This window comes from Streptomyces sp. A012304, from assembly GCF_026008495.1.
Lineage (GTDB): Bacteria > Actinomycetota > Actinomycetes > Streptomycetales > Streptomycetaceae > Streptomyces.
On sequence record NZ_BQUN01000116.1, the window covers coordinates 88829 to 132609 of the forward strand.

The 43781-nt window shown below is 71.6% G+C and carries 43 protein-coding genes and 1 pseudogene (1 of these 44 cut by a window edge); 34 read left to right on the top strand and 10 right to left on the bottom strand.

Annotated elements, in window-relative coordinates; all coding sequences use genetic code 11:
* From hemL to ALMP_RS31335, 10 genes are all read left to right on the top strand, one after another.
* Positions 1 to 319: the end of a glutamate-1-semialdehyde 2,1-aminomutase gene (hemL, locus tag ALMP_RS31290; RefSeq protein ID WP_264934526.1), read on the top strand. Its footprint begins 998 nt before the window's first position; 319 of the gene's 1317 nt are visible here — the last part of the coding sequence; its start codon lies beyond the left edge, outside the window; it ends in the stop codon at positions 317 to 319.
* 32 nt (positions 320 to 351) lie between these two features.
* Positions 352 to 1011: a histidine phosphatase family protein gene (locus ALMP_RS31295; RefSeq protein WP_264934615.1), complete on the top strand. Its 660-nt coding sequence runs from the start codon at positions 352 to 354 to the stop codon at positions 1009 to 1011.
* Between the two features lie 164 nt (positions 1012 to 1175).
* The gene (locus tag ALMP_RS31300) at positions 1176 to 2480 is read left to right on the top strand and encodes a hypothetical protein (protein ID WP_264934528.1); all 1305 of its coding nucleotides are present in this window, start codon (positions 1176 to 1178) and stop codon (positions 2478 to 2480) included.
* 66 nt (positions 2481 to 2546) lie between these two features.
* Positions 2547 to 3176 carry a TlpA disulfide reductase family protein gene (locus ALMP_RS31305; RefSeq protein WP_264934530.1) on the top strand — a complete coding sequence of 210 codons (630 nt, stop codon included), beginning with the start codon at positions 2547 to 2549 and terminating at the stop codon, positions 3174 to 3176.
* Between the two features lies 1 nt (position 3177).
* Positions 3178 to 3948 carry a cytochrome c biogenesis CcdA family protein gene (locus ALMP_RS31310; protein ID WP_264934533.1) on the top strand — a complete coding sequence of 257 codons (771 nt, stop codon included), beginning with the start codon at positions 3178 to 3180 and terminating at the stop codon, positions 3946 to 3948.
* A 3-nt stretch (positions 3949 to 3951) separates the two neighbouring features.
* On the top strand, positions 3952 to 5679 hold the full coding sequence (locus ALMP_RS31315; protein ID WP_264934535.1) for a cytochrome c biogenesis protein ResB: 1728 nt from the start codon (positions 3952 to 3954) through the stop codon (positions 5677 to 5679).
* Positions 5676 to 6773: a c-type cytochrome biogenesis protein CcsB gene (gene ccsB / locus ALMP_RS31320; RefSeq protein WP_264934537.1), complete on the top strand. Its 1098-nt coding sequence runs from the start codon at positions 5676 to 5678 to the stop codon at positions 6771 to 6773. Before ALMP_RS31315 ends, ccsB begins: the two co-directional genes overlap by 4 nt.
* Positions 6774 to 6860: 87 nt before the next feature.
* Positions 6861 to 7466 carry an RNA polymerase sigma factor gene (locus tag ALMP_RS31325; protein ID WP_264934538.1) on the top strand — a complete coding sequence of 202 codons (606 nt, stop codon included), beginning with the start codon at positions 6861 to 6863 and terminating at the stop codon, positions 7464 to 7466.
* Entirely contained in the window at positions 7463 to 8392 is a 930-nt protein-coding gene (locus ALMP_RS31330; protein WP_264934540.1) for a CU044_5270 family protein, read from the top strand. The genes ALMP_RS31325 and ALMP_RS31330 overlap by 4 nt, the downstream gene beginning before the upstream one ends.
* A 61-nt stretch (positions 8393 to 8453) precedes the next feature.
* A complete protein-coding gene (locus ALMP_RS31335) occupies positions 8454 to 8873 on the top strand; it encodes an SRPBCC domain-containing protein (protein ID WP_264934542.1) in 420 nt (139 codons plus the stop codon).
* Between the two features lie 13 nt (positions 8874 to 8886).
* Here ALMP_RS31335 and ALMP_RS31340 read toward each other — a convergent pair whose 3' ends face one another.
* Positions 8887 to 9186: a carboxylesterase family protein gene (locus ALMP_RS31340; protein WP_264934544.1), complete on the bottom strand. Its 300-nt coding sequence runs from the start codon at positions 9184 to 9186 to the stop codon at positions 8887 to 8889.
* Positions 9187 to 9367: 181 nt separating this feature from the next.
* On the opposite strand from ALMP_RS31340, the gene ALMP_RS31345 reads away from it, so the two are divergent.
* Positions 9368 to 9685: a hypothetical protein gene (locus ALMP_RS31345; protein WP_264934546.1), complete on the top strand. Its 318-nt coding sequence runs from the start codon at positions 9368 to 9370 to the stop codon at positions 9683 to 9685.
* Here the strand turns inward: ALMP_RS31345 and ALMP_RS31350 are convergent.
* From ALMP_RS31350 to ALMP_RS31360, 3 genes are all read right to left on the bottom strand, one after another.
* On the bottom strand, positions 9682 to 11232 hold the full coding sequence (locus ALMP_RS31350; RefSeq protein ID WP_264934547.1) for a hypothetical protein: 1551 nt from the start codon (positions 11230 to 11232) through the stop codon (positions 9682 to 9684). The genes ALMP_RS31345 and ALMP_RS31350 overlap by 4 nt on opposite strands.
* Positions 11232 to 13364 carry a hypothetical protein gene (locus ALMP_RS31355; protein WP_264934549.1) on the bottom strand — a complete coding sequence of 711 codons (2133 nt, stop codon included), beginning with the start codon at positions 13362 to 13364 and terminating at the stop codon, positions 11232 to 11234. The genes ALMP_RS31350 and ALMP_RS31355 overlap by 1 nt, the downstream gene beginning before the upstream one ends.
* Before the next feature lie 146 nt (positions 13365 to 13510).
* Complete coding sequence (locus ALMP_RS31360) at positions 13511 to 14296, bottom strand: CDP-alcohol phosphatidyltransferase family protein (RefSeq protein WP_264934551.1); 786 nt, start codon at positions 14294 to 14296, stop codon at positions 13511 to 13513.
* A gap of 135 nt (positions 14297 to 14431) precedes the next feature.
* Between ALMP_RS31360 and ALMP_RS31365 the strand changes: the two genes are divergently transcribed.
* The 4 genes from ALMP_RS31365 (at position 14432) to ALMP_RS31380 (ending at position 18725) form a co-directional block, all read left to right on the top strand.
* Positions 14432 to 14917 carry a nucleoside deaminase gene (locus ALMP_RS31365; RefSeq protein WP_264934552.1) on the top strand — a complete coding sequence of 162 codons (486 nt, stop codon included), beginning with the start codon at positions 14432 to 14434 and terminating at the stop codon, positions 14915 to 14917.
* The gene (locus ALMP_RS31370; protein ID WP_264934553.1) at positions 14910 to 15875 is read left to right on the top strand and encodes an isopenicillin N synthase family oxygenase; all 966 of its coding nucleotides are present in this window, start codon (positions 14910 to 14912) and stop codon (positions 15873 to 15875) included. Before ALMP_RS31365 ends, ALMP_RS31370 begins: the two co-directional genes overlap by 8 nt.
* A gap of 127 nt (positions 15876 to 16002) precedes the next feature.
* Positions 16003 to 17397, top strand: coding sequence for an ATP-binding protein (locus tag ALMP_RS44225; RefSeq protein WP_309299560.1), 1395 nt, complete (start codon positions 16003 to 16005; stop codon positions 17395 to 17397).
* 377 nt (positions 17398 to 17774) lie between these two features.
* Positions 17775 to 18725 (top strand): DMT family transporter, encoded by a 951-nt coding sequence (locus ALMP_RS31380; protein WP_264934554.1) that lies wholly within the window; start codon positions 17775 to 17777, stop codon positions 18723 to 18725.
* On the opposite strand, the gene ALMP_RS31385 is transcribed toward ALMP_RS31380, so the two are convergent.
* Both ALMP_RS31385 and ALMP_RS31390 read right to left on the bottom strand, forming a co-directional pair.
* Positions 18622 to 19503 (bottom strand): LysR family transcriptional regulator, encoded by an 882-nt coding sequence (locus tag ALMP_RS31385; RefSeq protein WP_264934555.1) that lies wholly within the window; start codon positions 19501 to 19503, stop codon positions 18622 to 18624. The two genes, ALMP_RS31380 and ALMP_RS31385, sit on opposite strands and share 104 nt — an antisense overlap.
* A gap of 1 nt (position 19504) precedes the next feature.
* The gene (locus ALMP_RS31390; protein ID WP_264934557.1) at positions 19505 to 19831 is read right to left on the bottom strand and encodes a PLD nuclease N-terminal domain-containing protein; all 327 of its coding nucleotides are present in this window, start codon (positions 19829 to 19831) and stop codon (positions 19505 to 19507) included.
* A gap of 88 nt (positions 19832 to 19919) precedes the next feature.
* On the opposite strand from ALMP_RS31390, the gene ALMP_RS31395 reads away from it, so the two are divergent.
* The 14 genes from ALMP_RS31395 to ALMP_RS31460 all read left to right on the top strand — a co-directional run bounded on the left by ALMP_RS31395 (position 19920) and on the right by ALMP_RS31460 (position 34016).
* The gene (locus ALMP_RS31395) at positions 19920 to 21371 is read left to right on the top strand and encodes a menaquinone biosynthesis decarboxylase (RefSeq protein WP_264934559.1); all 1452 of its coding nucleotides are present in this window, start codon (positions 19920 to 19922) and stop codon (positions 21369 to 21371) included.
* Positions 21368 to 22270 carry a menaquinone biosynthesis prenyltransferase MqnP gene (gene mqnP / locus ALMP_RS31400; protein WP_264934561.1) on the top strand — a complete coding sequence of 301 codons (903 nt, stop codon included), beginning with the start codon at positions 21368 to 21370 and terminating at the stop codon, positions 22268 to 22270. Before ALMP_RS31395 ends, mqnP begins: the two co-directional genes overlap by 4 nt.
* A 46-nt stretch (positions 22271 to 22316) precedes the next feature.
* Entirely contained in the window at positions 22317 to 22889 is a 573-nt protein-coding gene (locus ALMP_RS31405; protein ID WP_264934563.1) for a Uma2 family endonuclease, read from the top strand.
* Between the two features lie 55 nt (positions 22890 to 22944).
* Positions 22945 to 23598 (top strand): UbiX family flavin prenyltransferase, encoded by a 654-nt coding sequence (locus ALMP_RS31410; protein WP_264934564.1) that lies wholly within the window; start codon positions 22945 to 22947, stop codon positions 23596 to 23598.
* Between the two features lie 67 nt (positions 23599 to 23665).
* Positions 23666 to 24121 (top strand): Lrp/AsnC family transcriptional regulator, encoded by a 456-nt coding sequence (locus tag ALMP_RS31415; protein WP_264934566.1) that lies wholly within the window; start codon positions 23666 to 23668, stop codon positions 24119 to 24121.
* A gap of 47 nt (positions 24122 to 24168) precedes the next feature.
* Positions 24169 to 25332: an aminofutalosine synthase MqnE gene (mqnE, locus tag ALMP_RS31420; protein ID WP_264934568.1), complete on the top strand. Its 1164-nt coding sequence runs from the start codon at positions 24169 to 24171 to the stop codon at positions 25330 to 25332.
* 35 nt (positions 25333 to 25367) lie between these two features.
* Positions 25368 to 26018, top strand: coding sequence for a UdgX family uracil-DNA binding protein (locus tag ALMP_RS31425; RefSeq protein ID WP_264934570.1), 651 nt, complete (start codon positions 25368 to 25370; stop codon positions 26016 to 26018).
* A 72-nt stretch (positions 26019 to 26090) separates the two neighbouring features.
* Positions 26091 to 26615, top strand: coding sequence for a GNAT family N-acetyltransferase (locus tag ALMP_RS31430; protein WP_264934571.1), 525 nt, complete (start codon positions 26091 to 26093; stop codon positions 26613 to 26615).
* Positions 26616 to 26699: 84 nt separating this feature from the next.
* The gene (locus ALMP_RS31435; protein WP_264934573.1) at positions 26700 to 26999 is read left to right on the top strand and encodes a DUF4229 domain-containing protein; all 300 of its coding nucleotides are present in this window, start codon (positions 26700 to 26702) and stop codon (positions 26997 to 26999) included.
* Positions 27000 to 27069: 70 nt separating this feature from the next.
* A complete protein-coding gene (locus ALMP_RS31440) occupies positions 27070 to 27714 on the top strand; it encodes a TetR/AcrR family transcriptional regulator (protein ID WP_264934575.1) in 645 nt (214 codons plus the stop codon).
* An 80-nt stretch (positions 27715 to 27794) separates the two neighbouring features.
* Complete coding sequence (locus tag ALMP_RS31445) at positions 27795 to 29072, top strand: toll/interleukin-1 receptor domain-containing protein (protein ID WP_264934617.1); 1278 nt, start codon at positions 27795 to 27797, stop codon at positions 29070 to 29072.
* A gap of 41 nt (positions 29073 to 29113) precedes the next feature.
* Positions 29114 to 30085: a MoxR family ATPase gene (locus ALMP_RS31450; RefSeq protein ID WP_264934577.1), complete on the top strand. Its 972-nt coding sequence runs from the start codon at positions 29114 to 29116 to the stop codon at positions 30083 to 30085.
* A complete protein-coding gene (locus ALMP_RS31455) occupies positions 30082 to 31074 on the top strand; it encodes a hypothetical protein (RefSeq protein ID WP_264934579.1) in 993 nt (330 codons plus the stop codon). The genes ALMP_RS31450 and ALMP_RS31455 overlap by 4 nt, the downstream gene beginning before the upstream one ends.
* Positions 31071 to 34016, top strand: coding sequence for a GntR family transcriptional regulator (locus ALMP_RS31460; protein WP_264934581.1), 2946 nt, complete (start codon positions 31071 to 31073; stop codon positions 34014 to 34016). The genes ALMP_RS31455 and ALMP_RS31460 overlap by 4 nt, the downstream gene beginning before the upstream one ends.
* Here the strand turns inward: ALMP_RS31460 and ALMP_RS31465 are convergent.
* A complete protein-coding gene (locus ALMP_RS31465) occupies positions 34002 to 34871 on the bottom strand; it encodes a MaoC/PaaZ C-terminal domain-containing protein (protein WP_264934583.1) in 870 nt (289 codons plus the stop codon). The genes ALMP_RS31460 and ALMP_RS31465 overlap by 15 nt on opposite strands.
* 332 nt (positions 34872 to 35203) lie before the next feature.
* Here ALMP_RS31465 and ALMP_RS31470 point away from each other — a divergent pair, with 332 nt between their 5' ends.
* The gene (locus ALMP_RS31470) at positions 35204 to 37114 is read left to right on the top strand and encodes a long-chain fatty acid--CoA ligase (RefSeq protein ID WP_264934585.1); all 1911 of its coding nucleotides are present in this window, start codon (positions 35204 to 35206) and stop codon (positions 37112 to 37114) included.
* An 11-nt stretch (positions 37115 to 37125) separates the two neighbouring features.
* Positions 37126 to 37398 (top strand): annotated as a pseudogene (locus ALMP_RS31475) (ATP-binding protein); the annotation flags it as partial.
* Here ALMP_RS31475 and ALMP_RS31480 read toward each other — a convergent pair.
* Together ALMP_RS31480 and ALMP_RS31485 are read right to left on the bottom strand one after the other, a co-directional pair.
* On the bottom strand, positions 37391 to 38038 hold the full coding sequence (locus ALMP_RS31480; protein ID WP_264934587.1) for a class I SAM-dependent methyltransferase: 648 nt from the start codon (positions 38036 to 38038) through the stop codon (positions 37391 to 37393). The pseudogene ALMP_RS31475 and the gene ALMP_RS31480 sit on opposite strands and share 8 nt — an antisense overlap.
* Before the next feature lie 11 nt (positions 38039 to 38049).
* Positions 38050 to 38766 (bottom strand): TetR/AcrR family transcriptional regulator, encoded by a 717-nt coding sequence (locus ALMP_RS31485; protein ID WP_264934589.1) that lies wholly within the window; start codon positions 38764 to 38766, stop codon positions 38050 to 38052.
* Between the two features lie 122 nt (positions 38767 to 38888).
* Here ALMP_RS31485 and ALMP_RS31490 point away from each other — a divergent pair, with 122 nt between their 5' ends.
* On the top strand, positions 38889 to 41120 hold the full coding sequence (locus tag ALMP_RS31490; RefSeq protein WP_264934591.1) for a hypothetical protein: 2232 nt from the start codon (positions 38889 to 38891) through the stop codon (positions 41118 to 41120).
* Between the two features lie 312 nt (positions 41121 to 41432).
* On the opposite strand, the gene ALMP_RS31495 is transcribed toward ALMP_RS31490, so the two are convergent.
* Positions 41433 to 41636 carry a cold-shock protein gene (locus tag ALMP_RS31495; RefSeq protein WP_004984723.1) on the bottom strand — a complete coding sequence of 68 codons (204 nt, stop codon included), beginning with the start codon at positions 41634 to 41636 and terminating at the stop codon, positions 41433 to 41435.
* Between the two features lie 287 nt (positions 41637 to 41923).
* Here ALMP_RS31495 and ALMP_RS31500 point away from each other — a divergent pair, with 287 nt between their 5' ends.
* Complete coding sequence (locus tag ALMP_RS31500) at positions 41924 to 42772, top strand: menaquinone biosynthetic enzyme MqnA/MqnD family protein (RefSeq protein WP_264934605.1); 849 nt, start codon at positions 41924 to 41926, stop codon at positions 42770 to 42772.
* A gap of 59 nt (positions 42773 to 42831) precedes the next feature.
* A partial coding sequence (locus tag ALMP_RS31505; RefSeq protein ID WP_264934607.1) for a serine/threonine-protein kinase occupies positions 42832 to 43781 on the top strand: 950 nt, incomplete at its 3' end.

Below are 43781 nucleotides of genomic sequence, written 5' to 3' on the forward strand. Positions count from 1 at the left end.
CGCGGCGTCCGAGCGGATCCAGGCGCTCGTCTCGGACGCGCTGTCCAAGGAAGGTGTCGCGCACACCCTGCAGAGCGCGTCCAACATGTTCTCCGTCTTCTTCACGGACCGGCCCGTCCGTGACTACGAGGACGCCAAGGCGCAGGAGTCGTTCCGCTTCACCGCCTTCTTCCACTCGCTGCTGGCGAACGGCGTCTACCTGCCGCCGTCGTCCTTCGAGTCCTGGTTCGTGTCCACGGCCCACGACGAGCGGGCCATCCAGCGGATCGCCGACGCCCTCCCGGCGGCGGCCCGAGCGGCTGCGGAGGCCACCGCGTGAGCAACAGCAGTGACATCACCGTCGTCCATCTGATGCGGCACGGCGAGGTCGCCAACCCGGACGGCATCCTCTACGGCCGTCTCGCCGGCTACCACCTCTCCGAGCTGGGCCGGCGGATGGCCGACCGGGTCGCCGAGCACCTCGCCACCCGTGACGTCACCCATGTCTGCGCCTCGCCGCTGGAGCGGGCGCAGGAGACGGCCACGCCGATCGCCAAGACGCACGGGCTCGACATCGCCACCGACGAGCGGCTCATCGAGGCCGGCAACGTCTTCCAGGGCAAGACCTTCGGCATCGGGGACGGGGCGCTGCGCCGGCCGGAGAACTGGCGGCACATCTACAACCCGTTCCGGCCATCGTGGGGCGAGCCGTACGTCGACCAGGTCGTCCGGATGATGGGGGCGCTGGACGCGGCGAAGGACAAGGCCCGGGGGCACGAGGCCGTGCTGGTCAGCCACCAGCTGCCGATCTGGATCGTGCGGTCGTACGTCGAGCGGCGGCGGCTGTGGCACGACCCGCGCAAGCGGCAGTGCACGCTCGCCTCGCTGACGACGTTCACGTACCAGGGTGACCGGATCGTGTCCGTCGGGTACACCGAGCCCGCCCGTGACCTCGTTCCCCCGCATCTCCTCGCCGGCGCCAAGCGGGTGAAGGGGAAGGGACAGGGGCAGGGCAAGGCCTTCGGGGCGTAGGACCACCTCCAGCCCACCCCCAGCCACCCCCAGCCCACCCCCACCGCCGTAATGGCCGACTTCTTGCGGTTGTTACGGAATGCGGAAGATTCGGCGGAACCTCCCCGTCCGTCCCGTCCTCTGACTGGGTGACCCAGCAGAGAACGTGACGAACGGGGACTGCCATGCGCATTCTCACCCGAAGGGGAGCACTCGGGCTCGGCGCCGGAGCCGTGGCCGCCGCCGGACTCGCGGGGTGCGCCGACTCCGCCCCCTCAGACGGCTCGACCCGGACGACGGGTTCCGCCGGTTCCGGGAAGGGCCCCGGGGAGAATCGTTCCGCCAACCCGTCGGCCCCGGCTCCGGCCCCGGCCCGGCCCCTCGGTGACGGCTCCACCTCCTTCACCGGCAAGCAGCCCCACCAGCCGGCCGCGCCCGAGCCGCTGGAGCCCGGGCAGGAGCCGCCGCAGTTCGTCGTCTTCTCCTGGGACGGGGCGGGCGAGGTCGGCAACGGGCTCTTCCCGCGCTTCCTCGACCTCGCCAAGGAGCACGGCGCGTCCATGACCTTCTTCCTCTCGGGCCTGTATCTGCTGCCCGAGTCGAAGAAGCGGCTCTACGACCCGCCGAACAACCCGCGCGGCGCCTCCGACATCGGCTACCTCACCGACGGGCACATCAAGGACACGCTGAAGAACCTCCGTCGCGCCTGGCTGGAGGGCCATGAGATCGGCACCCACTTCAACGGGCACTTCTGCGGTGACGGCCGCGGCTCGGTCGGTCACTGGACCCCGCGGCAGTGGCGCAGCGAGATCGACCAGGCGAAGGCCTTCGTGAAGGAGTGGCGCACCAACACCGGCTGGACCGACCTGCCCGCGCTGCCCTTCGACTACGACAAGGAACTCGTCGGCGGCCGCACACCCTGCCTGCTCGGCCAGGACAACCTGCTGCCCACCGCCCGCGCCCTCGGCTGGCGGTACGACGCCTCCTCGCCCGGCGGCCGTCAGGTCTGGCCGGAGAAGCGGCAGGGGATATGGGACCTGCCGTTGCAGCAGATACCTTTCCCCGGGCGCCGTTTCGAGGTCCTCTCGATGGACTACAACATGCTCGCCAACCAGTCCGTCAACTCCACCAAGGCGCCCGCCCACAACTACCCGCGCTGGCGCGAGCAGTCCGCCCAGGCGTACATCCAGGGATTCAAGCGGGCATACGAGACAAACCGGGCACCCTTCTTCGTCGGCAACCACTTCGAGCAGTGGAACGGCGGCATCTACATGGACGCCGTCGAGCAGGCGTTCCGGCACATCGCGCGCGAGAAGGAGAAGGGCGCGGACGTACGGCTGGTCTCCTTCCGGCAGTTCGTGGACTGGATCGACGTACAGAAGCCGGAGGTGCTCGCCAAGCTGCGTGGCCTGGAGGTGGGGGAGCGGCCGGCCGGTGGCTGGAAGAGCTACCTCGCAGCGGCCTCGCCGAGCCCTTCGAGCACCGCCTGAAATGCGGATTTCCACCCGCAAGGGGGGTGCGCAAGATCCCCGGAACGGGCATGCGAAACTTTTCACATGAGTGCCGCCAGCCGCGCCCCCCTGCGCCCGACCACCCGGATCCGCTCGCGCCGCACCGCCCTGTCGGCAGCCGGTGCCGTCGCCGCGGCGCTGCTTGTGTCCGCGTGCACCTCCGGAGGCAAGTCCGGCGGCAGCGGAGACACCAACTTCGTCATGGGCGAGGACGGCATCTCCACCGTCGCCAAGGACAAGCGCACCCCCGCCCCTGACCTGTCCGGCAGGACGGTCGACGGCAAGCAGCTCGACGTGGCCTCCTACAAGGGCAAGGTCGTCGTGCTGAACGTGTGGGGCTCCTGGTGTGCCCCCTGCCGGGCCGAGGCGCCGAACTTCCAGAAGGTCTACACCGACCTCAAAGACCGTGGCGTGCAGTTCGTCGGCATCAACACCCGCGACACCAAGGCCGCCAACGCCCTGGCGTTCGAGAAGCAGCAGGGTGTCACCTACCCCAGCCTGTACGACCCGACCGGCAAGCTGATGCTCCGGTTCGAGAAGGGCACGCTCAACCTCCAGGCCATCCCCTCCACGCTCGTCCTCGACCGGGACGGGAAGATCGCCGCCCGCTCGCTGGCCGCGCTCAGCGAGGACAAGCTGCGCTCCATGATCGACCCGGTCCTCGCGGAGAAGTGACGTGAGCGCGGTCATGACGCTCGCCGCGGACGGCTACAACGGCACGGTGCTCAACGGGGCACTCCTCGTCGCGCTGCCCGTCGCGCTGCTCGGCGGTCTCGTCTCCTTCTTCTCCCCGTGCGTCCTGCCGCTGGTCCCCGGCTACCTCTCCTATGTCACCGGCGTCACCGGCACCGACCTCGGTGAGGCCCGGCGCGGCCGGATGGTCGCGGGTGCCTCGCTGTTCGTGGCCGGCTTCACCGCCGTGTTCGTCTCCGGCGGCGCCCTGTTCGGCTACTTCGGGCAGACGCTCCAGGAACAGCAGGGCGTCTTCTCCAAGGTGCTGGGCGTGCTGATGATCCTCCTGGGGGTCTTCTTCATGGGCCTGATGCCCTGGATGACCCAGCGGGAGTTCCGCTTCCACCGCAGGCCGGTGACCGGGCTGGTCGGCGCCCCGCTGCTCGGCGCGTTGTTCGGCATCGGCTGGACGCCGTGCATCGGCCCCACCCTCGCCTCCGTCCTCGCCCTGTCCTCGCAGCAGTCGAGCGCGGGCCGCGGGGCGGTCCTGACCGTCGCCTACTGCCTGGGCCTCGGCGTCCCCTTCGTGCTCGCCGCGGTCGCCTTCCGCAAGGCCCTCGGCGCCTTCGGCTGGGTCAAGCGCCACTATGTCTGGGTGATGCGGGCCGGCGGCACGATGATGATCGTGACCGGCCTGCTGCTGCTGACCGGCGCGTGGGACGCCCTCGTGCAGGACATGCAGTCCTGGTCCGCCGGCTTCACTGTGGGGATCTGATCCATGAGCAAGAGCACCATCAGCACCGCGTCCGGTGACACGCCGGCCGCCACCCCCGACGAGCAGGACCTCGGCGCCGCCGGCTCCCAGCTGTCCACCGCCCCGGCGGAGACCCTCATGGGCGGGCCGGCCCTGGGCGTGATCGGCTGGGCCCGCTGGCTGTGGCGGCAGCTGACCTCCATGCGGGTCGCCCTGCTGCTCCTGCTGCTGCTCGCGCTCGGCGCGATCCCCGGCTCGCTGATCCCGCAGTCCGGCACCGACGCCACCAAGGTCGCCGACTTCGAGAAGAACCACCCCACCCTCGCGCCGATCTACGACAAGCTCGGCCTCTTCCACGTCTACAGCTCGGTGTGGTTCTCCGCGGTCTACATCCTGCTGTTCGTCTCCCTCATCGGCTGCATCGTGCCCCGCACCTGGCAGTTCGTCGGCCAGTTGCGCGGCCGCCCGCCGGCCGCCCCCAAGCGGCTGACCCGGCTGCCCGCGTACACCACCTGGCGCACCCGGGCCGAGCCGGAGGAGGTGCGCGAGGCCGCGCTGGCCCTGCTGAAGAAGCGCCGCTTCCGCGCCCACGCCGTCGGTGACGCCGTCGCCGCCGAGAAGGGCTATCTGCGCGAGGTCGGCAACCTCGCCTTCCACATCGCGCTCATCGTGATGCTGGTCGCCTTCGCCTGGGGCCAGTTGTTCAAGATGGAGGGCAACAAGCTGATCGTCGAGGGCGACGGCTTCTCCAACACCCTCACCCAGTACGACGACTTCAAGTCCGGCACGCTCTTCAGCACCGACGACCTGGAGCCGTTCAGCTTCACCCTGAAGGACTTCACCGGCACCTACGAGGCGTCCGGCCCCAACCGGGGAACCCCGCGGATCTACCGGGCGGCCGTCACCTACAGCGAGGGCGCCTACGGCAAGGACAGGCAGACCCTCATCGAGCCCAACCACCCGTTGGACATCGGCGACTCCAAGGTCTACCTCACCGCCCACGGCTACGCCCCCGTCGTCACCGTCCGGGACGGCAAGGGCAACGTCGTCTACCAGGACGCCGTACCGCTGCTGCCGCTCGACTCCAACGTCACCTCCTCCGGCGTGATCAAGGTGTACGACGGCTACCGCAACGCCAAGGGCGTCAGCGAGCAGCTCGGCATCCAGGCCTTCCTCCTGCCGACCTACGTCCCGGGCAACGAGGTGTCCTCCGCGTTCCCGGCGCTGCTGAACCCGGTGCTGAACCTCCAGCCCTACCACGGCGACCTCGGCGTCAACTCCGGCATCCCGCAGAGCGTGTACCAGCTCGACAAGTCGCACATGAAGGGCTTCAAGGACGCCAAGGGCCTCCAGACGCGGGAGAACCTCAAGCCCGGCGAGACCATGGCCCTCCCGAACGGCGCCGGGTCGATCACCTACGAGGGCACCAAGGAGTGGGCGAACTTCCAGATCACCCGGCAGCCCGCCAGCGGCTGGGCGCTCGCCGGAGCCCTCACCGCGATCTTCGGCCTCGCCGCCTCCCTGTTCATCCAGCGCCGCCGCGTGTGGGTGCGGGCGGTGCGGGGCGCCGACGGGGTGACGGTCGTGGAGATGGCCGGCCTCGGCCGCAGCGAGTCCGCCAAGGTGCCCGAGGAGCTCGGCGACCTCGCCGGGATCCTGTACGACCAGGCCCCCGGGGCGCCCGATCCCGAGGACGACCCCGCCGCATCCCCCGACCCCCAAGCCGTACCTGCCGAAGGGGCTGAGAAGTGACTCTCGCCGCCGCAACCGAGTTGGCCGCCGCCACCAACGAGAACCTCGCGAACATCAGCAACACGCTGATCTACTCCGCGATGGCCGTCTACACCCTGGCCTTCTTCGCGTACATCGCCGAATGGCTGTTCGGCAGCCGCAGCAAGGTCGGCCGCACCGCCGCCGCGCTCACCGCGCGGACCGCGGCGAAGACGGCCCCGGCCGTCACCGTGCAGAAGGCCGGGGGCACCGCCGTACTGGAGCGGCCCGAGGTCGTCGTACGCGCCGTGTCCGGCGCGCGGGACGTGCCGGACGGGCCGGGTGCGCACGGCGGGGACGAGCAGGGCGACCTCTACGGGCGGATCGCGATCTCCCTCACCGTGCTCGCGTTCCTGATCGAGTTCGGCGGGGTGCTGGCCCGCGCGTTCTCGGTGCAGCGGGCGCCGTGGGGCAACATGTACGAGTTCAACATCACCTTCTCCACGGTGGCCGTCGGCGTGTACCTGTCGCTGCTGGCGCTGAAGAAGAACGTGCGCTGGCTCGGCCTGTTCCTGACCACCACGGTCCTCCTCGACCTCGGTCTGGCCGTCACCGTCCTGTACACCGCGAGCGACCAGCTGGTCCCCGCGCTGCACTCGTACTGGCTGTACATCCACGTCTCCACCGCGATCTTCTGCGGCGCGGTGTTCTACGTCGGCGCGGTCGGCACGATCCTGTACCTGTTCAAGGACTCCTACGAGAGCAAGCTCGCGAGCGGTGGAAAGCCGGGGAAATTCGCGAACTCCGTCCTGGACCGCCTGCCCTCCGCGGCCTCCCTCGACAAGCTCTCCTACCGTGTCAACGCGGCCGTCTTCCCGCTGTGGACGTTCACGATCATCGCGGGTGCGATCTGGGCGGGCGACGCCTGGGGCCGCTACTGGGGCTGGGACCCCAAGGAGACCTGGTCCTTCATCACCTGGGTCGCCTACGCCGGCTACCTGCACGCCCGCGCCACCGCCGGCTGGAAGGGCCGCAAGGCCGCCTACCTGGCGCTGATCGCCTTCGCCTGCTGGCTGTTCAACTACTACGGCGTCAACCTCTTCGTCAGCGGCAAGCACTCCTACGCCGGCGTGTAGCCCCCGGGCGGCAGCCCGCCCCGAAGGCCGGTTCGCGTGACTCGGGTCACGGGAACCGGCCTTCGTCGTCCGGACAGATGGAGGGGCGTGGACACACATCTGCGGAAGCGCATCCGTGCGGGGGACCACGCCGCCTTCGGTGAGCTCTTCGACGCCTACGCGCGCTCCGTCTACAACCATGCCTACCGGCTCACGGGGGAGTGGGCGGTCGCCGAGGACGTCGTCTCGCTGACCTTCCTGGACGCCTGGCGGCTGCGCGGCAGGGTCGACGAGGAGGGCGGCTCGCTGCGCCCGTGGCTGCTGGGCATCGCCACCAACGTCACCCGCAACACCCGGCGCGCGGCCCGGCGGCACGCGGCGGCGATGGCCCGGCTGCCGCGCGAGGACGCCGTACGGGACTTCGCCGACGAGGTCGCGGGGCGGGTCGACGACGCCGCCCGCCTCGACCTCGTCCGCACCGCGCTGGCGGCGTTACGGCGGCCCGAGCGGGAGGTGCTGGCGCTGTGCGTGTGGGCCGGGCTGGACTACGCGGCCGCGGCCGAGGCGCTGGGGGTGCCCGTCGGCACCGTACGGTCACGGCTCTCCCGCGCGCGGACAAAGCTCGCGAAACAGATGGAACCGCCCGGGTTCCACGGACAGATGAGAGGTGACCGCACCACCGCGGTCAGGCCCCTGAGGGAGGGAAACCGATGAGCCGACTGCCTGAACAGGACCTTCCGCCGGGCCGTCACCGACTCCTCAAGGAGCATCTGATGACCGAGATCCGGCAGGAACCCATCGAGGCCCCCGTGCGCCGGCGCTTCCTGCGCACCGCCCTGGTCGCGGGCGCCGTCGCCGCCGCCGTCGCCGCCACGCTCACCGTGGTGCCGTCCGACGAGGACTTCGTCCCGCCCGCCGTCGACCCCTCCCCGGGGGTCACCCGGTTGCTGGAGGACGCGGCGCTCGCCGCCGAGCACGAGAAGGCGCCGAAGGTCCGCGACGACCAGTACACCTACGTCAAGTCCCGGGCCGCGTGGGGCATCTCGGCGCGCACCTGCGAGGTCGCGACAGCCGGACCGTTGCAGACCCGGGAGGTCTGGCGGTCCGTCGACGGCGAGCGGGAGGGGCTGGTGCGCGACACCGGGGTCGGCACCCTGCCGATCGAGCCCGACCGGGACTCCAAGCGGACCTACCGCAGCCTGGAGAGCCTGCCCACCGACCCCGAGGAGATGCTCGCCTGGCTGTACCGGAACAAGGAGGGCGAGGGGCACAGCGCCGCGTACCGCGCCTTCGACCTGGCCGTCGAGACGGCGGGCGAGACCGTGCTGCCGCCGAAGGTCAGCGCGGCGCTCTACCGGGCGGTCGCCAGGATCCCCGGCGTGGTGCTGGTGAAGGACTCCGTGGACGCCGTCGGCCGGCACGGCACCGCCGTCGGCTTCGTCGAGGGCGACACCTCGCGCCGGGAGCTGATCTTCGACCGCAGGACCCTCATCCTGCTCGGCACCCGGGACGTGGTCCTCAAGGACTCCCCGACCAACCCCGGCCAGGTCTGCGACGGCATGATCAAGGCCGGCTCGGTCCAGGGCACCAGCGCGGTCCTGGAGCGCGCCTTCGTGGACAAGGCCGGCGAGCGTCCCTGACGGGCACGGGTCGCGTCCCCAAGGGGTGCGCGACCCCCGGCCCCGGGTACAGGCTGGTGTCATGACCGGTTCCGTCGAGCAGGGCATCAGCCAGAGCCGCGGAAGCACGCGCATCCTGCACTTCCTGGTGCGGCTTCCCCGGTCCATGGAGGCGGTCTGGCCGGCGTTCGCCACCCCGGAGGGGCTCGGTGCCTGGTGGACGGCCGTCGACGTCCTCGAACCCCGGCTCGGCGGCACGGTCGCCCTGCGCGGTGTGGGCGCCGGGCAGGTCACCGCCTGGGACGTGGACCGGGTCGCCGAGTACACGGTGCAGGGCGGCGGCCGGATCCGTTTCCATCTGGAGCGGGGCGCCGAGGACGGCTCGGCACTGCGCTTCACCCACGAACACCAGGGGGAGGTCCCGGGCGAAGGGGGGACCGAGCCCGCCTGGCGGGCTCGGTTCGAACAGTTGATCGATCTCGTCGAGCGGGGTGGCCCCTGACCGCGCCGACGGGTCAGGGCAGTCGGCTCCAGAAGTCCAGCCGGTGCTCGCGGCGGTAGTCGACCGGCCCGATCCGATCCGGCGCCAGCGACTGCGTGTACGGCCGGCCGGCCGGACCCGGGCGGTGCGCCGGCCAGGCGGGCAGGCCCGCCCCGCCCGGCGCGCCGCGGTGGGCGAACGCCGCCCGGTAACCGGCCATCGTCGCCGACAGCCGACGCTGCGCCGGGGTGGACAGCGGCTCGGCCACCTCGTCCTCGAACAGGTACGGGATGTCGCCCGCGTGGTAGGCGCCGAAGTCGAACTCGCCCGGCAACGCAGGAACATGGGGGCGTCGCGGTCGGCGAACTCGTAGGCGTACACCGGCACGTGCGGCGCCAGCGCCTCGTGCTGGGCGTGTGTGCCGCGCGCCCACATGCGGTCGGTGATCACGGTGGCCCACCCCAACCCGGGCGAGCCGAACGCACGCCCACGCCCTCGTCCGCCGCTTCGGAATCATGTACATGATTTGGAACCGGCGCATCTGGATGGCCAACCGCCCGGGCGCCGGCTGGCAGCCCTACCGGGGCGCCAACCCCCACACCGACCACGTCCACTTCAGCTTCTCGTGGGCCGGCGCCCGCAAGGAGACGAGCTGGCGGAAGGGCCCGGTGGTGCCGGACCGGCGGCAGCGGCTGGCGGTGGGGATGTCGACGGACGGCCGGTTGGAGGTGTTCCACGGGGCGGTCGACCAGATCTACCACACGTACCAGCATCAGCCGGGGGCGCGTGGTCGGGTCGGCGGGCCTTCGGGGGAGCGGCGGGCACGTTCCTAGGACGGCGGCAGGCACTCCCGCCCCGGCGGCTTCCCCTCCGGCCAGGCGACGCGCACGAAGCGGGAGCCGCCCTCGGGCATCAGCTCCACGATCGGCACGGCCTTGTCGTACGGGTTGCCGTGCACGTCCAGGCAGATCCAGCCGCTCGCCCCGTTCACCCGCAGCGAGCCCTTGACCTGCGGCCATTGCAGGCCCACGTCGGTCAGCGGGGGCACGGTCGAGCCCGGCGGGGTGGCCTCGCGGATGCCGTGCACGGCCAGCCGTACCGCGTCGTACGCGATGATCAGCTGCCCGTCCTCCAGGGCCGTGTCGCCGATCGGGCCGACGGGCTCGCGTGTGGCGCGGGCCAGCAGGTCGGTCAGCGTCCGCGCGTCGCCTGCCGAGCCGCCCGGCCCGGCGGGGGTCTTCGGCCAGGTGTCCGGGTGGGCGAGGGCGGTGTAGCGCACGGAGAGGTTGTGGGTGAGGGCCGCGCGGTCCAGCTTCTTGTCGCCGGACAGGTACGAGCCCTCGTCGCCGGTCAGCAGCGTGAACTCGCGGTCCTGGCAGCCTCGGGTGCCGAGCGCGTTGATGAACTGCCGCAGCTGTGTGTGCCGGCCGGCGAACAGGATCGTGTCCGTCTCCGGCGAGGTGTCGCACACCAGGTGCGTGATCTGCCGGAAGGTGTTCGCGGTGGTGCCCTCCCGGGTGCGGTCGGCGGGCGGCGTGAACGGCTGCGGCTCGTACGGCGAGCCCTTGATCAGCTGCGCGAACGACCGTTGCAGCGTCCGCGTGTACGGGTCGCCCGGCTTGTCGTACACCAGCAGCGCCCGCCCCGCGCCGACCTTGGCGAAGGAGGCCAGGGCGCGGGCCTCGTCGGTGTTGGTGGGGGAGACCCGGGCGAGGCCGGGAAAGGGGTCCTTGCCCTGTCCGTTGGCGAGGTCGTCGGCGGTGATGGAGGCGCCGACCACCGGGATGCCCAGCCGGGTCAGCTCCGCCACGGCCCGCTTGTTGTTGTCGGTGCTCGTGCCGATCCCGGCGACCGCCCGCAGCCGGTGCTCGCCCTTGGCCATCTTCGCCAACTGCTCGACCAGCAGCGGCCAGTGCTCACTGGTGGCACCCGGGTTGGCGAGCACCAGCCGGATCGCCGGCGCCTGCCCGTTGGAGGTGTGGTTGGCCTGCCACTGCGCCAGATAGGCGCCCTGCACCTCGTGCAGGATGTCGCTGAGCGTGGAGGGGTTGGTCGCGGTGTACGGCAGCATCAGCGCGACCGTCACATAACTCCCCTCCTTCAGCCGGTCGTTCTCCCGGTCGATCGCCCGCACCGCCTCCCGCAGCTGGGGCCGCCCGAAGTGGTACGCGGTCGAGGTCACGCCCACGCACTCGTCGCTGCTGTCGGGACGGGCCACACCGGGCGCGCAGGAACGGTCCTCCTCCAGCAGCTTCGGTACGGCGACGCCGGCGCCGGCCGCGAGCACGACCGTGACCAGCACGGCGACGTACCGGTAGAGGCGTATCTCCCAGATCTCCCGCAGCCGGCGTCTGAGCGGGCTGCCGTCTCGCCGTGCCATCACGCCTCCCCGTCCCCGTCGTCGGATCCGTCGTCGGCCGGTGTGCGCAGGGGGCGGCCGACGCGGGCGTCCCGGGGCCAGGCCTGGGACGTCGCGAACAGCAGCGCGCCCCCGGCGGGCCGCAGATCGGACAGTTGCAGCAGTTCGAACTCCAGGCGGCCGCACACCCGCGGATCGGGCAGCACCAGCGGGTCGGTGACCTGCCACACCGCGTGCAGCAGCCGCCGTACGCGCAGGTGCAGCAGTGCGTCGACGCCGTCCGGCGGCCGGTGGTCGGCGTCCGTGCGGCCGAGCGCGATCGCCGCGCGGTGGTCGTCGTGGCCGGCCGTGTCGCGGCCCTCGTCGTCGTGCGCGTGGAAGTACGGCGCCGAGGCGAGGAAGCAGAGGGTGTCCAGCCAGGTGCGGGTGTCGAGGGCGGGGAAGGTGTCGCGCAGGTGGGCGATGGCACCGGCGGTGTTCCCGAGGGCCAGCTCGTGGTGGAGGCGGTAGCGGGCGCGGGCGGGATCGTCGCCGCCGCCCTGGTCGTAGTGCCGGATCAGCGTCTCGTGGACCTCCCGCCAGCCGCTGTGGTCGGCGTCGCGGTGGTGCAGGCGCAGCAGCAGGAGGGTGCGCACGAACCGGTCGCCGACGAAGTGGCCCGGCGCGGCCGGCAGCCCCTCCTCGGCGAGGCGCACCCGCAGGGACCGTACGCCCGAGGCGCCGAAGTCGTCCGGCAGGTGGGCGGCGGCGAGGGCGACGGCGGAGTCGTGGTCGTGGGCGGCGGCGAGCACGGTCAGTTCGTCGAGACGGTCGGCCGGGACGAGGCGGCGCAGCAGCTCGCCGTAGGCGGCACGGCCCTCGGCCTGGCCCTCCTCCAGCCGGACGCGCGAGGTGAGCAGCCGGGCCGGGGAGCCGGCCAGGCCGGGGTGCTGCCGGGCGGCCGTGGCGAGCAGGACGATGCCGAGCGGGTTGCCGCCGGTCAACCGGTGGGTGGCGTGCGGGAGGTGGGGCGGCACCTCGATGTCGTCGCAGGCCGCGCCCACCATGTGCAGGGTGTCGTCGGGGGACAGCGGCGGCAGCGGCACCAGCAGCGCCCGCGAGGACGGGGAGCTGCCCGGCTCCCACTCGGTGGCGCGGGCCACCTCCGGCAGCTCCCGGTGCACGGCGTCGGCCAGCGCCGGCAGGTCGGTGCCGCGGACGGTGGCCACGCACACCACCTGGTCCGCGATCCCCTCGGCCCGGTCCCGCAGCACCGCCTTCAGCAGACCGGGGCCGGGCCCGCCGGGCGCGTTGTCCAGCAGCACCAGCGGCCGGCCCAGGCGCCGCAGGTGCGAGCCGAGCCCCGAGTAGGCCTCGGCCAGGTCGGCGAGCAGCGCCCGCACCAGCCAGCGTTCGGCGTGCTCGCGCGAGGTGTTGCCGGCCCGGAAGTTCCCGGCGAGCAGCAGCAGGCCGCGCTTGGCGTTGCCGCCGGCGTTCGGGTAGGCGCGGTACCAGGTGGACGGTTTCTGCTCCTTGTGGGAGCCGAAGCCCTCCGACAGCCCCTCCAGGGTGGCTTCGATGGCCGCCGCCACGAACGGCCCCTGTCCGCTCGCCGCGCCGACGACCTGCGCCGCGACCCGGGTGGCCCACCGCCCGGCCAGGCTGAAGCGCGAGCCGCGCTCGTTCAGCAGCAGGATCCGCACCAGCTCGCGGCGGATGCGGTCGGAGTCGGCCCGCCCGCTCCAGTCGCTGGCCCGCACCGCCACCAGCCCCGCCGTCAGCCGGGGGAAGCTGAGCTGCCCGGCCGCCTTCACCGGCTCGGTCAGCTGCTCGGCCAGCACCAGCAGCGCCTGCCACACCGGCGACCAGGACTCCGGGTTCTCCTCGTGCGGCGGCCGGGCGAACTGCTCGTCCTCGCAGTCGATCAGCGCGACCGGGGTGCGCTTGCGGGTCTCGCCCCTGCGGGTGCGCTCGGTGTAGGCGTCCCGCAGCTCGGCGAGCACCGCGCTCTTGCCGAGCCCCCGGCCGCCCGCCAGCACCAACAGCGGTAACTCTTCAGCGTGTTCGGGCTTGGTGGCGAAATGCTCGTACGGCCGCAGCCCGACGAGCCGTGGTATCAGACCGGTCGGCTCGACATCGAACAGCGCCCCCCGCCCGTACAACCGTCCGTGCACCGCACCTCCCCCAAAGCCGGTCCCGACGCAAGCGTAAGGAGAGGGAGTTGGTGTCGGCCAGATCGCGTGGTGTCCGTCTGGTTACGAAATTTCCGCCGGGCCGCCGGGATGGTCCGGGTAGGAGCGATTTGTACCCGTCGGTCCTCTCAGCGCAGGCGCGAGGACGACAGGATCGACAGCAGGTGGGCCGGGACCATCAGCCAGGTGATGGCGGCGATCGCGGCCAGCGCCCAGCGGGTCGGCTCCAGGCCGCCGGTCACCGTGTCCGCGACGGCGACGACGAGCAGGACGAGGGAGGCCTCGATGCCGTTGGTGACCCGGTGGATCTTGAACGCGGCGGCGAGCCGGCGCACCGAGGCGACGCCCGCCGAGCGGGGCCGGGTCGCCTCGTCGTCGGCGACGGCGAGCCCCCGGCGGGCACGGGCCACGTCCACCAGGTCGGTGGAGGCCTTCAGCAGCACCACACCGAGCGCGGTGGCGAGCCCCAGGGAGACCCAGCCGTCGAAGCCCTCCCAGCCGCCGAGGCCGGTCTCGGCGGCCCGGAAGCCGAAGCCGATCATCAGCGCCGCGTCGGCGAGGTAGGCGCCGAGCCGGTCGACGTAGATGCCGGTCGCGCTGTTCTGCCCCTTCCAGCGGGCGACCTCGCCGTCCACGCAGTCGAAGAGCAGGAACAGCTGCATGAAGAGGGCCGCCAGCACGGCACCGGGCAGGCCGGGAATCAGCAGCGCGGCGCCGGAGAGGATCCCGCACACCACCATCGTCCAGGTCAGCTGGTCCGGGGTGACCGGGGTGCGCACCAGCTGCCGGGTGAACCGCAGCGAGATCCGCCGCATGTACAGCCGGCCCGCCCAGTGTTCGCCGTTGCGGCTCGCCAGCTTGGCGTGCGGCTGGCACACCTCACGCAGCTCCTCCAGCACCGGAGCAGCAACCATGTCCGATTCCTTCCACGGGGCCAACCGCCCCTGACGCGGCGACGACCGGCACAGGTTACCTGCCCGTCTCCGGCGCCTCTCGGCGCTACGAGGCGTGACGTTGCCCTGGCGTTCCGGCACCGGGAGCATGGAGTCATGAAGCCCACGGACAAGGCAGAACAGGCGGATCGGGTGGACCGGGAGACGGCCCGCGCCTGGCTCGCCACCGCCGTCGCCGAGGCCCGCGCCGGTCTCGCCGAGGGCGGCATCCCGATCGGCGCCGCGCTCTACGGCCCCGACGGCACGCTCCTCGGCCGTGGCCACAACCGCCGCGTCCAGGACGGCGACCCCTCCCTGCACGCGGAGACGGCCGCCTTCCGCGCGGCGGGCCGCCGGCGGACGTACCGGGGCACCACGATGGTGACCACCCTCTCCCCGTGCTGGTACTGCTCCGGCCTGGTCCGGCAGTTCGGCATCTCGCGGGTGGTGATCGGTGAGGCGACCACCTTCCACGGCGGCCACGACTGGCTGGCCGGACACGGCGTGCGGGTGCTCCTGCTGGACGATCCCGAGTGCGTCGCGCTGATGCGCGACTTCATCGACAAGAACCCGGCCCTGTGGAACGAGGACATCGGTGAGTGAACCCCGCATCCCCACGATCGACCTGCGCCCATGGCTGTCGGGTGACGCCGAGGAGCGCGCCGCCATCGCGCGCACCGTCGACGACGCCCTTCAGCGCGCCGGGTTCCTGCTGGTCACCGGGCACGGCGTGGACCCGGCACTCCGCGCCCGCATCCGGGCGGCGGCACGGACCTTCTTCCTCCTCCCGGAGGCGGTGAAGCAGACGTACGCGGCGAAGGTCGGCGGCCGCGGCTGGCTCGGTCCCGGCGCCGAGGCCAACGGCTACGCGGAGGGCACGCCGACACCGCCCGACCTCAAGGAGTCCCTGACCTTCGCCACGCACGAGCCGTTCGACGACCCGGTCGTCAACGCCGAGTGGTACGCGCCGAACGTGTGGCCGGCGCAGGTGCCGGAACTGCGGGCGCTGTGCGAGGAGTACCTGGAAAGGATGGCCGAGCTGGAGAGGCGGCTGCTCTCGCTGCTCGGCGAGGCCCTCGGCCTCGAACCGGACTTCTTCTCCCGCCACATGGACCACCCGACCTACGGCTTCAACATCAACTGGTATCCGGGCACGGACGTCGTCGGTGCGCCGCGGCCGGGCCAGTTCCGCATCGGCCCGCACACCGACTTCGGCACGGTCACCGTCCTCGACCGCCAGGCCGGCAAGGGCGGGCTCCAGGTCCACACGGACGACGGCGGCTGGCAGGACGCGCCCTACGACCCGGAGGCGTTCACCATCAACATCGGTGACCTGCTGGCCCGTTGGACGGGGGACCGCTGGCGGTCCGGCCGGCACCGGGTGCTGCCCCCGCCCGCCGACGCCCCCGCCGAGGAGCTGATGTCCCTCGTCTACTTCGGTGAGTGCACCCCGGGCACACGCGTGGAGTCCGTCCCCGCACCGGTCGGCCGGGTGGCGTACGAGCCGGTCGACTCCCACGTGTACCTGCGGGAGAAGCTGAACTCCATCACCGTGGAGTGACGTCCGCGCCGTGTTACGGCGGCCGGAAGGCGGCCGTCCTTCGACGCGTTCGCCGGCGGACGGCGAAAACCCGGCGAAAAGGGTGGGAACCTAGGGCGTCGAAGGGCACGGAGAGGCGGGACGATCAGTGGGGAAGCACGCATTCCACGGTGGGGGCCGGTCCTCGGGTCCGTCCTTCGGGGACGTGGAGCACCTCGACGGCTTCCCGCCCCTGCCGCCGGAACTCTCCCCGCACGCCCGGGATCTGGCCCTGGCGCTGCGGGGCCTGTTCGCGGCCACACGGCTGACCCTGCGGGAGTTCGCCGTCCTCCACCACCTCGGCCCGCCCTCGGTCGCCCGCTGGCTCAACGGCGAGCGCATCCCCGACAAGCAGTTCCTGGACGTCCTGATGAGGTCGGCCTGCGAGCGCAACGGCGGTGGCGTCTCCGCCGAGTTACAGGCGCGCCTGTACCGGCGCCACCGTGACGCCCTGCTCACCGAGCGGCCCGCCCGGTACGCCGAGCAGCTGGCCGGAGACCGCCTGGAGGCCGCCGTCGTCGACCGGGAACGGGCCGAGCTGCGCGTCCGTGACCTGGAACGGAGCCTGTCCCGGCACCGGCAGGAACTGGACGAGGCCACCGCCCGCCTCCACGACGGCCGCGAGGCCGAGCCCGACGTCCGCCGCGAGCGGCTGCGCGCGACGGTCGAGGAGCTGGAGGAGGCGCTCGCCGCGGCGGTCCGGGAGCGCGACGAGGCCCGGCTCCGCTGCACACGACGGGAGGCGGAACTCGCCGCCGCGGAGGAGCCGGACGACGGCGTCCCGCACCCCGCCGGGTTCTTCGCCACCATGGCCCGCCGCCAGCTGGACCTGCTGCACCGCCAGCTGACGCTGATCACGGAGCTGGAGAACAACGAGGCCGACCCGGACCAGCTGGAGAAGCTCTTCCGGGTGGACCACCTGGCCACCCGGCTGCGGCGCACCGGCGAGACGCTCCAGGTCCTGGCCGGCGAGCGGCCCGGACAGGGATTCGCCGAGCCGGTCCCGCTGGTCGACGTGGTGCGCGCCGCGTCCTCCGAGGTGGAGCAGTACGAGCGGATCGAGCTGTCGGACATCCCGCAGGTGGGGGTCGCCGGCGATGCCGTGACCGGACTGATGCGTCTGCTGGCGGAGCTGATGGAGAACGGGACACGGTTCTCCCCGCCGGGGACCAGGGTCCGCGTGGGCGCGGTCCGGCTGTCCGACGGCCGGCTCCTGGTCGAGATCCACGACCAGGGCGTCGGCCTCACCGCGGAGGGCCTCGCGGCCGTCAACCACGGGCTGGCCCACCCGCCGTCCGCCGTGGACACCACGGCGGCCCGGGGGGTGGGCCACGTCGTGGTGGCCCGCCTGTGCGCGCTGTACGGCTTCCACGTCGAGTTGAGACACCACGACACCGGGCCCGGCACCACCGCGGCGGTGCTGCTGCCCCAGTCCCTCGGCGCGGGTCACCCGGATCCCGGCCGGCCCGGGAGCGACTGGGGCTGGAGCACTTCCCCCGCCTAGCGGGCCGAGGACCGCTGTCAGCCGAAGAACGCCTGGTCGCCCCCGAAGCGGACGGCCGTGCAGTACAGCTCGGCCGCGTTGTCGCAGTTGATCCGGGCCGGCGGCGCGCTGTAGGTGTGCTCGCAGACGCGGTGCATCTCGATGGGACCTCCGGGAAAGGACAGGAAGCGGACGGGACGACGACGAGACGGTCGTTCGCCCCCTCGATCCCTCGGCGCCCACCCGGCGAACCGCGGTTCACCCGCATGCCCCGCCATGCCACCCGAACGGGTAGACCGCCGGTGACCTGCGCGGATCGGCAGAACCGATGGCCCCATCGGCACAACGCCCCACTGGCGCGTGGACCGCCCCCGCCGCCCGTCCCTACCGTCCTGGACATGACCTCACAGAACAGGGCCACGGCCCAGCTCACGACCGCGATGGTGCTCTCCGGCACCCTCGGCGTCTTCGTCGTCGAGTCGGGTGCGTCGCCCTTCAACGTCGTGTTCTTCCGCGTCCTGTTCGGCGCGCTCGCCCTCGGCGGCTACGTCCTCGCCCGCGGCTGGCTGCGCGACCACGGCTTCACCCCGCGCACCCTCGGCCTCGCCGTCCTGGGCGGCGTGTTCATCGTCTTCAACTGGGTGTTCCTCTTCGAGGCGTTCGAGAACACGTCCATCTCGGTGGCGACGGTCGTCTACCACACCCAGCCGTTCTACGTCGTCCTGCTCGGCGCCCTCCTCTTCCGCGAGCGCCTCACGGCCGCCAGGGCCGGCTGGATCGGCCTCGCCTTCGCCGGGCTGGTCCTCGTCTCCGGCGTGACCCCGGCCGACTTCACCGGCGGCGACGGCCGTTACCTCCTCGGCGTCGGCCAGGCCCTCCTCGCCGCGCTCCTCTACGGCCTGTCCACGCTCGTCACCAAGCGGATCACCGGGGTGCGCCCGCACCTGATCGCCCTCGTCCAGGTCCTGGCCGGTATCCCGCTCCTGCTGCCCTTCGCCGATTTCGCCGCGATGCGCGGCACCGGCGCCGACTGGGGCTGGCTGGCCGGCCTGGGCCTGATCCACACCGGCCTGATGTACGTCCTGATGTACGCCGCCTACGCCCAGCTGCCGACGTCGAAGATCGCCGTCCTGGCCTTCGTCTACCCGGCCGTCGCGATGGTCGTCGACCGGGTGGTGTACGGCCACCACATCGGCCTCGTCCAGGCGCTGGGCGTGCCGCTGATCGTGCTGGCGAGCCTGCGGGTCACGCTTCCTCGGCCACGAGCCGCCGCGCCTGCTCCAGGAACAGCCGGGCGTGCGCCGGAAGCCGCTTCCCGGCCCGCCACGCCAGCTGCGTGCGAAGCGTGAACGGCGGCTCCCACGCCAGCCGTACGAGAGTGCCCCCGGCGAGTTCGGCGGCGACCGTCACCTCGGGCAGCAACGCGATCCCGAGGCCGGCCGCCGCCGCGCGCTTGGTGGCCTCGATCGTGCCGAACTCCCTGAACTCCACCGGGGCGAGCGCGGTCAGCTCCCGCTCGAACAGGTCCCGGTAGGCGCAGCCCGGCTCGGTGGCCAGCAGCGGCTCGCGGACCAGGTCCGCCGTCGTGGCCCTCCGCCCGGCCAGCGGATGCCCGGGCGCCGCGACCAGCGCCAGCGGCTCCACCGCGAGCACCTCCGCCTCCAGCCCCGCGTGCTCGGTCTCCGCCTCCATCAGGAACCCGAGGTCGTACGTCCCCTGCCGCAGCGCCCGCCGCGTCTCGTCGCCGAGAGTGGGGCGCAGGGAGAGGCGGACCTTCGGGTAGCGGTGGTGGAACAGCTCCAGCAGCGGCGGCAGCCGGTACGAGGTCAGCGACTCCATCGTCCCGACGGCGAGCGTGCCCGACGGCTCCTCCGCCTCGGCGACCGCCGCCCGCGCCTCCTCGGCCAGCTCCCGCATCCGCCGCGCGTACGGCAGCAGCCGCTCGCCCGCCTCGGTGAGCCGGATACGGCTGCCGAGCCGGTCGAAGAGCTGGGTGCCCAGGGCGTCCTCCAGGGCGCGGACCTGGCCGGTCACGCTGGACTGGGCGTAGTTCAGCTCGGCCGCGGCGCGGGTGAAGCTGAGGACGGCGGCGACCTTCTCGAAGGTGGCCAGCAGCCGCAGCTCCATGTCAGGGCTCGTCCCGCTTCTGGTCGTCGTCCTTGTCGCTCTTCCCGTCCTCGTCGAGGGACTTCAGGAACTCGGGGTTGTCGTCGGGCGCGACCCACTGCCGCCGTGACCGGTCGGCCCGCACGCCGGACCAGCCCTCGGCGGCCGGGCTGCGCCGCTTGCCCGCGATGAGCCAGGAGATCGAGCCGACGAGCGGGAACAGCAGCACGAGGATCGCCCACAGCGGCTTGGGCATGTGGCGGATCTCGTCGTCCTTGGTGCTGATGCAGTCGATGAACGCGTACACGCTCAGCGCCAGCGGCACGAGGAACATCAGTACCCGGAGCATGGGGCCTCTCCAGCGAAGTGGTCGTCGGGGCCACGAGCACGGGCCCCAGGTACTGGGCCAGGGTAGCCGCTCGTAGATACTTGACCCCATGGCTTACGACGATCTTCGTTCCCTGCTCAGGGCACTGGAACGCGAAGGCGACCTCAAGCGCGTCAAGGCGGAGGTCGATCCGTATCTGGAGGTCGGGGAGATCGTCGACCGGGTCCAGAAGTCCGGCGGTCCGGCGCTGCTCTTCGAGAACGTCCGCGGGTCCTCCATGCCCCTCGCGATGAACGTCTTCGGCACCGACCGCCGCCTGCTCAAGGCGCTCGGCCTGAAGTCGTACGCGGAGATCAGCGAGAAGATCGGCGGTCTGCTGCGCCCCGAGCTGCCGCACGGCTTCGTCGGCGTGCGCGAGGCGTTCGGCAAGCTCGGCGCGATGACCCACGTCCCGCCGAAGAAGGTGAAGGACGCCCCCGTGCAGGAGGTCGTCCTGCACGGCGACGACGTGGACCTGGAGCGGCTGCCCGCCCTGTTCACCTGGCCCAAGGACGGCGGCTCCTTCTTCAACCTGGGCCTGACCCACACCAAGGACCCCGAGAGCGGGATCCGCAACCTCGGGCTGTACCGCCTCCAGCGCCACGACAAGCGCACGATCGGCATGCACTGGCAGATCCACAAGGACAGCCGCAACCACTACCAGGTCGCGGCGCGCCGGGGCGAACGCCTCCCGGTCGCGATCGCCTTCGGCTGCCCGCCCGCCGTGACGTACGCCTCCACCGCGCCCCTCCCCGGGGACATCGACGAGTACCTCTTCGCCGGGTTCCTCGCGGGCAAGCGGATCGAGATGGTCGACTGCAAGACGGTCCCGCTCCAGGTGCCGGCGCAGGCGGAGGTGGTGCTGGAGGGCTGGCTGGAGCCCGGCGAGATGCTGCCCGAGGGCCCCTTCGGCGACCACACCGGCTTCTACACCCCGCAGGAGCCGTTCCCGGCCCTGCGGATCGACTGCGTGACGATGCGCAGGCGCCCGCTGCTCCAGTCCATCGTCGTCGGCCGTCCCCCGACCGAGGACGGCCCGCTGGGCCGCGCCACGGAACGCTTCTTCCTCCCCCTGCTGAAGATCATCGTCCCGGACATCGTGGACTACCACCTGCCCGAGGCCGGCGGCTTCCACAACTGCGCGATCGTCTCGATCGACAAGAAGTACCCCAAGCACGCGCAGAAGGTGATGCACGCGATCTGGGGCGCCCACATGATGTCCCTCACCAAGCTGATCGTGGTCGTCGACTCCGACTGCGACGTCCACGACCTCCACGAGGTCGCCTGGCGCGCCCTCGGCAACACCGACTACGCCCGTGACCTCACGGTCGTCGAAGGACCGGTCGACCACCTGGACCACGCCTCCTACCAGCAGTTCTGGGGCGGCAAGGCGGGCATCGACGCGACGAGGAAGTGGCCCGAGGAGGGCTACACGCGCGACGGCGGCTGGCCGGACATGGTGGAGTCGGACCCGGACACGGCGGCGCTCGTGGACCGGCGCTGGACGGAGTACGGACTGTGAGCGGCGCCTCCGCCGCCATCCCCCGGCCGGGGCGCACCAAGGCGTTCCTGCGCCTGGTGATGATCGAGCACTCGGTCTTCGCGCTGCCCTTCGCCTACATCGCCTCCCTCACGGCGATGTTCCAGCTGGACCGCGACGTCCACTGGGGCCGGCTGCTCCTGGTCACCGTCTGCATGGTGGGGCTGCGCACCTTCGCGATGGCCGTGAACCGGATCATCGACCGGGAGATCGACGCCCGTAACCCGCGCACGGCCAACCGCGAACTGGTCACCGGCGCGGTGTCGGTCCGGCACGCCTGGACCGGAGCCCTCATCGCGCTGGTGGTCTTCCTGGGCGCGGCGGCCCTCCTGAACCCCCTGTGCCTGGCCCTCGCCCCGGTCGCCGTCGTCCCGATGGTCGTCTACCCGTACGGCAAACGGTTCACGAACTTCCCCCAGGCCATCCTGGGCCTGGCCCAGGCGATGGGCCCGGTCGGCGGCTGGCTGGCGGTGACGGGCTCCTGGTCCTGGGACGCGGTGATCCTCGGCCTGGCCGTCGGCATCTGGATCGGCGGCTTCGACCTGATCTACGCCTGCCAGGACGTCGAGACCGACCGCGAGATCGGCGTCATGTCGGTCCCGGCCCGCTTCGGCATCCCGGCCGCGATCCACGCGGCCCGCGTCTGCCACGCCCTCACCACGGCCCTCCTCGCCTGGTACGCCCTCGCCACCGACGCCGGCGCCTTCTTCTGGCTGGGCCTGCTGATCGTGGCCGCCGCGTTCCTCTACGAGCACACCATCGTCCGCCCCCACGACCTGTCCCGCGTGAACAGGGCGTTCTTCTCCGTCAACGGCTTCATCGGCATTGCCCTGTTCGTGTGTGCGCTGCTGGATCTGGTGGTTCGGGGTCTGACCGTCTGAATAGCGTGCGGCCTACCATCGAGGGCAGGACCCCAGGGAGGACACCGTGACCGTCTCGGACCTTGATCGCCTGCACTCGCAGCTCAGCCGGTTCGAGGACATGTTCCCCGGCTATCGCATGGAGATCGTCGAGGGCAACATCATGATGAGTCCGGTCAAGCCCCACCACGCCAAGACCATTCGGCTGGTCTGGAATGACCTGGAGGCTCAGCTGGGCGCGGAGTGGGACTTCGCCAGTGATGTCGCGTTCCCCTTCGACGAGGAGAACGAGTTCTGCCCCGATCTGGCCGTCATTCCGGCGCCGGAGGCGGCGAAGAACGAGGGCGCGTACTCTCCCGACCTCATCGAGCTGGTCGTCGAAGTCGTCTCCCAGGGCAGTATTCGTCGCGACTACGAGGTAAAGCCCCGCTGGTACGCCGCCCGAGGCATCGCCAACTACCTGGTCTTCGACCCCCTCCAGGGCCACGTCGTCACCATGTGGAACCCCGGCCCCGACGGCTACCGCGGTCGCGACACCATCCCCCACGGCCCCGACCTGACCGTCGACTGCCCGTTGGGGAAGCTGACGGTCCCCACGGCCGGGCTTCCCGTCGATCCGAACGCGCCCCACCGGTCCTGAAGACCTTTCCGCTCACCGGTACGCTCAAGGTGTGAACGCAGGAGAAACGCAGCGCGTGCCTTGGATCGTGGGGGTGTCCGGGGCGTCCGGTACGCCCTATGCAGCCGCTGTGCTGCGGGCGCTGCTCGCGGGGGGCGAAAGCGTGGACCTGGTGGTCAGCCGGGCCTCGCGGCTCACGTTGCTCGACGAGACCCAGATCTCCTTCCGGGACGCGCACTGGCAGGACGACCTGCGGGAATGGCTGGCCAGGGGAGCCGACGGGAAGCCGGACAGCTTCGACGTCGATGTCACGGGGGTGCGGTACTGGGGCGCGGGGGACCTGGCCGCAGGGCCGTCCTCGGGGTCGTACCCGACGAAGGGGATGTTGATCGTGCCGGCTTCGACGGCCTGCGTCGCGGGCGTCGCCCTCGGGCTGTCGAAGGACCTGCTGCAACGCGCCGCGAGCGTGACGCTCAAGGAGCGCCGCCCGCTCGTCGTCGCCGTCCGGGAGACCCCGCTGAACGGGCAGACCCTGCGCCACCTGGTCGCCCTGGACGACGCGGGCGCGAGCGTCGTGCCCGCCTCCCCCGCCTTCTACGCCGGCGCCACCCACATCCAGGACCTGGTCGACTTCGTCGCGGGCCGGGTCCTCGACGCGGCGGGGGTCGCGCACGGCCTCTACCGCCGTTGGGAGGGCGAACTCGGCGGCGGCGGAACCCGGACACCGTGAGCGCCATCTGAGCAAGTCGCAGTACCTCTCATCACCCCAGGAACTCATTCGGAAGGCTTCGATTCGCATGGACGCGGTGGACAGGCAGCTCATCCAGGCCCTGAGGGAGAACGGCCGGGCCTCCTACGCGGAGCTGGGACGCCTCGTCGGCCTGTCGGGGCCCAGCGTCACCGACCGCATCAACCGGCTGGAGGCGGCCGGCGTGATCACCGGCTACCGCGCCACGGTGAACTCCGCCTCGCTCGGCCTCGGCGTCACCGCCCTCATCGGCATCTCCCTCTCCGACGCCGCCGACCACGAGGACGTGGCGGCCCGGCTGAAGGACTTCGGCGAGATCGAGGACTGCTGGTTCATCGCCGGCGACGACTCCTTCATGCTCAAGGTGCGGGCCAACGACGTGGACGGCCTGGAGAAGATCATCCGGCGGCTGTCCGGCACCAAGGGCGTCTCCCGGACCCGTACGACGATCGTGCTCTCCACGAAGTGGGAGAACCGTGTGGGTGACCTTCCCGAAGAGGTCTAGGGCGCGGGGCGTACGGTTTACGGAGTCTGTCTACGAGAGGGATGACCATGGACGTCGGGCTCAAGCGCGAGCTGGAGGAGAAGGTCCGCTCCGGTGAGCGGCTGACCCGTGAGGACGGCATCGCGCTGTACGAGTCGGACGACCTGGCGTGGCTCGGCGGGCTCGCGCACGAGGTGCGGACGCGCAAGAACGGCGACGTGGTCCACTTCAACGTCAACCGGCACCTCAACATGACCAACGTCTGTACGGCCTCCTGCGCGTACTGCTCCTTCCAGCGCAAGCCGGGCGAGAAGGACGCGTACACCATGCGCATCGAGGAGGCCGTCAAGCTCGCCAAGGCGATGGAGTCGGAGAACCTCACCGAGCTGCACATCGTCAACGGGCTCCACCCGAACCTGCCGTGGCGCTACTACCCGCGCTCCCTGCGCGAGCTGAAGGCCGCCCTGCCGAACGTGTCCCTGAAGGCCTTCACCGCCACGGAGATCCACCACTTCGAGACCATCTCCGGCCTGTCGGCGTCGGAGATCCTCGACGAGCTGATCGACGCCGGCCTGGAGTCCCTCACCGGCGGCGGCGCGGAGATCTTCGACTGGGAGGTCCGCCGGCACATCGTCGACCACCGCACCCACTGGGAGGACTGGTCGCGCATCCACCGCCTGGCGCACGAGAAGGGGCTCAAGACGCCCTGCACCATGCTCTACGGCCACATCGAGGAGCCCCGCCACCGCGTCGACCACGTCCTGCGGCTGCGTGAACTCCAGGACGAGACGAACGGCTTCCAGGTCTTCATCCCGCTGCGCTACCAGCACGACTTCGTGGACATGAAGGACGGCAAGGTACGCAACCGGCTCCAGGCCCGCACGCAGATGGCGACCGGCGCGGAGGCCCTGAAGACCTTCGCCGTCTCCCGTCTGCTCTTCGACAACGTCCCGCACGTCAAGGTCTTCTGGGTCATGCACGGCGTCCAGACCGCCCAGCTCGCGCTCCAGCACGGCGCGGACGACATGGACGGCTCGGTCGTCGAGTACAAGATCACCCACGACGCCGACAACTACGGCACGCCGAACAAGCTGACCCGCGAGGACCTGCTGGACCTGATCCGCGACGCGGGCTTCCGCCCGGTGGAGCGCAACACCCGGTACGAGATCATCCGCGAGTACGACGGCCCGGACCCGGCCCGCCGGGAGTCGCCGCAGCCGATGCGGGTCTGACCGCTGACCGGGCCCACGGCGGGTACTCGTCCCGCATGGCTGTCACGAAGGCTCCCGAGGACGCCTACACGGCCGCGCCCTTCGTCCCGGACGGCGCGGGTCTGACCGACCTGCGCCGCGCGGCGGCGGACTGCCGTGGCTGCCCTCTGCACCGGAACGCCACCCGTACCGTCTTCGGCGCGGGGACGGCCGACGCCCGGGTCATGCTCGTCGGCGAGCAGCCCGGTGACCAGGAGGACCGCCAGGGCAAGCCCTTCGTGGGCCCGGCGGGTAAGCTGCTGGACCGGGCGCTGGCGGAGGCCGGCATCGACCCCGGCGAGGCGTACGTCACGAACGCCGTGAAGCACTTCAAGTTCACGCAGGCCGAGCCCCGCAAGCGCCGTATCCACAAGGCGCCGACGCTGCGGGAGATGACGGCGTGCGCGCCGTGGCTGGCCGCCGAGCTGGCGCTGGTGGAACCCGAGCTGATCGTGGTGCTCGGCGCGACGGCGGGCAAGGCCCTGCTGGGCTCGTCCTTCCGCGTCACCGAGTCCCGCGGCACGGTCCTGGAACGCGAGATCCACGGCCACCCCCAGCGCCTGGTCCCCACCGTCCACCCGTCCTCCGTCCTGCGCGCCGACGACCGCGAGGCGGCCTACCGGGGCCTGGTGGCGGACCTGCGGATCGCGGCGCGGGTGCTGGCGTAGGGCCGACACGGCGTGAGGGTCGGCGCAGGGCCGACGCGGCGTGAGGGTTGATGTAGGGCCTAATATCCTGGCGTGGCCCTTACCTTCACTCTCGATCCCGCTGTCACTCCCGAGCTGCGCGACGGTGTTCTCGATCTGTGGACGGACGTGTCGAACGCGGGCGGGGCCGTCGGATTCGTGCCGCCCGTGACGCGGGAGGAGATCCGGCCGGAGCTGGTGCGGCACTTCGTGCACATGGCCGAGGGCCGCGCCCGGCTGCTCGTCGGGCACGACACGGACGGGCGGGTCGCGGCGACCGCGTTCCTCACCTTCAACACACACCGGCTCATGACCCACTGGGTGTGGCTGTACACGGTCATGGTCCACCCCCGCCACCACGGCGCCGGCCACGGCCGTGCCCTGCTGGCGGCCGCCGCCGAGGCGGCCCGCGCCATCGACGGCATCGACGCCATACGGCTCACCTGCCGCGGCGGCCTCGGCCTGGAGGACTTCTACGCCTCCTGCGGCTACAAGGAGGTCGGCCGCGTCCCGGGCGCGATACGGGTGGCGCCGGGCGACGACCGGGAGGACGTCATCATGCTGCTGCCGCTGACGTGACGCCCCGCACCCCCGTGCAAGATCCGCTCTCCGGCGTGCTTCACTGGACGACGGCCCCTTATGGAATCGGAAGAGTGGATTGAGATGCTCCGCTACACGTTGATGCGCCTCGGTGTCTTCGCGGGCTGCCTCGTGGCTGTCTGGGGACTCGTCTACTTCGGTGTCGTCCCGCGCGGCCTCGGCTCCTCCAACGGCATGTGGATCATCCTGCTCGCGCTGGTGATCTCCGCGCCGATCAGCTTCGTCCTGCTGCGCAAGGAGCGCGACCGCGCCTCGGAGACGGTCGTGCGGCGGGTGGACCGGATGAAGGCCAACCTGGAGGCCAACCGCTCCCAGGAGGACGAGGCGATCGACACGGCGCAGGGCCAGGCACAGACGTCGTAGCCGGCGTCGTGAGGGGACCGCGCTCCGCGCGACTCGCGTCACCTCGCCCGGCCCCAACTACTCTTGCCCCATGGGTGCCGTGAAGACGAAGCGGATGCCGCGTGCGGTCCGTGAGCAGCAGATGCTGGACGCCGCCGTGGAGATCTTCGGGCGGCGGGGGTACATGGCCGCGTCCATGGACGAGATAGCCGAACTGGCGGGTGTGTCCAAGCCGTTGGTCTATCTGTACCTGAACTCCAAGGAAGACCTTTTCACCGCCTGCATCCGCCGCGAGGCGAAGGCCCTGGTGGCGGCCGTCCGCTCCGGCGTGCGCACCGATCTGCCGGCCGACCGCCAGCTCTGGGAGGGTCTGCTGGCGTTCTTCGCCCACACCGCCCGGCACCCGCACGCCTGGTCCGTACTCCACCTCCAGGCCCGCACCCACGGCGAGCCCTTCGCCGCCGAGGTCGCCGCGATGCGCGAGGAGATCGTCGCGTTCGTCACCCAGCTGATCGCGGTCGCCGCCCGTGACGCCCACCGTGACCCCGACCTTCCCGACCACGAGGTGGCCGGCCTGGCCGAGGCCCTGGTCGGCGCCGCCGAGTCCCTGGCGGCCTGGGCCAACGCGACACCGGGCGTCACCGCCCGCCAGGCGGCGGCGACCCTGATGAACTTCGCCTGGGCGGGCCTGGGCAACCTCATGACCGGCCACCCCTGGTCCCCGCCCGCCTCCTGACATCCGGTTGACGGTCTCTCATACGAGCTGCGACGCTCGGCCAGGGACGCGAGGGGCGGGGTGGGTAGCGGTCGATGCGGATGGCGTTCATCAGCCACAGTGATCACGACGGCACGGGGAATGCCCGGAAGGTGGCGAAGGCCGTCCGGCGACAACTGCTCAAGCAGGGCTGGGCCGTCAAGCTGGACATGGACGATCTGCTGCCCGGGGACGACTGGTGCGATCGGCTCTACCAGTACCTCGTCCAGTGCCACGCGGCCGTGATCCTGCTGAACCGCGCCGCCCTGCGCTCGTCCTGGGTCCGCCGCGAGGTCAACATGCTGCTGTGGCGCAAGGCGCTGGGCTCGCCGGTCACCCTGATCCCCGTCCTGCTGGACGGGCTCACCTCGGCCGAGATCCGCGGCACCGACATCGAGAGCATCCTCGAACTCCAGGCCTTCAAGCAGCCCGGCCCCGAGGCGCCGCTCGTCGAGCAGCGGCAGGCCGGCCGCGGGCGCTCACCCCGGACCCTCGCCCGGCACGTGGGGGAGCGGCTGAGCAGGACGGTCGGGGACCCGCTCGAGGACGGCGGCTCCCTGATGGACATGTGGCTGGAGAACGTCACCTTCTACCTCGGCAAGGTGCCGGAGGGGACGGCGCTGCGCGCCGCGGCGCAGGAACTGACGGACGGTGGCCCCCCGCCCGACGACGTGCCCTTCGTCACCGCGAAAGAGGGCCATCGGTTCCTCGCCCGGCGCATGCTCGGCCGGGCGCCCAGCGTGCGGGTGTACAACGCCCTCACCAACGTGGGCCGGTTCGTCGGCTCCGACTTCGACGCGCTGGTCCGCGTCCTGGCCCCCGTCTGGATCGACCCGGAGGCAGCCCGCCGGCTGCTTCCCGCCGACGGCGCGAGGGTCGTCGCCGCGGTCAACACCGGACAGGTCCTCACCGGCACCCGCTACGTCCAGCGTGCCTCCTGCTGCCATCTGAGCTACCACGTGGCCGAGGTCAGCGTGCTGGATCCGGAGACGTTCGTCGCCGACTGCGAGGAGGCCGTCAAGCGCAAGGTGGGCGCGCGCGGAGGCAGATCGCTGGACGGGTTCCGCCCGGCGGGGAAGGACGTCGTGTACCTCGTCGTCGATCCCTACGGGTGGCCCGTGCCCCGTGTGGTGCAGCTGGTGAGCGAGCTGACCAAGGCGTACGCCTGGCTCAACGTGCTCCTCCTGACCGGCGACGAGGTGCCGGACGAGGACTGGACGTGCGGCGAGGACCGGATCACCTTCCTGCGGCCCGCGCTGGACCGCGCGGACGAGGAGGACGCCGACCGGTACGCGGTCCTGTTCGACACCATGGCCGCCACGGTCGGAAACCGTGCCTGAGGAACGGTCGGAAACCGTGCCCCGAGAAGAGGGAACCCGCTGTGGCCGAAACGCCCGACAACCCGTCGAAGCCCGCCGCCCCCGCCCACCACGGCGACGGCCGGGCGTACGTCGTCTCCCCGCAGCTGGAGCTGGCCGTCGACGTGGCTCTCGCCACCGACCGGCCGCTGCTGCTGCGCGGCGCCCCGGGCTCGGGCAAGTCGACCTTCGCCGCGCATGTGGCCTTCACGCGTGGGTGGCGCCACTACGAACACGTGGTCACCTCCCGGACACAGGCCGAGGACCTCCTGTGGACCTACGACCACGTCCGCCGCCTGGGCGACGCGCAGGCCGAGCGGATCCAGGACACGCGCGCGTACGTGCGGCCCGGTGTGCTGTGGTGGGCGTTCGACCGTGCCTCGGCACGGACCCGTGGGCGGCGGCCGGACGGCACGGGCCCGGGCGGCACGGAGGTCACCGAGGCGTCCGAACCGAACGCCGGGACCAACGCCACCCGCTCGGGCGGCACGGTCGTCCTCATCGACGAGATCGACAAGGCGGACCCGGACCTGCCCAACGGGCTGCTGGTGCCGCTCGGCAGCGGGCGCTTCCAGGTCACCGAGACCGGCGACGCCGTCGAACGCCACCGGCCGGACGGCCAGGAGGCGGACGAGCCCCTTCTGATCGTCGTCACCACCAACGAGGAGCGCGAACTGCCGAGCGCGTTCCTGCGGCGCTGCCTGAGCGTCGTCCTGCCGCACCCCTCCAAGGACGAGCTGGTCGCCGTGACCCGCTGCCATCTCGACACCTACGAGCCCGGCTGGGACCCACGGGACCTGGAGGTCGCGGACCGGCTCGCCGGCGCCCTGGTCGCCGAGCGGCGCAAGGCCGACCACGACGGGACGCGTCCGCCCAGCACCGCCGAGTTCCTGGACGCCTTCCAGGCGTGCCGTCGGCTGGGGGTCACCCCGGACGATTCGCGCTGGGAGATGCTCGTGGACATGGCCCTGCGGAAACGGACGGACGGGTGGTGAGCGGGCGGCCCGCCGTCTGGTGGGGCGACCTGGTGAAGGCGGTCGCCGCACTCGACGCCGACGAGGAGCGGGCGCGGGAGATCGCCGCGCTGCTGGGGCTCGACCCGGTGCCGCTCCCGCTGCCTCCCGTGCCGTCGACGGGGTGGCGCGAGGAGTACGAGCCCCTCCCGCCCCTCGCCCCCGCTCCGGCCCTCCCCGGACCCCCGACGGCCACCCGGCCCGAGCGGGGCGGAGGCGGGGAGAGCCCCGTTCCGGCCGACACCTTCCCGCCGCTGCGGCAGCTGTCGGAGGGGACGACGCCGGCCGTCGACTGGGGCGGCACGCCCTCCCTGCCCGAACGGACCCCCGTCGACCCCTCCCGGCGCCGCCCGCCGGAACCGCTGCTGCCGCCGCGCGCCGCACCGGCGGTCCTGCGCAGCGCGCTCGCCACCCGCACCTCCGTCGGCGGGCCGCCCGACATCGGTGCCCTGGTCCAGGCGGTCGCGCGGGGCGTCGCCTGCCGGGAACTGCCGCGCGTTCCGCGCACCACGCTCCGGTTCGGCGTGCAGGTCCTGGTCGACCTCGGCGACGGCATGGCGGCGTTCGCCGACGACCAGGAGGCGATCGTCGAGCAGCTCGAAGGGCTCATCGGGGCCGAGCACCTGGACGTCCGCTACTTCTCCGACTGTCCGTCCCGTGGCGCGGGCCCGGGCGACCGTGCCACCTGGCGCGGGTACCGGCCCCCGGCCCGGGGCACCCGCGTCCTGCTCCTGTCCGACCTCGGCCTGGCGGGCCGGTCGCGGCGCCTGCACGCCGCCTCCGTACGCGAGTGGCGGGACTTCCTCGGCGTCGTCCACACCGCCCGGTGCACGGCCGTCGCGCTGGTGCCGTTCCCGGCGAGCCGGGTGCCGGGCCGGCTGCGGACCCGGCTCGCCGTGCTGACCTGGGACCGCAGGACGACGGCCACGGCGGTGGCGGCGGAACTCAAGCGGACCCGGACCGGACCATGACCGACCTCGACCTCCGTCCCGGCCGACCCGCGCCCGCCCGGCGCGGGCTCCCGGCGCCGACCTACGATCTCGCCGCGGCCGTCAGCGTCGCCACCCGAGCCGAGCCGTCCCTGATCAGAGCCGTCCGGCTGCACGCCTTCCCCCGGCTCGGGGTGGAGGCCGAGACCGACCTGTGGTTCAGCGGGCTGGTCCGTACGCGGGCGCCGAGCGGGCTCGTCTTCACGCCCCGGGAACGCCCCGGTCTGCTGCGGCGGCTGGGCACGATGCTCGCCTCCGCTCCTTCCGTCGACCCGCTGCACGACGTCTGGGAGATCGTCGACAGCGTCCACGCGCACATCTCTCCCACCCTGAGACTGGAGGAGAGGCTCAACTGGCTCACCGCGAGCGGGCGTACGGACGAGATCGACGCGGCGCTCCGTCCGGCGCTGAAGTCGGTGGTCACCGAGAACCGCACCGCCGTCGCGGAGTGGTTCGCCTCGGCCTGGGAACGGCTCCCCCAAGCCGTCCTCGACACCCCGACCGCGTGGAAACTGGCCCAACTGGCCCGCCCCTACTTCGCGGACAGCCACGCGGCCCTGTCCGCCTTCCGCACGCCCCCGCCTCCCGGTGAGACGGCCGAGATCGCCGCCCTCCTGGACGACGTCCACCTCGGCGTCCGCCGCACCCACGACCAGATCGAGATCGGCGCCGTCACCTCCACGGTAGGGGCCCGGAGCGTCACGGTCCCCGACACCCACCCGAGGCTCCTGACCGTCCTCGACGAGGACGGCCGCCTCCTCCACGACCTGACGGTGGCCGCGGGCGACCTCACGACCCAGACGGTCCCCCCGGGCCCACTGCGCCTACGGAACGCACGCGGCACCGAGTTCGAACTGCCGGAGGCGGCATTCCAGCCGCCGGATCTGTCGTCGGTGTTCATCGGCATCGGTACCGAGGACTATCCGCTGCAATCCATCGCGGACTGGTGGAATTCCGATCGGCTGGGGAGCCGCAGGTTCTCTTTGGCGTTTCCTGAGCTGATGAACTCGCCGAGTGACGCGGAAATCATGGGAAAGCTGGCTGATGCACACTCTGCCCTGGAGGTGCAGGGGGGAGGATTTGCCGGGGTCGTTGTCCTGTCCGGTCGCGGCTTGCCGGTCAGGCAAATACTCGAATCGGTCAATCGACTTCCTTTTGAGCACTGCCTGATCATTGTCGACGGGGAAACGCTGAGGGGGGAGCGCAATCCGGAATCGTTGTTGAGTGGCAGCTTCGAGGTGAGTGGACCAGTGGAGCAGGTGGTGGACGCGCTGCTGCAAGACATCTCCGCCGGGAACCCCCCTGTGGGAGGGTTTTTGCCGCCCCAGCGCGAATTGGCCAACGCTCACGGTGTCTCTCGGGACACCATCCAGAGGGCGCTCAGGAAATTGGCCGATCTCGGTGTCGTCGAGTCGAGGCTGGGAAGCGGGTGTCGCGTCCTGGCGGCGCGTCCACACCCTGTTCCCGATGTTCTCGTTCTCGCGCAGCGAGGGGGGCGTCGGGCGGGTGACCTGCTGAACGCGGTGGCTGAGACGCTGGAGCTGCTGCCCGATCCCGAGGAGCCCTTCTTCGACAGGCGCATCCTCCTCCGCCAGGTCAGTCTGAAGCTCAGCCACAGTGCGAGAGTCGTGCTGACACGCCGTGATGACGGTCCGCATTTCTGCCTCCCCAATCCGCGCTACAAGCCGGGGAATGAGGGAATCCGTCTCAGTTCGAGCGCAGTGCAGCCGAATATCGATTTCTACCGTGAGCTGGTCAATTCCAGGGACCCGTACACCTACCTGCCTCACCTGGCCAGATCACTGGCCGTGACGGCGTTCCGGCAAGCAGCGGTCGGAGGTGTCGAGGGAGCGCTGAGCAACCTGAGAGAGGCGATCGAACATTACCGATCCGTGCATGCGAGTGGATTTCCCCCTGCCGCTGCGTTCGAGGCTGAACTGGCACGGTCGCTGACCGAATACGCGAAGCTGCTGGCGAATCCCGAAGAGGCCATGATTTCCGCTGGCGAGGCTGTCGCCCGGTTGCGTGAACTGGTCCAGGGCCATCCCGACACCTTCGCTCCCGATCTCGCCGCCGCTCTCGACACGCTGGCCGTCGCACTCGGCAGGACGGGGAGGCACGCCGAGGCCCATGACGCCGCAGCGGAGGCCGTGCTCCTTCAGCGAGATCTGGATCGGCCGGATCGTGAAGCCGGTCTCGCCGCCAGTTTGGAGACGCTGGCCACGCAACTCGCGAGTTCCGGGCAGTACGAGGACGGGCTTGTAGCCGCCTCCGAAGCCGTGGACATTCGGCGCGTGCTCGTCCAACGGGCTCCGGAGGCCCATCTCCCTGATCTCGCCTCCGCTCTGGACGGTCTGGCCGTTCACCTGAGTGCTCTGGGCCGACACGAGCAGGCTGTCGAGACCCTCACCGAGGTCGTGAGCATCCGGCGTGACCTGTTCGCGGAACAGGTCGCGTTCGACGTGTCCGCCGCCACCGCGAGTCTGACCAACCTGGCCGTCGAGCTGGCCGGTCTGGAGCGGTTCGAGGACGGGAAGCAGGCCGTGTCCCGGCTGATGTTCCTGTGTGGCGTTCTGAGGCAGCACGGGTCCATGCCTCATGCTCCCGATCTCGCCGCCGCCCTCGATGCCCTGGCCGCCCGGCTGGGGGCGCTGGGACAAGCACCGCTGGCCGGCATGGTCGCCGAGGACGCCGTCAGTCAGTACCGGGCGCTGGTCCAAGGGAACAGCGGGTTCCGTGTCGGCCTCGCTTCCGCTCTCCACACCAAGGCCGTTCAGTTGCAGACCATCGGCCAGCGCAAGCAAGCTCTGGCGGCCGTCAGCGAAGCTGTCAGCCTCCGCGAGGAGCTGCCGCGCGGGACGGCACTGGCTCGCCGTCAACTGCTGGAGTCCCGAGCGCTTCGGGCACGCCTACAGCGTCGCTGACCCCAGCCGGTCCACCCGCCCCCGTACGTGTACTCGCCGCTCCCCGCCGCCCGCCTCCCGCAGTTCGAAGCGGGTGCCGTTCGCTGCGAAGGTGACCGTGGCCGGGAGGAGGACCGGTGAGCGGAAGTCGACGCGGACCCGGACCGCCGGTGGGGTGCCGTGGGCGGCGAGGGAGCGGGCCGCTGTCCACATGCCGTGGGCGATGGCGCGGGGGAAGCCGAAGAGGCGGGCGGTGAGCGGGTGCAGGTGGATGGGGTTGCGGTCGCCGGAGACGGCGGCGTAGCGGCGACCGATGTCCGCGCCGAGCCGCCACTCGTCCACCACGGGGAGGATCACCGCATCGGCATCGGCGTCGGACGGCGGCTCCGGCCGGTCCTCCCCGCGCCTCCCGTGCCGTGCCAGGTACCTGCTCGTCGACTCCCACACCACCGCCTCCCCCTCCCGCACCTCCGTCACGACGGAGGCCTCGGTGCCGCGTCGGTGGGGGGCCAAGGAGTCGACGTACACGGTCAGTTCGTAGATGCCGGTCGCGGTCAGCGGCCGGTGCCGGGTGATGTCGATCGACGTGTGGACCAGGCCGAGCAGCGGCAGCGGAAAGTCCCGGCCGCTCATCAGCCGCATGGCCAGGGGGAAGCCCAGGACGTGCGGATAGGTGATCGGCAGGGCGTCGTCCCCGGTCGCCCCGAAGCCGCAGACCCGCTCGTACGCGGCCAGGCGGCACGCGTCGACCCGCAGACCGGGCCGCCGCAGCCGGGTGCGCGGGAAGCCGGCGTCCGGGTGCGGGCGTTTGAAGGGGGACAGCAGCGCACCCCGGGCGAGCGAAAGACCGAGGGAATCCGGACAGCGGTCGGCCATGTCGATCTCCCAGGGCTCGGACGCGAAGGACGCGTGAAACGCGGAAAACGTCGGCGGTGCCGGCTCCGGAATGATGTTACCCCGGGTAAGCCTAGGTCAGTCGGGGTGGGAGGGTACGTGAGGGTCACTCACATAACCCCCGAGATTGCACAGCCCTGGCGCCGGACCACCCCCGAACCCGCACACCCCCCACACGTCAGCCCCGTACGATCCCCTACCTAACCGGCGGTAACCCCTTTCGGCGGTTCCGTCCCGGTTGAACGCCTCGGCACACGAGGCACGTACGTCACTGCAGCAAGCAGTTTCGTCGCTGCACGCCCAGGGAGTTGCCCGTGTCCACCCCGTACTCCACCTCCGCAGACTTCGACGCTCCCCGCGCCCTCGTGGAACCCGAGACACGACGACTGGACGGCGCCGTACGCGAGGCGTCCGTGCCGGCGTTCGCCCGTCCCGTGACGTACGGCTCGCTCGCCGACCTGCCCTTCGACAACGCGGCGGCCGTCCCCGACAGGGTGGTCCTCAGCCGCAAGGTGGAGGCGGACCGGTGGCAGGACGTCACGGCCGCCCAGTTCGCCGCCGAAGTCCACGCCGTCGCCAAGGGGTTGATAGCCGAGGGCTTGATGCCGGGCGACCGCGTCGCCGTCATGGCCCGCACCCGCTACGAGTGGACGCTCCTCGACTTCGCCGCCTGGGCGGCCGGCCTGGTCACCGTCCCCGTCTACCCGACCTCCTCCGTCTTCCAGACCCGCTGGATCCTCCAGGACTCCGGCGCCATCGCCCTGATCACCGAGACCGTCGGCCAGGCGGCGGCCCTCGGCCCCGAACGCGACCGGCTGCCCGACCTCCAGCATGTGTGGGTCATCGAGAAGGGCCACGTCGAGCGCCTCGCGGAACTGGGCGAGCGCACGCCCGACGCCGAAGTCGACATCCGCCGGGGCATGTTGGTGCCCGACACCCTCGCCACCCTCATCTACACCTCCGGCACCACCGGCCGCCCCAAGGGCTGCGCCCTCACCCACGGCAACTTCTTCGCCGAGGTCGACAACGCCATCGAACTCCTCTACCCGGTGTTCAAGTCGGACGGCGACGACCTCTCCGTCCTCCTCTTCCTCCCCATGTCCCACGTCTTCGGCCGGATGGTCGCCATCGCCTGCGTCCGCGCCCGCGTCCGTCTCGGCCACGCCCCGAGCCTGAAGGCCGACGAACTCCTCCCGGACCTCGCCGCGTTCCGGCCGACCTGCCTCCTCGCCATCCCCTACATGCTGGAGAAGGTCTTCAACACGGCCCGCGCCCGCGCGGAGGCGGGCGGCCGGCTCACCTCCTTCGACCGTGCGGTGAGCATCGCCACCCGCTACGGCGAGGCCGTCGAGGCCCAGAAGACCGGCACCGGACACGGCCCCGGCGCGGGCCTGCGCGCCGCCCGCACCTTCTACGATCCCCTGGTCTACCGCCGGATCCGCAACGCCATGGGTGGCCGGGTCCGGCACGCCATCTGCGGCGGCTCCCCCCTGGGCCGCCGCCTCGCCGCGTTCTACCTCGGCGCCGGCATCGAGATCTACGAGGGTTACGGCCTCACGGAGACGACGGGTGCCTCGACGGTGACCCCGCCGCTCAAGCCCCGCCTGGGCACGGTGGGCTGGCCGATGCCCGGCACGAAGATCCGTATCGCCGCCGACGGCGAGATCCTCATCGCCGGTGACCACGTCCTGCGCGGCTACTGGGACCCGGCGGCCGGCGGGGTCGTCCCCGCCGCCCCCGACGGCTGGCTCGCCACCGGCGACATCGGGGAACTCGACGACGAGGGCTACCTCATGATCACCGGCCGCAAGAAGGAGATGATCATCACGGCGGGCGGCAAGAGCGTCGCCCCCGCCCCGCTGGAGAACTGGCTGCGCTCACACCCCCTGATCTCCCAGGCCATGGTCCTCGGGGACGGCCGCCCCTACGTCTCCGTCCTCCTCACCCTCGACCCCGACGGCCTCACCCACTGGCGCAACATGAACCGCAAGCACCCCGTCCCGGTCGAGCTGCTCATCGGTGACGAGGAGCTCTACGCCGTCCTCCAGCGCGCCATCGACGAGGCGAACAAGCTCGTCTCCCGCCCCGAGTCGATCCGCCGCTTCGCCGTCCTGCCCCGCGACTTCAGCGAGACGGAGGGCCATCTCACCCCGTCGATGAAACTGCGCCGCGAGGTGATCATGCGGGACTTCGCGGAGCAGGTGGAGAGCCTGTATCCGCAGTAATGCTCCGGGCCGCGCAGCACGTCGTCGCGGAACTCGCCGCGAACGCGGTCACGCACGGCCGGGTGCCGGGCCGTGACTTCGAGCTGCGGCTGCTGCTGCTCCCGGAGGGCACGCTGCGTGTCGAGGTCAGCGACACACGAGGGGACCGGAGGCTGCGGATCGTGACGGACCCGGAGGCGGACGGCGGCCGAGGGCTGGTCCTGGTGACGGTGCTGGCGCGGACCTGGGGCGTCATGGAACGGGAGGTGGGCAAGACCGTGTGGGCGGAGATCGCGCTCAGCTAGGTGTGCGGGCGGTCAGGTAGGCCTGTGGGACCTGTTCGCCGCGCTCCGGGTCGGGTTCGCGTACCTGTTGGGACAGCATCGTGAACCCGGCCGCCGTCAGCAGGCCGGCCATCGCTTCGGGCCTGCGGCGCTGGAAGTCCAGGGACACCGGGTGGCGGCCCCAGGGGCGGTCGTGGTGGCGGGGCTCGTCGCCGACCTGGAAGCCGAGGATCAGATGGCCGCCCGGGGCCAGGACACGGTGGAACTCGGCGAAGAGGGCGGGCAGTTGTTCCACGGGGGTGTGGATGGACGAGTACCAGGAGACGACCCCGTCGAGTGAGCCGTCCGCGTACCCCTCCAGGTGCAGCATCGAGCCCTGCTGGAAGGGGATCCCCGGGTTCTCGCGGCGCGCGATGGTGAGCATCGCCTCCGACAGGTCGAGGCCGGACATCGTGAGGCCGAGCCGGGCGAGGAACCCGGTCACCCGGCCGGGGCCGCAGCCCAGGTCGGCCACCTCGGCGCCGGGGCCGACGAGTGCGGCGTACGCGGCGAGCGCCTCCCGGTCCGCCGGCCGGGGCTCGTCGGTGAAGAGGTCGGCGTAGTCGTCCGCGACGGCGTCGTAGAAGGTGCGGGTGGCGGTGAGGAAGTCGGCGTCGGTCATGGGCGGGGAGACTAGCGGCCGCCACTGTCAGACGGCGGCCGGCTCGGGCCGGGCGTGGTCAGCAGCGCGGCGAGGCCCGCGAGCAGGTGCTGTTCGCCTCCGCGCTGGGCGAGTCGCGGGCCGACGGCCCGCAGGTGGGGGAACTCGGCGGGCGGGATGCGGTGCAGGCCCATCCGGAAGGCGGGCTCGGTCTCGTCGGGGGCGTCCACGGTCTGGCGGAGCTCGACCACGATGTAGCCCAGCACCCAGGCCAGGATCCTCCGGTACAGCGTCAGTGCCTCGTCGTCGCTCATCCCGGACCGCCGCAGCAGGCCCAGGACCCGTTCGTGGCAGCGCAGCACCGGCCGTGGCCGGCGGGCGAAGGGAACACTGAGCGGGCGGGTGGCGACCAGCGGCGCGACGAGGGGGTGGGCGAGCGCCACCCGGTAGATCGCGAGGGCCTGCCGCTCCAGAGCGGCCCGCCAGGCGGCCGGGTCCTCCGGCTCGGGAGTGTCGGCGAGCAGTCGCTCGGCCTCCAGGAACAGGGCTTCCACGATCCCGTCGAGGAGATCCTCCTTGCTCGGGGTGTAGCGGTACAGCGCCATCGCCTCCACGCCCAGCTCGTCGGCGACCCGGCGCATGCTCAGCGACGCCAGGCCCTCCCGGTCCACCACCGTCACCGCCGCCGTGAGCACCTTCTCGCGGGACAGCCGCCCCCGCCCCCGGCCGCCCTCGTGGTCCTGGGCCACCACCACGTACCTCGCTTGACCCGCCGACACCGTCGACGCAACCTGGACGTATATGACGTAAGCGTAGCAAAACAATTTAAAAGCCAAGTTTATCTCATAGTCTACTGGAATTGGGCAAAGTCATGACGACGCAGGCATACCGGCCCTCGAGCGGGTTCGACGCACTGGTCCATGCCGTGGCGGACGTGCTGTGGCACACCGGCGGTGCCCCGGAGACGGCGCCGCACGACGGGGCCGGAGTCCTGGAGCAGGCCCGCGAGACACTCGGTGCCGAGGCCGCCGGCGCGCTCCCCTTCCCGTCGCTGCATCAGCGCAGCGGCGTGTACGTCCGGGTCACGCCCCCGCTGCCCCTCGGCCTGTTCGAGGAGCTTCGCCTGGACATCGACGGCCTGGCCCCGACGATGACCGTCTCGGGCCGGGTCTGGCGGCTCACCACCGGCGGTCTCACCTGGATCGCCAGAGTGACCAAGCAGCAGGACGGCTCCTTCGCCGGCCCGATCGTCTTCCGCGACGGCAACGCCGCCCTGCGCCCCGCCGCCTCGGTCGGCGTGAGGATCGCCGGCCGACCGCCGCTGGAGCGGCGCGCGGCACTGGTGACCTTCAGCAGCCCGGGCGCCCCCGACACGACATTCGGCTACGCCTTCGAGCAGTCCGAGTTCCGCGAGGTCGGCATCGAGTTCGACCGGGTGGAGGGCGCCGAGCAGACCGACGCCTACGCCCTGCACGACCACCCGAGGCGGCCGTCCGACCTCCCGGACATGATCCTGAGTGTGGAGGACGCGTTCTCCCGCCAGGGCATCGCGGTCACCCGCACCGGCGGCGGCAACACGATCCCGCTGGCCGCGGCCGCGAACAACAGATGGTCCGACGTCGAGATGCATGACGCCATGCAGGCCCACTGGTCGGAGTGGCAGCCCGGACCCGCCGGGCAGGGCATCGCCCAGTGGCAGGTGTGGACGCTGTTCGCGGGCCGGCACGAACGACCGACACTCGGGGGGATCATGTTCGACAGCACGGGTGGGGTGCAGCGGCAGGGGTGCGCGGTCTTCTCCGACTCGTTCATCTCCGACGAGCCGCCGGGCGATCCGGACCCCAAGGCGTTCGCCCGCCGCATGCGGTTTTGGACCGCCGTGCACGAGATCGGACACAGCTTCAATCTGGTCCACTCCTGGGAGAAGACGCTCGGCATCCCCTGGATGCCGGTCCCGGACGAGCCCGAAGCCCGCAGCTTCATGAACTACCCGTTCAAGGTGCCGGGCGGCTCGGACGCCTTCTTCGCCGACTTCCGGTACCTGTTCTCGGAGGACGAACTGGTCTTCCTGCGGCACGCCCCCGAACGCTTCGTCCAGCAGGGCGGCCTCCGCTGGGCGGACCACCACGCCTTCGAACAGGTACGCCGGGAGACCAGCGGCGGCCCGCTGACGCTGACCCTGCGCGCGAACCGCGACCGCGACCCGGACGGCACCTACCGCTACGGCATGCTGGAGCCGGTGATCGGGGAGCTCAGGCTCGCGAACACCTCGACCGTGCCCGTGGTGGTGGACGGGGACGTGCTGAGCAGCGACGAACTCGGCATCGTCGTCCAGCGCAAGGGCGCCACGGAAGCCCACGTCCGCCGTCCGTACGTGCACTACTGCGCGCAGCGCCGGCCCGTGGTGCTCCAGCCGGGTGAGGCGCTGTACGACTCCGTGGTGCTCAGCTCCGACGCCGAGGGCTGGCAGATCGCGGAACCCGGGACGTACTACGTGTACGCGGCCCTGCGCTCCGCCGGTGGCGGCGGCACGGCGGCCGCCGACGGGGCGGCGCAGGGACAGCTCCTGGCCGAGCCGCTCGTCCTGCGGGTGCGGCGCCCGGCCGGCCGTGAGCAGGAGCTGCTGGCGGACGACGTCTTCACCGACGAGGTCGGACGCGTCCTCGCCCTCGGCGGCAGCCGCGTCATGCACCACGCCAACGACGTGCTGCGGGAGGTCGTCGACCGGATCCCCGAGGAACCCGTGGCCACACACGCCGCCTCCTGCCTGCTGAGGGCGGCGGCCGTCCCCGGCAAGATCCTCCACCAGGGGCAGGTCCGCCAGGGAGTGCTGGACCTGGAGACCGAGGAACTGACGGAGCGCGCCTACGGCGACTGCTACGCGGCGGCCGAGACCCTGGGCCACATCCGTCTGACCGACGGCGTCAAGCGGGTGGCGACCGCACGCGGCGAGCGGGAGGAGGCCGCGCCGGCCACCGATCTGCTGACCACCCTCGCCCAGACGCTGAAGCGCCGCAGGGTCAAGCCCTCCGTGATCCAGGAGATCCGCGACCTGATCGACCGGCTCAAGGACGGTACCGACGAGACCGACGAGCCCGACTAGGCCCGACTGCACCGACTGCACCGACGGGACGACGGGGGAGTCGCCCACCGACCCGCCCCCCCACGGACGTCACGGCGGACGTGATGACGGCCGACACACCCGTACGGCGGCACCCTGACGGCCGTACGGAATCGGTCGGCGGGTGCCGGCCGGTGACCGTCGGCCGGCGGGCGGGGGCAAGAGTTCGCCAGGAATTCACCTGGACGGACGCGCCCGAAAGAGCCGAGGGGCCGGATAAGGCAGGAGCCCCGACCGAAAGGCCGGGGCTCCTTGGGTACTGCTCTCAGACTGCGATCACACGAGGTGTGACGATCACACGGGGGTGACGTTCTCCGCCTGCGGACCCTTCGGGCCCTGGGTCACGTCGAAGGAAACCTGCTGGTTCTCCTCGAGGGAACGGAAACCCGTGGCGTTGATCGCGGAGTAGTGGACGAAGACGTCGGGACCGCCGCCTTCCTGGGCGATGAAGCCAAAGCCCTTTTCGGCGTTGAACCACTTCACGGTTCCGGTAGCCATAAGCCCTCCTTGGGCCCAAAGGGTTGCCCTGCTCCAGAACCTGCAAGTGTGAAAACAGTGCTGCACAACTGCATACTTCTGAAAACGACGAGAGCCCGCGGTCACATGCTCCGCAGGCTCTGTACTGCAAGGGAAACCAAACTGCAACTTGCGGCGAGCCTAGCACGCGGGCAGCCGAAAGCAATAGAGGCCAAGATCACGTCACCCGGATGTTTGAAGATCGGGTGAACGGGTTGACCCGGGGGGTCGGACTCCGCAGCGTACTCCACGGGGTCTAGCCTCGCGATGTGGACAATTCTCGCACCCGGCCGCGCGTCGGCCACATCCAGTTCCTGAACTGCCTGCCCCTGTACTGGGGGCTCGCGAGAACCGGCACCCTCCTCGACTTCGAGCTGACGAAGGACACCCCGGAGAAGCTCAGCGAGCGACTGGTGCGCGGAGACCTCGACATCGGGCCCATCACCCTCGTCGAGTTCCTGAAGAACGCCGACGACCTGGTCGCGTTCCCCGACATCGCCGTCGGCTGCGACGGCCCGGTGATGTCCTGCGTGATCGTCTCCCAGCTCCCGCTGGACCGGCTGGACGGCGCCCGCGTCGCCCTCGGCTCCACCTCCCGCACCTCCGTGCGCCTGGCCCAGCTGCTGCTGTCCGACCGCTACGGCGTCCGGCCCGAGTACTACACCTGCCCGCCCGACCTCAGCGTGATGATGCAGGAGGCCGAGGCAGCCGTCCTCATCGGTGACGCGGCCCTGCGGGCGAACCTGCTGGACGGGCCGAAGTACGGGCTCCAGGTGCACGACCTGGGGGCGCTGTGGAAGGAGTGGACCGGGCTGCCGTTCGTCTTCGCGGTGTGGGCGGCCCGCCGCGACTACCTGGAGCGCGAGCCGGTCATCACCCGCAAGGTCCACGAGGCCTTCCTCGCCTCCCGCAACCTCTCCCTGGAGGAGGTCGGCAAGGTCGCCGAACAGGCGGCCCGCTGGGAGGCCTTCGACGAGAGCGTCCTGGAGCGGTACTTCACCACCCTCGACTTCCGCTTCGGGCAGCCGCAGCTGGCGGCGGTCACCGAGTTCGCCCGCCGCGTCGGGCCGACGACCGGCTTCCCGGCGGACGTCGAAGTGGAGCTGCTCCAGCCGTAGTCACTACGCTGCCGGTCGGTCCGGCGTACGGTCCGGCGTACGGGGGAAGGGTGGACGTCATGCAGCCGCTCGGAGCCGACGAACCCACCGCGTTGGGGCCCTACCGGCTGCTGGGCCGGCTCGGCTCCGGCGGGATGGGCCGGGTGTACCTGGGCCGCAGCGCGGGCGGCCGCACGGTCGCCGTGAAGATCGTCCATCCGCATCTCGCGCTCGACGAGGAGTTCCGCGCCCGTTTCCGGCGCGAGGTGGAGGCCGCCCGGCGGGTCGGCGGCGCCTGGACCGCGCCCGTGCTGGACGCCGACCCGGAGGCGGCCGTGCCCTGGGTCGCCACCGGGTACGCGGCGGGCCCTTCGCTCGCCTCGGCCGTCGCCGACGGCGGCGCGCTGCCCGAGCACACCGCGCGGGTGCTGGGCGCCGGCCTCGCCGAGGCGCTCGCCGCGGTGCACCGACTCGGCCTGGTCCACCGGGACGTGAAGCCGTCCAACGTCCTGCTCACCGTCGACGGCCCTCTCCTGATCGACTTCGGTATCGCACGGGCCGTCGACGGCACGGCGTCGCTGACGTCGACCGGTGTGTCGGTCGGCTCGCCCGGCTACATGGCGCCCGAGCAGATCCTGGGCGAGGGCGTCGCGGGCGCCGCCGACGTCTTCTCGCTGGGCGCGGTGCTCGCGTACGCGGCGACCGGCGAGCCGCCGTTCCCCGGGGACTCCTCGGCCTCCCTGCTCTACAAGGTCGTCCACGAGGAGCCGCGGCTCGGGGGGCTGGGGGGCGAACTGCGGGACGTGGTCGAGGCGTGCCTCGCCAAGGATCCCACCGCGCGGCCGGACCCCGCCGAGGTGGGCCGACGGCTCGCACCGCAGGGCGCGGCGCGGCTGGTGGCGGACGGGTGGCTGCCGGGGCCGGTGGTGGAGCAGGTGGGGCGCAGCGCGGTACGGCTGTTGAATCTGGAGGCGGCGGGGGCGGGTGACGCCGGGTCGGGGGCGGGGACGAGGGCGGGCGACGCCGGGGC

Coding starts and splice junctions, on each gene's coding strand:
- ALMP_RS31345 (WP_264934546.1), top strand. CDS start 9,368: ATGTACATGATTTGGAACCGGCGCATCTGGATGGCCAACCGCCCGGGC.
- ALMP_RS31335 (WP_264934542.1), top strand. CDS start 8,454: ATGACCGGTTCCGTCGAGCAGGGCATCAGCCAGAGCCGCGGAAGCACG.
- ALMP_RS31295 (WP_264934615.1), top strand. CDS start 352: ATGCGGCACGGCGAGGTCGCCAACCCGGACGGCATCCTCTACGGCCGT.
- ALMP_RS31495 (WP_004984723.1), bottom strand. CDS start 41,636: ATGGCTACCGGAACCGTGAAGTGGTTCAACGCCGAAAAGGGCTTTGGC.
- ALMP_RS31380 (WP_264934554.1), top strand. CDS start 17,775: ATGACCTCACAGAACAGGGCCACGGCCCAGCTCACGACCGCGATGGTG.
- ALMP_RS31465 (WP_264934583.1), bottom strand. CDS start 34,871: ATGGCCGACCGCTGTCCGGATTCCCTCGGTCTTTCGCTCGCCCGGGGT.
- ALMP_RS31425 (WP_264934570.1), top strand. CDS start 25,368: ATGGCTGTCACGAAGGCTCCCGAGGACGCCTACACGGCCGCGCCCTTC.
- ALMP_RS31490 (WP_264934591.1), top strand. CDS start 38,889: ATGACGACGCAGGCATACCGGCCCTCGAGCGGGTTCGACGCACTGGTC.
- ALMP_RS31305 (WP_264934530.1), top strand. CDS start 2,547: ATGAGTGCCGCCAGCCGCGCCCCCCTGCGCCCGACCACCCGGATCCGC.
- ALMP_RS31385 (WP_264934555.1), bottom strand. CDS start 19,503: ATGGAGCTGCGGCTGCTGGCCACCTTCGAGAAGGTCGCCGCCGTCCTC.
- ALMP_RS31435 (WP_264934573.1), top strand. CDS start 26,700: ATGCTCCGCTACACGTTGATGCGCCTCGGTGTCTTCGCGGGCTGCCTC.
- ALMP_RS31360 (WP_264934551.1), bottom strand. CDS start 14,296: ATGGTTGCTGCTCCGGTGCTGGAGGAGCTGCGTGAGGTGTGCCAGCCG.
- ALMP_RS31440 (WP_264934575.1), top strand. CDS start 27,070: ATGGGTGCCGTGAAGACGAAGCGGATGCCGCGTGCGGTCCGTGAGCAG.
- ALMP_RS31315 (WP_264934535.1), top strand. CDS start 3,952: ATGAGCAAGAGCACCATCAGCACCGCGTCCGGTGACACGCCGGCCGCC.
- ALMP_RS31395 (WP_264934559.1), top strand. CDS start 19,920: ATGGCTTACGACGATCTTCGTTCCCTGCTCAGGGCACTGGAACGCGAA.
- ALMP_RS31300 (WP_264934528.1), top strand. CDS start 1,176: ATGCGCATTCTCACCCGAAGGGGAGCACTCGGGCTCGGCGCCGGAGCC.
- ALMP_RS31390 (WP_264934557.1), bottom strand. CDS start 19,831: ATGCTCCGGGTACTGATGTTCCTCGTGCCGCTGGCGCTGAGCGTGTAC.
- ALMP_RS31415 (WP_264934566.1), top strand. CDS start 23,666: ATGGACGCGGTGGACAGGCAGCTCATCCAGGCCCTGAGGGAGAACGGC.
- mqnE (WP_264934568.1), top strand. CDS start 24,169: ATGGACGTCGGGCTCAAGCGCGAGCTGGAGGAGAAGGTCCGCTCCGGT.
- ALMP_RS31460 (WP_264934581.1), top strand. CDS start 31,071: ATGACCGACCTCGACCTCCGTCCCGGCCGACCCGCGCCCGCCCGGCGC.
- ALMP_RS31365 (WP_264934552.1), top strand. CDS start 14,432: ATGAAGCCCACGGACAAGGCAGAACAGGCGGATCGGGTGGACCGGGAG.
- ALMP_RS31480 (WP_264934587.1), bottom strand. CDS start 38,038: ATGACCGACGCCGACTTCCTCACCGCCACCCGCACCTTCTACGACGCC.
- ALMP_RS31330 (WP_264934540.1), top strand. CDS start 7,463: ATGAGCCGACTGCCTGAACAGGACCTTCCGCCGGGCCGTCACCGACTC.
- ALMP_RS31445 (WP_264934617.1), top strand. CDS start 27,795: ATGGCGTTCATCAGCCACAGTGATCACGACGGCACGGGGAATGCCCGG.
- ALMP_RS31350 (WP_264934547.1), bottom strand. CDS start 11,232: ATGGCACGGCGAGACGGCAGCCCGCTCAGACGCCGGCTGCGGGAGATC.